Annotated in this window: 55 protein-coding genes (2 of these 55 cut by a window edge); 28 read left to right on the forward strand and 27 right to left on the reverse strand. The window is 67.1% G+C overall.

Features of this window, described 5'->3' with window-relative positions; genetic code table 11:
- Nucleotides 1–349: the beginning of an IclR family transcriptional regulator gene (locus AC1DFU_RS08575; protein WP_177219919.1), read on the reverse strand. Its footprint begins 443 nt before the window's first position; the window shows 349 of its 792 coding nt (coding positions 1–349); its start codon is at nucleotides 347–349; its stop codon lies beyond the left edge, outside the window.
- Nucleotides 350–486: 137 nt separating this feature from the next.
- Between AC1DFU_RS08575 and AC1DFU_RS08580 the strand changes: the two genes are divergently transcribed.
- From AC1DFU_RS08580 to purB, 6 genes are read left to right on the forward strand one after another with little or no spacing between them, the layout of a single operon-like run.
- Nucleotides 487–1659 (forward strand): CaiB/BaiF CoA transferase family protein, encoded by a 1173-nt coding sequence (locus tag AC1DFU_RS08580; protein WP_092294903.1) that lies wholly within the window; start codon nucleotides 487–489, stop codon nucleotides 1657–1659.
- A gap of 5 nt (nucleotides 1660–1664) precedes the next feature.
- Nucleotides 1665–2252 carry a cysteine dioxygenase family protein gene (locus tag AC1DFU_RS08585; protein ID WP_092294901.1) on the forward strand — a complete coding sequence of 196 codons (588 nt, stop codon included), beginning with the start codon at nucleotides 1665–1667 and terminating at the stop codon, nucleotides 2250–2252.
- Nucleotides 2249–2983, forward strand: coding sequence for an enoyl-CoA hydratase/isomerase family protein (locus AC1DFU_RS08590; protein WP_441592737.1), 735 nt, complete (start codon nucleotides 2249–2251; stop codon nucleotides 2981–2983). The genes AC1DFU_RS08585 and AC1DFU_RS08590 overlap by 4 nt, the downstream gene beginning before the upstream one ends.
- Nucleotides 2984–3004: 21 nt before the next feature.
- Nucleotides 3005–3994: a tripartite tricarboxylate transporter substrate binding protein gene (locus AC1DFU_RS08595; protein ID WP_477159768.1), complete on the forward strand. Its 990-nt coding sequence runs from the start codon at nucleotides 3005–3007 to the stop codon at nucleotides 3992–3994.
- 58 nt (nucleotides 3995–4052) lie between these two features.
- On the forward strand, nucleotides 4053–4400 hold the full coding sequence (locus AC1DFU_RS08600) for a carboxymuconolactone decarboxylase family protein (RefSeq protein WP_092295109.1): 348 nt from the start codon (nucleotides 4053–4055) through the stop codon (nucleotides 4398–4400).
- A 38-nt stretch (nucleotides 4401–4438) separates the two neighbouring features.
- Nucleotides 4439–5788 carry an adenylosuccinate lyase gene (purB, locus tag AC1DFU_RS08605; RefSeq protein ID WP_441592739.1) on the forward strand — a complete coding sequence of 450 codons (1350 nt, stop codon included), beginning with the start codon at nucleotides 4439–4441 and terminating at the stop codon, nucleotides 5786–5788.
- A gap of 79 nt (nucleotides 5789–5867) precedes the next feature.
- On the opposite strand, the gene AC1DFU_RS08610 is transcribed toward purB, so the two are convergent.
- The 6 genes from AC1DFU_RS08610 to AC1DFU_RS08635 all read right to left on the reverse strand — a co-directional run bounded on the left by AC1DFU_RS08610 (nucleotide 5868) and on the right by AC1DFU_RS08635 (nucleotide 12416).
- Nucleotides 5868–7238: an MmgE/PrpD family protein gene (locus tag AC1DFU_RS08610; RefSeq protein WP_441592740.1), complete on the reverse strand. Its 1371-nt coding sequence runs from the start codon at nucleotides 7236–7238 to the stop codon at nucleotides 5868–5870.
- Entirely contained in the window at nucleotides 7235–8233 is a 999-nt protein-coding gene (locus tag AC1DFU_RS08615; protein WP_441592741.1) for a Bug family tripartite tricarboxylate transporter substrate binding protein, read from the reverse strand. Before AC1DFU_RS08615 ends, AC1DFU_RS08610 begins: the two co-directional genes overlap by 4 nt.
- A gap of 249 nt (nucleotides 8234–8482) precedes the next feature.
- The gene (locus tag AC1DFU_RS08620) at nucleotides 8483–9313 is read right to left on the reverse strand and encodes a hypothetical protein (RefSeq protein WP_092294889.1); all 831 of its coding nucleotides are present in this window, start codon (nucleotides 9311–9313) and stop codon (nucleotides 8483–8485) included.
- Nucleotides 9314–9361: 48 nt separating this feature from the next.
- Nucleotides 9362–9820: a tetratricopeptide repeat protein gene (locus AC1DFU_RS08625; RefSeq protein WP_369823423.1), complete on the reverse strand. Its 459-nt coding sequence runs from the start codon at nucleotides 9818–9820 to the stop codon at nucleotides 9362–9364.
- A gap of 345 nt (nucleotides 9821–10165) precedes the next feature.
- Nucleotides 10166–11155, reverse strand: a complete 990-nt coding sequence (locus tag AC1DFU_RS08630) for a Bug family tripartite tricarboxylate transporter substrate binding protein (RefSeq protein ID WP_092294885.1) — start codon at nucleotides 11153–11155, stop codon at nucleotides 10166–10168.
- A gap of 100 nt (nucleotides 11156–11255) precedes the next feature.
- Nucleotides 11256–12416: a BamA/TamA family outer membrane protein gene (locus AC1DFU_RS08635; protein WP_441592742.1), complete on the reverse strand. Its 1161-nt coding sequence runs from the start codon at nucleotides 12414–12416 to the stop codon at nucleotides 11256–11258.
- Nucleotides 12417–12686: 270 nt separating this feature from the next.
- Between AC1DFU_RS08635 and AC1DFU_RS08640 the strand changes: the two genes are divergently transcribed.
- Nucleotides 12687–13520, forward strand: a complete 834-nt coding sequence (locus tag AC1DFU_RS08640) for a MipA/OmpV family protein (RefSeq protein WP_441592743.1) — start codon at nucleotides 12687–12689, stop codon at nucleotides 13518–13520.
- Here the strand turns inward: AC1DFU_RS08640 and AC1DFU_RS08645 are convergent.
- From AC1DFU_RS08645 to AC1DFU_RS08675, 7 genes are all read right to left on the reverse strand, one after another.
- Complete coding sequence (locus AC1DFU_RS08645) at nucleotides 13517–14083, reverse strand: hypothetical protein (protein ID WP_441592744.1); 567 nt, start codon at nucleotides 14081–14083, stop codon at nucleotides 13517–13519. The two genes, AC1DFU_RS08640 and AC1DFU_RS08645, sit on opposite strands and share 4 nt — an antisense overlap.
- 5 nt (nucleotides 14084–14088) lie before the next feature.
- Nucleotides 14089–14634: a hypothetical protein gene (locus AC1DFU_RS08650; RefSeq protein WP_441592745.1), complete on the reverse strand. Its 546-nt coding sequence runs from the start codon at nucleotides 14632–14634 to the stop codon at nucleotides 14089–14091.
- Between the two features lie 12 nt (nucleotides 14635–14646).
- Nucleotides 14647–15477 (reverse strand): DUF2092 domain-containing protein, encoded by an 831-nt coding sequence (locus tag AC1DFU_RS08655; RefSeq protein WP_441592746.1) that lies wholly within the window; start codon nucleotides 15475–15477, stop codon nucleotides 14647–14649.
- 238 nt (nucleotides 15478–15715) lie between these two features.
- A complete protein-coding gene (locus AC1DFU_RS08660; RefSeq protein ID WP_092294880.1) occupies nucleotides 15716–16096 on the reverse strand; it encodes a RidA family protein in 381 nt (126 codons plus the stop codon).
- Nucleotides 16093–16884, reverse strand: a complete 792-nt coding sequence (locus AC1DFU_RS08665; protein WP_441592747.1) for an enoyl-CoA hydratase/isomerase family protein — start codon at nucleotides 16882–16884, stop codon at nucleotides 16093–16095. The genes AC1DFU_RS08660 and AC1DFU_RS08665 overlap by 4 nt, the downstream gene beginning before the upstream one ends.
- 2 nt (nucleotides 16885–16886) lie before the next feature.
- Entirely contained in the window at nucleotides 16887–17300 is a 414-nt protein-coding gene (locus tag AC1DFU_RS08670) for an acyl-CoA thioesterase (RefSeq protein WP_211942863.1), read from the reverse strand.
- A gap of 119 nt (nucleotides 17301–17419) precedes the next feature.
- On the reverse strand, nucleotides 17420–18436 hold the full coding sequence (locus tag AC1DFU_RS08675) for a LacI family DNA-binding transcriptional regulator (protein ID WP_441592748.1): 1017 nt from the start codon (nucleotides 18434–18436) through the stop codon (nucleotides 17420–17422).
- A 178-nt stretch (nucleotides 18437–18614) separates the two neighbouring features.
- On the opposite strand from AC1DFU_RS08675, the gene AC1DFU_RS08680 reads away from it, so the two are divergent.
- The 4 genes from AC1DFU_RS08680 to AC1DFU_RS08695 are packed head-to-tail and all read left to right on the forward strand — an operon-like array spanning nucleotide 18615 to nucleotide 22492.
- Nucleotides 18615–19763, forward strand: coding sequence for an acyl-CoA dehydrogenase family protein (locus AC1DFU_RS08680; RefSeq protein ID WP_441592749.1), 1149 nt, complete (start codon nucleotides 18615–18617; stop codon nucleotides 19761–19763).
- An 11-nt stretch (nucleotides 19764–19774) separates the two neighbouring features.
- The gene (locus tag AC1DFU_RS08685) at nucleotides 19775–21325 is read left to right on the forward strand and encodes an AMP-binding protein (RefSeq protein WP_441592750.1); all 1551 of its coding nucleotides are present in this window, start codon (nucleotides 19775–19777) and stop codon (nucleotides 21323–21325) included.
- Nucleotides 21322–22116 carry a citryl-CoA lyase gene (locus tag AC1DFU_RS08690; RefSeq protein WP_441592751.1) on the forward strand — a complete coding sequence of 265 codons (795 nt, stop codon included), beginning with the start codon at nucleotides 21322–21324 and terminating at the stop codon, nucleotides 22114–22116. Before AC1DFU_RS08685 ends, AC1DFU_RS08690 begins: the two co-directional genes overlap by 4 nt.
- Before the next feature lie 16 nt (nucleotides 22117–22132).
- Nucleotides 22133–22492, forward strand: coding sequence for a hypothetical protein (locus tag AC1DFU_RS08695; RefSeq protein ID WP_092294866.1), 360 nt, complete (start codon nucleotides 22133–22135; stop codon nucleotides 22490–22492).
- Nucleotides 22493–22586: 94 nt separating this feature from the next.
- Here AC1DFU_RS08695 and AC1DFU_RS08700 read toward each other — a convergent pair whose 3' ends face one another.
- From AC1DFU_RS08700 to AC1DFU_RS08710, 3 genes are all read right to left on the reverse strand, one after another.
- The gene (locus AC1DFU_RS08700) at nucleotides 22587–23201 is read right to left on the reverse strand and encodes a flavin reductase family protein (protein ID WP_441592752.1); all 615 of its coding nucleotides are present in this window, start codon (nucleotides 23199–23201) and stop codon (nucleotides 22587–22589) included.
- A gap of 86 nt (nucleotides 23202–23287) precedes the next feature.
- Nucleotides 23288–24262 carry a Bug family tripartite tricarboxylate transporter substrate binding protein gene (locus AC1DFU_RS08705; protein ID WP_177219918.1) on the reverse strand — a complete coding sequence of 325 codons (975 nt, stop codon included), beginning with the start codon at nucleotides 24260–24262 and terminating at the stop codon, nucleotides 23288–23290.
- 202 nt (nucleotides 24263–24464) lie between these two features.
- Nucleotides 24465–24968, reverse strand: coding sequence for a MarR family winged helix-turn-helix transcriptional regulator (locus AC1DFU_RS08710; protein WP_186296776.1), 504 nt, complete (start codon nucleotides 24966–24968; stop codon nucleotides 24465–24467).
- Nucleotides 24969–25082: 114 nt separating this feature from the next.
- On the opposite strand from AC1DFU_RS08710, the gene AC1DFU_RS08715 reads away from it, so the two are divergent.
- Genes AC1DFU_RS08715 through AC1DFU_RS08735 form a run of 5 tightly spaced genes read left to right on the forward strand, consistent with a single transcriptional unit; the run spans nucleotide 25083 to nucleotide 29148 of the window.
- On the forward strand, nucleotides 25083–26024 hold the full coding sequence (locus tag AC1DFU_RS08715; protein ID WP_144196545.1) for an ABC transporter substrate-binding protein: 942 nt from the start codon (nucleotides 25083–25085) through the stop codon (nucleotides 26022–26024).
- 10 nt (nucleotides 26025–26034) lie between these two features.
- Nucleotides 26035–26808, forward strand: a complete 774-nt coding sequence (locus AC1DFU_RS08720) for an ABC transporter ATP-binding protein (protein ID WP_441592754.1) — start codon at nucleotides 26035–26037, stop codon at nucleotides 26806–26808.
- Complete coding sequence (locus AC1DFU_RS08725; RefSeq protein ID WP_092294856.1) at nucleotides 26805–27563, forward strand: ABC transporter permease; 759 nt, start codon at nucleotides 26805–26807, stop codon at nucleotides 27561–27563. The genes AC1DFU_RS08720 and AC1DFU_RS08725 overlap by 4 nt, the downstream gene beginning before the upstream one ends.
- Nucleotides 27564–27576: 13 nt before the next feature.
- Nucleotides 27577–28332: an ABC transporter permease gene (locus AC1DFU_RS08730; RefSeq protein ID WP_441592755.1), complete on the forward strand. Its 756-nt coding sequence runs from the start codon at nucleotides 27577–27579 to the stop codon at nucleotides 28330–28332.
- Between the two features lie 30 nt (nucleotides 28333–28362).
- Complete coding sequence (locus tag AC1DFU_RS08735) at nucleotides 28363–29148, forward strand: enoyl-CoA hydratase/isomerase family protein (protein ID WP_441592756.1); 786 nt, start codon at nucleotides 28363–28365, stop codon at nucleotides 29146–29148.
- 28 nt (nucleotides 29149–29176) lie between these two features.
- On the opposite strand, the gene AC1DFU_RS08740 is transcribed toward AC1DFU_RS08735, so the two are convergent.
- From AC1DFU_RS08740 to AC1DFU_RS08775, 8 genes are all read right to left on the reverse strand, one after another.
- Nucleotides 29177–30448, reverse strand: a complete 1272-nt coding sequence (locus tag AC1DFU_RS08740) for a c-type cytochrome (protein ID WP_441592757.1) — start codon at nucleotides 30446–30448, stop codon at nucleotides 29177–29179.
- Between the two features lie 11 nt (nucleotides 30449–30459).
- Nucleotides 30460–32676 carry a xanthine dehydrogenase family protein molybdopterin-binding subunit gene (locus AC1DFU_RS08745; protein ID WP_144196540.1) on the reverse strand — a complete coding sequence of 739 codons (2217 nt, stop codon included), beginning with the start codon at nucleotides 32674–32676 and terminating at the stop codon, nucleotides 30460–30462.
- 1 nt (nucleotide 32677) lies between these two features.
- Complete coding sequence (locus AC1DFU_RS08750) at nucleotides 32678–33133, reverse strand: (2Fe-2S)-binding protein (protein ID WP_092294846.1); 456 nt, start codon at nucleotides 33131–33133, stop codon at nucleotides 32678–32680.
- 36 nt (nucleotides 33134–33169) lie between these two features.
- Nucleotides 33170–33577, reverse strand: coding sequence for a GFA family protein (locus AC1DFU_RS08755; RefSeq protein ID WP_092294844.1), 408 nt, complete (start codon nucleotides 33575–33577; stop codon nucleotides 33170–33172).
- A 28-nt stretch (nucleotides 33578–33605) separates the two neighbouring features.
- Entirely contained in the window at nucleotides 33606–34631 is a 1026-nt protein-coding gene (locus AC1DFU_RS08760; protein ID WP_211942885.1) for an alcohol dehydrogenase, read from the reverse strand.
- The gene (locus AC1DFU_RS08765; protein WP_092294840.1) at nucleotides 34631–36016 is read right to left on the reverse strand and encodes an NAD-dependent succinate-semialdehyde dehydrogenase; all 1386 of its coding nucleotides are present in this window, start codon (nucleotides 36014–36016) and stop codon (nucleotides 34631–34633) included. The genes AC1DFU_RS08760 and AC1DFU_RS08765 overlap by 1 nt, the downstream gene beginning before the upstream one ends.
- Nucleotides 36017–36245: 229 nt before the next feature.
- The gene (locus AC1DFU_RS08770; RefSeq protein ID WP_441592758.1) at nucleotides 36246–37652 is read right to left on the reverse strand and encodes a dihydrolipoyl dehydrogenase; all 1407 of its coding nucleotides are present in this window, start codon (nucleotides 37650–37652) and stop codon (nucleotides 36246–36248) included.
- Between the two features lie 178 nt (nucleotides 37653–37830).
- Nucleotides 37831–38562, reverse strand: coding sequence for a glutathione peroxidase (locus AC1DFU_RS08775; RefSeq protein WP_441592759.1), 732 nt, complete (start codon nucleotides 38560–38562; stop codon nucleotides 37831–37833).
- 368 nt (nucleotides 38563–38930) lie between these two features.
- On the opposite strand from AC1DFU_RS08775, the gene AC1DFU_RS08780 reads away from it, so the two are divergent.
- Nucleotides 38931–39404 carry a hypothetical protein gene (locus AC1DFU_RS08780; RefSeq protein ID WP_441592760.1) on the forward strand — a complete coding sequence of 158 codons (474 nt, stop codon included), beginning with the start codon at nucleotides 38931–38933 and terminating at the stop codon, nucleotides 39402–39404.
- A gap of 25 nt (nucleotides 39405–39429) precedes the next feature.
- The gene (locus AC1DFU_RS08785; protein ID WP_255370820.1) at nucleotides 39430–39552 is read left to right on the forward strand and encodes a hypothetical protein; all 123 of its coding nucleotides are present in this window, start codon (nucleotides 39430–39432) and stop codon (nucleotides 39550–39552) included.
- A gap of 25 nt (nucleotides 39553–39577) precedes the next feature.
- Here AC1DFU_RS08785 and AC1DFU_RS08790 read toward each other — a convergent pair whose 3' ends face one another.
- Entirely contained in the window at nucleotides 39578–40237 is a 660-nt protein-coding gene (locus AC1DFU_RS08790; RefSeq protein WP_092294832.1) for a response regulator transcription factor, read from the reverse strand.
- A gap of 368 nt (nucleotides 40238–40605) precedes the next feature.
- Between AC1DFU_RS08790 and AC1DFU_RS08795 the strand changes: the two genes are divergently transcribed.
- From AC1DFU_RS08795 to AC1DFU_RS08840, 10 genes are all read left to right on the forward strand, one after another.
- Nucleotides 40606–41292 (forward strand): hydrolase, encoded by a 687-nt coding sequence (locus AC1DFU_RS08795; protein ID WP_092294830.1) that lies wholly within the window; start codon nucleotides 40606–40608, stop codon nucleotides 41290–41292.
- A 251-nt stretch (nucleotides 41293–41543) separates the two neighbouring features.
- The gene (locus AC1DFU_RS08800; RefSeq protein ID WP_092295101.1) at nucleotides 41544–42365 is read left to right on the forward strand and encodes an alpha/beta fold hydrolase; all 822 of its coding nucleotides are present in this window, start codon (nucleotides 41544–41546) and stop codon (nucleotides 42363–42365) included.
- 13 nt (nucleotides 42366–42378) lie between these two features.
- The gene (locus tag AC1DFU_RS08805) at nucleotides 42379–44316 is read left to right on the forward strand and encodes an amidohydrolase (protein WP_092294828.1); all 1938 of its coding nucleotides are present in this window, start codon (nucleotides 42379–42381) and stop codon (nucleotides 44314–44316) included.
- A gap of 36 nt (nucleotides 44317–44352) precedes the next feature.
- Nucleotides 44353–44778, forward strand: a complete 426-nt coding sequence (locus AC1DFU_RS08810; protein WP_092294826.1) for a DoxX family protein — start codon at nucleotides 44353–44355, stop codon at nucleotides 44776–44778.
- A gap of 4 nt (nucleotides 44779–44782) precedes the next feature.
- The gene (locus AC1DFU_RS08815) at nucleotides 44783–46414 is read left to right on the forward strand and encodes an MFS transporter (RefSeq protein ID WP_441592761.1); all 1632 of its coding nucleotides are present in this window, start codon (nucleotides 44783–44785) and stop codon (nucleotides 46412–46414) included.
- Between the two features lie 26 nt (nucleotides 46415–46440).
- Nucleotides 46441–46728 (forward strand): XapX domain-containing protein, encoded by a 288-nt coding sequence (locus AC1DFU_RS08820; protein WP_092294822.1) that lies wholly within the window; start codon nucleotides 46441–46443, stop codon nucleotides 46726–46728.
- A gap of 4 nt (nucleotides 46729–46732) precedes the next feature.
- A complete protein-coding gene (locus AC1DFU_RS08825) occupies nucleotides 46733–47851 on the forward strand; it encodes a porin (protein WP_092294820.1) in 1119 nt (372 codons plus the stop codon).
- A gap of 184 nt (nucleotides 47852–48035) precedes the next feature.
- The gene (locus tag AC1DFU_RS08830) at nucleotides 48036–48425 is read left to right on the forward strand and encodes a response regulator transcription factor (protein WP_441592763.1); all 390 of its coding nucleotides are present in this window, start codon (nucleotides 48036–48038) and stop codon (nucleotides 48423–48425) included.
- A gap of 78 nt (nucleotides 48426–48503) precedes the next feature.
- Nucleotides 48504–54071, forward strand: a complete 5568-nt coding sequence (locus AC1DFU_RS08835; RefSeq protein WP_441592764.1) for a trifunctional serine/threonine-protein kinase/ATP-binding protein/sensor histidine kinase — start codon at nucleotides 48504–48506, stop codon at nucleotides 54069–54071.
- A gap of 208 nt (nucleotides 54072–54279) precedes the next feature.
- Nucleotides 54280–55797: an MFS transporter gene (locus AC1DFU_RS08840; RefSeq protein WP_441592765.1), complete on the forward strand. Its 1518-nt coding sequence runs from the start codon at nucleotides 54280–54282 to the stop codon at nucleotides 55795–55797.
- On the opposite strand, the gene AC1DFU_RS08845 is transcribed toward AC1DFU_RS08840, so the two are convergent.
- Nucleotides 55789–55809, reverse strand: the final stretch of a protein-coding gene (locus tag AC1DFU_RS08845; RefSeq protein WP_441592766.1) for an HlyD family secretion protein. It continues 555 nt past the right edge of the window; only the last 21 of its 576 coding nucleotides appear in the window; its start codon lies beyond the right edge, outside the window; the stop codon is at nucleotides 55789–55791. The two genes, AC1DFU_RS08840 and AC1DFU_RS08845, sit on opposite strands and share 9 nt — an antisense overlap.

Below are 55809 nucleotides of genomic sequence, written 5' to 3' on the forward strand. Positions count from 1 at the left end.
TCGGACATTCCACCTTGTGCACGTAGACGACCTCGCGGCCGTCCAGCACGGACAGGTGGACCGACTCCCCGGTGGATTGCATCAGCGCTTCCATCAGCGCGTCCGCGTGACGGCGCAGGTCGAAACTCCACAGCGCCGCCGACCCCAACTCCCATAGCTTGATCGACACCGTGTAGCCCGACGGCGGCACCCGCACCACATAGTGCTCGTCCACCAGTGCCTGCAGCAGCCGATGCGCGCCGCTCTTGGGCATGCTCGCCATCTGGGCGAGCTCGCTCACGCCAATCGGCTTGCCGTGGCGCGCCATGATGTCGAGTAGGTGAAGACCCTTAATCAGCGTGTTGTTCATGGCACCGAGCATCTGACGCCCGGTGGAGCCCGGGCAACTGTTCCAAAGTGTAGAACACCCGTGCCGGAATGAGGAACGGTTCTAGACTCGGTCCTGACGTCATGCACCCCAGCCATGACGACCCACGACACCCATCCATGACCGACGTCCAAACCGAAGACCTGCCGCTGCGCGGCATCCGCGTGCTGGAGTTCTGCTCCGTGGCCGCCGGCCCATTTTGCGCCATGTTGCTGGCCGATATGGGCGCCGATGTGATCAAGATCGAGCCGCCCGGCGGCGACACGCTGCGCACCTGGCCGCCGATTAGCGCCGGCTTCAGCGAGAACTTCGCATCGCTGAACCGAAACAAGCGCTCCGTGGTCCTGGACCTCAAGCTTCCCGCCGATCTCGACGTCGCGCTCGCCCTGTGCGCCAAAGCCGACGTGATCATCGAGAACAACCGGCCGGGCGTGATGGATCGGCTCGGGCTGGGCTACGCGCGACTGAGTGCGCTGCGCCCCGAACTCGTCTACTGCTCGATCTCCGCCTTCGGCCAGTCAGGCCCGCGCGCCGCCGAGGGCGGCTTCGACCTGACGATCCAGGCGGCTGCAGGCGTGATGAGCGTCACAGGCGATTCCGATGCCCCAGTCAAATGCGGCGTGCCGGTCTCCGATTTCGCCTCGGGCCTGTACGGCGCCTTCACGATCGCCAGCGCGCTGCTCCAGGCCAGGGCGCGCGGGCGCGGCGCGCATCTGGATGTACCGATGTTCGGCTGCACGCTGGCGATTGGTGCACTGCAAACCAGCGAATACTTCGGCACGGGCCGCAGCCCCGTCAAGCTCGGCTCCGCCCATCCCCGCAATGCGCCCTACCAGGCCTTTCGCGCCGCCGATGGCTACTTCGCCATTGCCGCCGGCAACGATGGCCTGTGGCGCGATGTGCTGCGCGCGGTGCAGATGGAGCCGCTGGCGGACGACCCGCGCTTCCTGTCGCCCACGCTGCGCGCCCGCCATCAGGTGGCGCTGAAAGCGCTGCTGGAAGAGGTCTTCGTGCAGCAAGGCGTCGACCACTGGATCGATGTCTTCCGCAGCGCCGGCGTGCCGCATTCGCGCATCAACGACTATGCGCGCGCACTGGAAGACCCGCAGGTCGACCACATGCGCTGGATTCGCGATATCGAACTGCCGGGCGGCACCCAGACGCGCACGTTCTCCTCGCCGATTCGCATCGACGGCCATGCGGTGCCGGTGCGCAGCGCGCCGCCCGCGCTGGGCCAGCATTCGGAGGAAGTCCGCCGCACGATTGGCAACCCGCAAGACAAACAGGGGTAAACACCATGCAGAACACATCCACAGCAGACACCCAGCCACTGCGGCGCTTCATCGCCCGGATGGACGCCATCGTCGCGGACACCAGCCAGCCCGAGGCGGCCACGCTCGAACAAGTCGGCCAGGCGCTGGGCGACCTCGTGGCGCAGGACAACTGGCTGGACCCGCAATTCGCCGTGCCGCATCCCGAGTACTACCGCCAGTACCTGCTCCACGCTGACCCGGAGGACCGCTACAGCGTGGTGAGCTTCGTGTGGGGGCCGGGCCAGAAGACGCCGATCCACGACCACTGCACCTGGGGCGCGATCGGCATGCTGCGCGGTGCCGAAGTGGGACAGGCGTACGCGCAGGGCGCGGCCGGCATGGTCGAGACCGGCGAGGCCGAACGGCTCGATCCGGGCGACGTGGCCTTCGTCTCCCCTGCAATCGGCGACATCCACGTGGTGCGCAATGCCTATGACGACCAGGTGTCCATCAGCATCCATGTGTACGGCACCGATATCGGCAAGCAGTCCCGGCATGTGTTCGATGCGGCTACCGGCGCGATGAAGACCTTCATCTCCGGTTACGCCAACGTGGAAAAGGCGTCCGCATGAGCGAAGCGCCGCTGCTGCTCCGCTGGGACGACAACGTGTGCCGGCTGACACTGAACCGGCCGCAGCAGGGCAACGCCTTGTCCCGCGACCTGCTCGATGCACTCGATGCGGCGCTGGACGACTGCGCGGCCCGCCCGCCGGCCTGTCTTGTGATCGACGGCGCGGGACGCCATTTCTGCACCGGCTTCGATCTCTCCGGGTTGGCTGACGAAACCGGTGACAGCCTGCTGGCGCGCTTCACACGGATCGAACTGCTGCTCCAGCGCGTAGCACGTGCCCCGTATCCCACGATTGCCGTCGCCCACGGCCGCACCATGGGCGCCGGCGCCGACCTGTTTGCTGCCTGCGCGGTACGCATCGCAGTAGCGGGGGCGAGCTTCGCCTTCCCAGGCTGGCGCGGCTTCGGGCTCGTGCTTGGCAGCCGGCGGCTGGCCGCGCGCATCGGTACGGATCGCGCGCGGGACTGGATCGAGCGCGCGTGCGTCATCGCTGATACCGAGGCGCTTGCCGCCGGACTTGCCACGGCACGCGTGGAAGCGGCCCCGGCCACGTTCACGGCGCCGGTTGCAAACGCGTTAGACGGCCCGCTCGCCGGTGCCCTCGATGGCAATGCCGAACTCGACGACGCGCGCGACCTTGCCGCGCTCGTGCGTTCGGCGGCATGCGCCGGCTTGCAGCAGCGGCTGACAGCCTATGTGAACCGGCAAGCCGAGGCACGGCAGGCACGATAACAAAGACAAAGGAGACAGACGATGAACGGGAAGATCCAGCGGTTTGCAACGGCCGTGGCCGTCGCCATGGCGGGGATGGCCGCCACGGGCGCCCACGCGCAGGGCGAGGGGCCCTATCCGTCCAAGCCGATCCATCTTGTGGTGGGCTACGCCCCCGGCGGCGGCACGGACATCATGGCGCGCCTGATCGGCCAGCAGATTGGTATCGCGCTGGGGCAGCCCGTCGTTGTCGAGAACAAGCCGGGCGCGGGACAGAACATCGCGGCAAGCTATGTCGCCCGGCAACCGGCGGACGGCTACACCCTGTTCCTCAGTTCCAGCGCGCTGGCCGTCAACATCAGCCTGTACAACAAGCTCGACTATGACCCGATCAAGAGCTTCGCGCCGGTCGCGGTGTTTGGACAGAGCCCCAACCTGATGGTGGTGCCCGCATCGCTCGGGGTAAGTTCGGTCAGCGAGTTCGTGGCCTACGCCAAGAAGAAGAATGACGATGGCGTGAACTTCTCGTCGTCGGGCGCCGGCAGTTCGCAGCATCTTGGCGGCGAGCTGTTCCGGCAAGAGACCGGCATCAAGGCCAGCCACGTGCCGTACAAAGGCTCCGCGCCGTCCATCGTCGCCATCCTGAGCGGCGAGGTCCAGTACACGTTTATCAATATCCCGTCGGTCATGGCGGTGAAGTCCAATAACCGCATGCGCGTGCTGGCCATCACCAGCGCCAGCCGCTCGCCGTTGATGCCCGATGTGCCCACCATGGTCGAGGCGGGCATGCCGCATATGACCATGGCCGCGTGGTACGGGGTACTGGCCCCGGCCGGCACGCCGGCGCCGATCATCAATCGGCTCAATGCGGCCATCAACAAGGCCGTGTCCGATCCGGCGTTCCGCGAACGCATGCGGAGCGAGGGCGCGGAAACCATGATGGAGTCGCCCGACTACTTCAAGCGCTTCCTGGCCGATGACATCGCCCGCTGGCACAAGGTTGTGGAAGCCGGCAACGTGAAGGTTCAGTAGGTTCAGTAACCCCCCGATTTCCCCCCCCCGACATCATCCAAGGAGATTCCGCATGTCGATGTTCATGAACTGGCCCGATCTGCTCAACACGCTGAAGCGTTCTTACAACCGTCTCGGCAATTCCAACCCGAAGATGCTGGAAGCCTATCGGAACCTGGCAGCAGCGCAAGGATCGAACGGCGCGCTCGACGCCAAGACGCGCGAGCTGATTGCGCTGGCCGTGGCCGTGACCACGCGCTGCGACGGCTGTATCTCGTCTCACGCCGCAGCGGCGGTCAAGGCCGGTGCCACGGAGGCGGAGATCAGCGATGCCCTTGGTACCGCCATCGCCCTCAATGCCGGCGCGGCCTATGTGTATTCGCTGCGCGCGATGGAAGCCGTCAGCCAGCTCAAGGAAGCCGCCTGATCCGGCGGATCGCGCGCACCAATAAGGAGGAGACAAACATGGCCGCATACGTCATCGACAGCGCCCTGTTCCGGGACCAGTTCAGTACCGCGCAGATGCGCGAGATTTTCAGTGATGACACCACGGTGCAGCGGTGGCTCGATGTGGAAGCCGCGCTGGCCAAAGTGCAGGCGCGCCTGGGGATCATTCCCCAGCGCGCCGCCGACGAAATCTGCGCGAAGGCGCGGGTCGAGCTGATCGACCTGCCCGACCTGAAGCGCGAGATGGACCGTACCAGCCACCCGATCGTGCCGCTGCTGCGCGCCATGAAGAAGGTGTGCAGCGGCGACGCGGCCGAGTACATCCACTGGGGCGCCACCACGCAGGACATCATCGACACCGGCACCATGCTGCAGGTGCGCGATGCGCTGGAGGTCATCGGCACCCGCTACGCGGAGCTGGAGGGCCATCTGGTGAAGCTGGCGCAGACGCACCGCGACCTGACCATGGTGGCACGCAGCCATGGCCAGCAGGCGCTGCCCATCACGTTCGGCTTCAAGGCTGCCGTCTGGGTCGAGGAGATGCGCCGGAATCAGGAGCGCTTCGCGGCCATGAAGCAGCGTGTGCTGGTGGGGCAGTTCTCCGGCGCGGTCGGCACGCTGGCGGCACTGGGCGACAAGGGCATCGCGGTGCAGGAGGCGCTGTTCGAGGAGCTGGGCCTGGGCTGCCCGCGCATCCACTGGCATGTCTCGCGGGATAGCATCGCCGAGCTGGCCTGCGTGCTGGCGATCTGCACCGGCACCATCGGCAAGATCGCGCATGAGGTGTACAGCCTGCAAAAGACCGAGACGGCCGAGCTGGAAGAACCGTTCGCGATGGGCAAGGTGGGCAGCAGCACCATGCCGCACAAGCGCAATCCGCCGACCTGCGAAACCGTGGTGGCGCTGGCCCGTCTGGTGCGCAACACCGCGCCGATGGCGCTGGAGTCGATCATGGCCGAACACGAGCGCGACAAGATCGTGCTGCAGACGGAACGCGAGTTCATCTCGCGCCTGTGCTGCATGAGCGATGCGGCAGCGTTGAAGCTCGGCTACGTGTGTGCCAACCTGACTGTGCGCCCGGCCAATATGGAGAAGAACCTGTTCATCCAGCGCGGCCTGCTGATGTCCGAGGCCGTCATGATGGGGCTCAGCGACCGACTGGGGCGCCAGGAGGCACACGAGATCGTCTACGAGGTCTGCATGGACGTGTTCGAGCGCGGCGGTGACTTCCGCGAGGCGCTGCTGGCGAATCCGAAGGTGGCGGCCGGCATCAATGCGCAAACCATCGACAAGATGCTCGACCCGCACGGCTATACCGGCATGGCGGGGTTCTTTGTGGATCGGGTGGTGGGGCAGCAAGCGCGCTGACACGCGCTGCGCAAGCAAGAAGCGGGTGCCGGGATTTTTCCGGCACCCGCTTTGCATTGCGGCGGTTTGTGGATAGGGATTACTGGCGGAAGTGGATAAAGCAGTCGGCGGCGTCGGCAAGGCTCTCGCAGGACAGGACCGTGGCGATCAACGCTTCCGTGCGCTCGGCGCCCAGCCCCGGCACCAGCAGCGTGCGCGCCTTGCTGGCGATGCGCGCTTCCTGCCGGTCGAGATCGGTCTCGGGACGGCTCGCATCGCTATGGCAGGCATGCATGCGGCCGTTTTCCAGCGTCACGGTCGCCCGGGCGTTCGCGCGCGGCATCGCGGCTTCGCCATGCACACGAATGCGTTGGCGCAGCGCGGCCAGCGCAGGGTCGTCCAGCGCGGCGGTGAAGCTTTCCGCCGCAACGGTGCTGTGGCCGGCCAACGCCAGCGCGGCCATATGGGCGATGCTGAACTTGGCCTCCGATGGCGTGCTGGGATTGGCGATACAACACACATCCAGATACTGCGGCTCGATGGCGATCTCCACCGTCCCGATCTCGGCTGCTGCAGCACCGAGCTGCTGGCGCAATTGCAGGCAGGCCTCGATCGGCGCCTGCGTGCCGTAGCAGGACGCGTGGTACTTGTAGACGATGCCGTGCACGCGCGAGGTGGTGGCATCGCACCAGATTGCGTCGGCATCCCACGCGCCGGCGTACAACGCCGCGAAGCCCTGCTCGCGCTCAAGGATGTCTGGCACTGCCTGGAAGCCTCGCGCCGCCAGCCGGGCGGCGCGCAGGCCAATCGCGGCAGCCTGCCCGGCGTGCAACGGCTTGCACATTGTGCCGAACAGCGCGCGCATGCCGCCCGCCTGCGTGGCGGCGATACCCAGCGCATGCGCGGTGCGGTCGACATCGAGTCCGAGCAGTGAGGCCACAGCCACCGTGGCGCCCAGTGCGCCGAGCGTGGCGGTGTTGTGCCAGCCCAGCCGGTAGTGATCTTCGCCCATGCAAGACGCCACGCGGCTCTGCAACTCGACGCCTGTGGCAAAGGCCGCCAGCACCGCGATACCGTGATGCCGGCCCCCTTCGGCCTGCGCAAGAATCGCCGGCCACAGCGGCACCGACGGATGGACGCGAGACTGCAGGTGCGCATCGTCGAAATCGAGCACATGGGACGCCGTGCCGTTCACCAGCGCGGCCTGCACCGCGCTGGCGCGCGAGCCGTCGAGCAAGGTGGCGCATGGGTTGGCGCCCTCCTCCCGCACTTCGGCCAGCAGGATCTGGACCGGTGCCTCCCGCCACGCGGCATGCGCCACGGCGAACCAGTCGAGCAGGCTGTGACGGGCGATACGCCCCACGTCAGTCGGCAGCCCGCCCGATGCCACGGACAGGCTGTGTGCCACCAGTTCCCGCGTCAGCCCTTGCGGCAGGCCCACGGGATGCAATGGAGGATGTGGCGCGTTCATTTCACCTCCATCGTCTTCAGCAGCTTGTCGCTGATGCCGGCGCGGTAGCGGGCGATGTCATCGACAATGTACTGGCGGAACCTGCTGGTCGGCATGTCGACTTCACGGGCACCATCCTGCCGCACCACGCGTTGCAGTTCGGCATTGCGCAGCCCTTCCGACACGGCCTTGGACAGGCGCTGCACGATCGCATCCGGCGTGCCGGCGGGCGCCACCAGGCCGTACCACTGCGTCACTGTCACATCGATGCCCAGTTCGCGGAAGGTCGGCACATCGGGAAATGCCGGGGTGCGCTGCTCGCCCGTCAACGCCAGCAGCTTGAGCTTGCCGGACTTGACCTGCCCCATGATCGGCGGCGCGGTGGCGAAGAACAGGTCGGTATGCCCGCCCAGCAGGTCCGTGATGGCGGGGCCGGAGCCACGGTAGGGAATCGGCGCGATCTCGACGCCGGCCTTCGCCTTGACCATCTCCATGGTCACATAGCCCACGCTGCCGGGCCCGGACGACCCGTAGCTGATCTGCCGCACCTTGGATTCGGCGAACGCAGCGGAGGCGTTCTTGTAGCGATCCGCGGCGGCGAACAGGCCATGCGGCGCCTGGACCAGCATGCCGATGGCGACAAAGTCCTCGGGTACCTTGTAGGGCAGTTCGCTGCCCCGGATCGCCGCCGCCAGCGACATGTTGCTGCTCATGCCCATCAGCAGCGTGTAGCCGTCAGGCTTGCTGCGCGCCACCTGCTCGGCCGCCATCATGCCGCCGGCGCCACCCTTGTTCTCGACGACCACGGGCTGGCCAAGCTTGCGCGAGAGCTGATCCGCGATGAGCCGGCCGTACAGGTCGCCACCGCCGCCCGGCGGGAAGCCCACCACGAGCTTGATCGGCCGATCCGGATACTCCGCGTGCACGGCCGTGGCCGCGATGCATACCATCATGCACAGCAGCCAATGCACGCCACGCCATGCGCGTGTGGCCGCGCTTTCCCTATGCAAAGTCATCGTTGTCTCCTCCAGTCGTTATGCCGGCTGCCGCTGACGGCAAGCCTGCAACGATTCTGGACGAGCCCCTGCAAAGCGCATGGATGTTCCACGATTCGGAACGACGCGGCTTGGGGAGGTACGGTAGGGGGGATTCGTGTCGCCTTGCGCGAAGGCGACACACGCGGCAGGGGTGCGACGGGCTAGTGCCCGTCATCCCCGCCGATCAGCCACCGCGTTGCACGGCGGCCGGAGGTATTACGAAGGCGATTACGAGCCGACCTTGAGTCGGCCGCCGCGGCCCAGGCCGCCCTTCACTTCCTGCGCCTTGTAGTTGCGCAGCGAGACCACCATGTTGTTGTAGGCGTCCATGAACGCTGCAACCGTGGCCTTGCCTTCCGGCGTGCGGGAGAAACCGCCAAGCCCGCCGGCCGCGCCGCCGCCAAAGGCGCCCAGTGCGGCGCCGAAGTTGGTGGCCGTGGCGTTGCCTTCGGAGATGGAGAGCTGCACGCCCGAGCGGATGTCGAACATGGTCAGCGTCACGACCGATGCCTTGCTTTGCATCGCACCGCCAACCAGTGCGCCGGCGGCGCCGAACAGGCTGCCCACGCCGGCAGCCAACTGGCCCGTGGCGTCGTTATCGATGATGATGGCCGGCTCCATGTAGAAGTCGGCGGCCACGCGCTGGCCCTTCTGCTGCTTCGAACCGGCCCGGAACTCGCCCGAATTGCGCTGCTTGTCGGTGATCGACGACAGCTTGCTTTCGGTGCGGTTATTGCCAACGGACGTGATCACGAAGCAGTTCGACTGCTGCACGGCCAGGCGGATCAGCGGCTCGATGGTCGTGATCTTGGTGGTGGCGCCGAAGCTTGCGTACCACTCCTTGCCACGGCCATCGTCCACGGCGAGCGTGCCCAGGGGCGCGTCGCAGCGCTCCAGCGACGGATTGGCATTCACGCTGCTTGCGCCGCCCGCGGCGCCGGTGGCGGCCGTCGGTGCCGTGCCAGTGGAGATGCTACCGCCGCCGCCCGGGACGGCACAGCCAGCCAGAACCAGGGACGCGGCCAGTGCGGCCAGGCGCAAAGAAGTCTTCTTGGGCATGAAATCGCCTGTTATTGGAAGTGATGGAAAGAGGAAGGGTGGGACGGCTTAGCGCAGATGCCAGCCGGAAGGGCCCCAGACCCAGTAATACGGGTAGCCGCTGTACCACGCGTACCAAGACTTGCGATACGCCTCACGCACCTGATACAGACTCTGTTCGTCCTTCTTGGCGGCCTGGGCTTGCGGAATCAGGTCGCGGGCTTCCTTGTTGCCCTTGGAGGCAGCGCGCGTCAGCCAGGCCTCGGCTTCCGCCGGGTCCGATCCCATTTCCTCGAAGCCCATCAGATAGATTCGCCCAAGCGCGAGCTGGGCCTGCACGTGGCCGTTGTCGCCAGCCTTGCGCATCCACTCGAGGGCTTGATAGCTGTTGCGCTCGACGCCGTCGCCGCGCAGGAGGCGCAGGCCCAGGTCATAGGCCGCGTTCGGATTGCGCTCCGCCACTTCGGTCAGGGCCTGCATGCGGCGCTCGGCCTCGGCATCGACGGGCGCGTCCCGGAATGTGCTCACGCGTCGGTCTTGTTCGGTGCAGGCATTGCCGTTGCACACGCGTACCGTGGGCGAGCGCGACAACTGCCCTTCTGCCGACTGCGCGGCGCAGCCCGCCAAGCCCAAAACTGTCACGAACAACAAAGGAACTGAAAAACGCATAGCAACCCACCCCGAACATATTTATTTTTTTTGCAATACCTCGAATACTTAGCTTTGTAAGTAAACGTGTAGATTGTAACGGCATTGCATGTGGGGATTGCAACACATCGTAATGCGAATCAGTGCTTTTGTTGCGTCGCGGACACGTTCTTGTCAGGGTAAACCCGGGAAAAGGCAGGAGGCAGGGCCTCCCGCCGCCCCGGATCAGTCGATCTTCGCGCCCGATACCTTCACCGTCTGGCCCCACCGCTGTTGCTCTTTGATGATGGTCGCCGCGAACGCTTCCGGCGATTGCCACGCCGGCTCGGCGCCCTGCGCTTCCAGCTTGGCCTTGGTATCCGGGTCGGCCAGCACGGTGCGCAGCGCGCCCGACAGCTTGTCGACGATCTCCTTCGGCGTACCCGCCGGCGCCAGCACCCCATAGAAGCCCACCACCTCGAAGCCCTTCAGGCCGGACTCCTCCATCGTCGGCACATCGGGCAGCGCCGGCGAGCGCTTGCCGGACGTCACCGCCAGCGCGCGGACCTTGCCTGCCTTGATGTACTGGGTGAAGAGCGGAATCGAATCGGCCATCATCTGGGCCTGCCCGCCCATGACGTCCGTCAGCGCTGGCGCACTGCCCTTGTACGGGATGTGAACGATGAAGGTGCCCGATGCCTGCTTGAACATCTCCGGCATCAGGTGCGAGATCCCGCCGTTACCGCCCGAAGCGAAGTTGAGCTTGCCCGGGTTCGCCTTGGCATAGGCGATGAATTCCTTGAGATTCCGTGCCGGCACGTTGTTGTTGATCACCATGACCAGCGGGATCAGCGCGGTGCGCGCCACGGGCGCGAAGTCCTTCGGCATGCTGTACGGCAGCTTGGGATACAGCGAATTGTTGATCGACATCTGGCCCGTATTGGCGATCAACAGCGTATAGCCGTCCGGCGCCGCCTTGGCCACGCTGTCCGAACCGATATTGCCGGCCGCGCCGGCCTTGTAGTCCAGCACCACGGACTGGCCCAGCAAGGGCTGGAGCTTCTCCGACAGAATGCGCGCGTGCGTGTCCACCGGACCGCCAGGCGGAAATCCCACCACCATCCGGATCGGCTTCTCGGGCCAGGCGGCGTGGGCAACGCCGGCCGCGAAGGCCAGCGGGGTAAGGGCCAATACGGCCAGGGCTTGCCGGGCACGGCGGGCAGCGAACAACGTCATCGTCTTGTCTCCGGAGGCGGCCCCTCTCTACACGGCGGCGGACCGAAGCGCTATTGTGACGTTAATGTGACATTTTTGTGAAGGTCCATTTTTGTGAAGATCAGAACGCCTCATTGATCTGGAAATACACGCCTTTCGTGTTGCGCCCCACGCCGGCATCGAAGCGAACATTGACCCGCGGCTTGAACTCGAAGCGGTAGCCGATGCCGCCATTCGGCAGCCAGTGCCCCCGGAACAGCGCCCCCACATTGGGGCTGACCGCCCCGGTGCCGAGCCAGAACACCATGCCCTGCCGCCCCGCGATGTGCCAGCGGTATTCGGCCTGCACCCCCGCCATCACCTTGTCCCGGAACTGGCCCGAGAAGTAGCCGCGCATCCGCTTGTTGTTGCCGAGGGTAGCCATCATGTCCCAGGGCACGTCGCCCCAGTTCATGTTGGCGTAGGCGTCGAAGGCCAGCACATCGCGCTCGCGCATGCGGAAGTACTTGTTGAACGTGAGTTCCACGTTCTCCATATCGGTGTCGCTGCCGAGTTCGCGGCGGTAGACGGTGACGTTGGCCAGCAGCGATTCGCCCCGGTAGGGATTGGGGATGAAGTCCCGCGTGTCGTACGAGAAATGCGCGCTGACCCCGGAACTGAGCACGCGGGGGCCATGCGGGTCGGTCGCCAGCTTGCTGTCGGCGCCGCGCTCCAGCTTCACCGCATCGTCGTACTGCAAGCTCCATCCCGCCCCCAAGTAGATGTTGGGACGCACCCGCATCATGATCTTGGGCTGCAGTACCACCTCCTTGCGCGTGAAGGCTTCCTTGTTGGCGTTGTCGATGGCACTGCCGTAGCCGATGCCCCAGTAGGCGGTGGGCATGTTGATGAGATCCGCCTCGATGAGAAAGCGGTAGCTGTCGTCGGCAAAGAACGTGTTGTTCTCGATCGAGATGCCGTAGGCGCCCTTCACGGTGCCGAAGCCGCGAATCGACAGCGTGGATAGCTGCGTCTCCTCTGCGGCGTTGCCCGGCTTGTAGAGGCCGATGGCCGCCGCGCCAATGCCGAAGCCCATTTCCGGGTTGTAGAACGGCCCCGGCAGCACGCCCCAGTCGATGCCCTGGCTCACGTCCACGGCGTCCGATGCGCCGAGCTTGGTGAGGATCCGGTCGATCCAGCCCTGCTTTTCTTCCTTGCTGGCCGGCGCGCCCACCGCTTCCACCACTTCCACCGGCTCGTCCGCCCGCCCGGGCATGGCGGCGCCTGCCAGGCCAATCGACACACATATCGACACACACAAGCGGCGGAGGTAACGGACATGCATGATGGAACCCCGAGATACTGCATCTTGGTGGAGCCACCGGATGCATCCAAGTGAATCCTTTCGAAGCCGCCCTGCGTGTTTTTTTGCGATGTCCCGGGGAGGACTCGAATTCACTTAACGCGCCGCCCGAAAAGACTGAATTCCCTTGCCGGGCGGGCCGTCGCACAATCCGCGAATTGTCAGCCCCCGCGTGTGCCTGCGCGGGTTCGCCGCAAGGAGACCCCCACGATGAGCGCGCGCCGCTCCCGCCGCCGGACGCCTGCGCTGGGCCGCATCCTCGGCATGCTGCTGATGACCGGCGCCGCCACCACGGCGACGGCCTCTCCGTTCGACCTGCCGAGCACCATCCCGAACATGTTTGGGGTTGGCGTGGGCTCCACCACCGAGTACGCCGGCGGCAACGAACGCATGATCGGGGTGCTGCCGGGCCTGCGCTACACCACGGAAAGCGGCCGGCTGCTGGAATGGTATGGCCCCTACGCCCAGTTCAACTTCGGCAGCCTGACGGGCTTCCAGTACGGCCCGGCCGTCTCCCTTCGCCTGGGACGGAACGATGTGGATGACGCTGTCGTCTCCAAAATCCACGAGATCGACACCACCGGGGAAGCCGGCGGCTTCATCAGCTACGAGTACATCCATCCCGGCAGCATTCCGTACCGGCTGCGCGGGGGGATCAATGTGCTGACGAACGCGGGGATCGTGTATGGCGGGGCCCGCGTGTCGGCGACGGGCACCTTCTGGGTGCCCGTGCACACGCGGATGATGCTCGGGCTCGGTGTGGGCCTGACGTGGGTGAGCGGCAGTTTCAACCGGACCTACTTCGGCGTGACTGCGGAAGACAGCGCTGCCAGCGGCCTGCCCGTCTACACGCCCGGCGGCGGCCTGCAGCAGGGCACGGGCTGGCTCGGGGCGATCTATCGGATCGACCAGCACTGGTACGCGGGCGCGATGATCTATTACCAGCGCATCACCGGCAGCGCCGCCGACAGCCCGATCGTCACGCAGCGCGGCACGCGCAACCAGGTGACCTACGGCGCCGGCATCGCCTACGCCTGGCGCTAGGCCGCACCGCCTTTCATCACTTGGGAAACAGGAAGGTCACCACCGCGCGCCCGCCCCAGCCGTGCGGGCCGCTGACCGGCCCCTCGGCCCAGTACGTGGCGAACAAGGCGAAGCTGACCGGCCGATCCTTGAACTTGACGAGCTTGCTGATGCCCGCGTGAATCGGCACGCTCCATTGCGACTGCTTCCAGCCCTGCTGCCGTAGGCTGCCTCGGCGAAAAGAACAGGCTTTGCAGCGTATCGCCAAGGCCGGTCTGTGTGCCGGAACCGGGGGTGAGGGACGATTGGTGCGTCACGGGCAGGATGGTGCGCGAGATCACGTTCCAGTCCGCGTTGAGCGTGATCGGCACCACCGGCTGGATGTTCATCGTCAGCCGCTCGCCGTCATGCACGGGGCCGATGCCCCGGTCGTAGTTGAATTGCAGCGGCACGCTGATCAGGGCGGCCACCGGATTGCTGAGTTTCTTTGCCAGCTCCGCGGAGTCTTCGGCATGGGCAGGCAGCAGCGGGGCGATCAGGATCAGGCCGGCAGCCAGCCGGCGGTCAAAAAGGGAAATTCGCATGCCCGTCAGTAAGGTGGATTCACAACCACGTATTGCGTGCCTTGCGGCTGATACCACGTGGTGCCGCACTGCTGGTACACCATGCCGCCATAGTTGACCGGCGCGCAGCCGGGCGGCACGGTGCGAACCATGGAGCCAATCACGGCGGAGGTCACGGCCACCGTGGCGGTCACGGCGGCGGCCGTCGCCACGGGGTGGTAGTCATTGTCCCAGCCGTTGTGGCAGCACCCGCCGCCCCCTTCCACGTTCACGTTTACGTTGCGGTTCGAATTGACGTTCACGTCGCGGTTGGCATTGACGCTGTTGACACTGTTGCTGCGCACGTTGTTCGCGCGCGCATCCACGTTCTGGTTGTTGACGTGCTGCGCGCCACCGCCGCCCCGCGCCGGCGCCGCCGCGGCACGATTGCCGCCGCCCGCGTGCCCGCCTCCACCTGCGTGCCCGCCTCCACCTCCGGGACGCGCGTCCGCCAGAGGGGCCCACGCCGTGGCTGCGGCGAGGAAGATCACGGCCATCGACAGCAAGAAGCCCTTCCCAATAGCCTGATGCATGATGCAGCTCCTTTACTGAGACTTCAGCGGAACGAACTTCGCCTCGGTGGCACCCTGGGGCGGCGTGAACGCGAAGCGGGATGCATTGAAGCCCGGATTGATGCGCCACCGGATCAGCGAGACCGATTGCGGGCGTGCCTCATCGGCCCGATTGGTGATGACCAGCTTGCGCGGCAGGGGCCGCGCGCCGGTGGCGATCCAGATCTGCCAGTCGACATTGCCCTGGCGGAAGGCATAGTGGTCGCAAACCTCGCCCTCCACCACGTCCTGGCCGGCATTCATCGCCGAGGTCATGTTGTCGAGCGGCGCCTGGGGCGTGCCCCAGAGGAACAGGTCCGCCACCGGCAGCTCGATGCCGTACCGCTCCTGCAGCCGGTTCCCCAGCGCGTCCAGGTTCTCCGTGAACGGCGCCTTCGAGTAGTACTTCTGCTCGGGCAGGTAGAGCACGACCGTCTTGCCGTCGTAGATCAGGTCGCGCGCGGACCGTGCACTGCGCATCTCGGCGCGCAGCATGTTCGGGCGTTGCACGTCCACCTTGGCCGTGGCCATGTGGAGCAGCTTCTGGCCGTCCTGGAGCACCCGCTCGCCGGAGAGGTCCACCTGCGCCTCGAACGTCCGCAGCGTCTGGAGATAGGCGCCCATCTTCTGCAGCGCCTGCACCACAGCCGGGTCCACGGCATTGGCCGCTGGGGGCGCGGACGAAGACGCAGCCGGGGCCGGGGGCGGCGCCGCGTTCGATTTGGAAGCGCTGGGGGGCGCAGGAGCCGCCGGAGGCGTCGATGGCGCGTGGCTACAGCCCCAGAGCGAAACGGCAAGCAGGCTCGATACCGCAATGCGTCTCATGGCAGGCTCCCTGAAATCTGGTTTCGTGCCTGATCCTTCTCCACTTCGCGGTCTTACGGAAGTCAATTTTTCTTTCATCGAATTAACAACTATCGATAATCGGCATGAAAAGTGTTGCGCTGTGACGCATGCCGCCCACCAGCGGGAAAAATGCAAAAAAAAGCCATCCCGGAAAACAGGATGGCCAGAAAAGCTCCTAAGCGGAGCACCATTTGCTGATGGGGCGCTGCGGCGCCGTCTAGGCCACGGCTATCGCATTGACTTCCAGTTCCGCGCCATAGTGGATGGTCGGGCACGGGACCACCGTGCGCGCCGGCGCCGGGCCGTCACCGAGGATCTGGGCATAGAGTTCATTCACCCGGGGCCAGTTGGCGATATCGGCGATGAATATCTGCACGTTGACCAGGTTCTGCATCGAACTGCCCGAGGCCAGCAGGATGGCTTTCAGGTTGTCGAACACCTGCCTGACCTGGGCGTCGAGGCCGGCCGGGATTTTCAGGTCATCGCCCAACATAATCGGGAGCTGGCCCGACACGAATATCAAGCCATTCGCCTTGACCGCCTGGGAATAATGGCCGCGCGGCAACGGCGCGCTGGCATGGTTGATGTACTCGATCATGCCTGTTGCCGCCTTTGGCTGGCCTGCCAGAGGCGGTCGAAATCCGTCGCGCGTTTCTCGGTGAAGGCATCCAGCCCTTCCTGCCATTCGGCACGCGGCACGTCGGACACAGAGCGGACCACCCGGCCCCAGTCATAGCCGGCATGGGCGTGGAGGTGGCCCTTTGCCGCCGCCAGCGCGCCCGGCGGGGCGTTGGCGACGATGGATTTCGCCAGCTCGAAGGCCCGGCCCAGCGACGCGCCCTTCTCCGCCACTTCATTTACCAGCCCACGTTGCAGCGCCTCGGGCGCCGGCAATCGCTTCCCGGTGAGTACAAGTTCGAGTGCCTGCCGGGTACCGACGATGTGCTGGAGCAGCGCCAGCCCGGTATTGGGGATGACGCCCCGGGTCACCTCGGGCAGCGCGAACCACGCCCCCTCTTCCGCGATGACCAGATCGCAGGCCAGCGTCAGCTCGAAGCCGCCGCCCACGGCCGGCCCCTGCACCGCCGCCACGACGATCCGCTTCTCTTCCGCCAGCCGGCGGAACAGCAAGGCGGGGTCGGTCCGGGGGTCGGCCTGCTCCATCCAGCCATCGCGCAGGTCATCGATATTGGCGCCGGCGCAGAACGTCGGCCCATTGGCGGCAATCACCAGCGCCCGGGCGCCCTGCGCCTGGCTGGACTCGATGGCGTCGAACATGTCGCCGACCATCCGCCGGGACAGCGCATTGCGCCGCTGCACGTCATTCAGCGTGATGACGGCGATGTCATCCCGGACGTCGAGAATCAAGGTAGTGAAGGTTTTCATGGTCACGCGCAAGGTCTGAGGGTTAAGCGGTCGCGGAAGGCATCAGGGAGCGGCGTGGGCCGGGCTTGCGCGGCATCCATCAGCACGCAGATCGCCTTGGCCCGTGCGCAGAGGGTGTCGCCCATATAAAGCCCCTGCATCAGTTCGAACGAGGTATTCCGGGCCGCCACGGGCGTGGTTCTGACTTCGATTTCACCCGGGTAGAACACCTCGCTGAGGAAATCGATGGCCAGGTGCGCCACCACGACGGTCTTGCCTGCCATGCAGGGCGCCAGATCGGCCTGCTGGAAGATCGCCATCCGCGCTTCCTCGAAACAGGTGGCGATCGCCGCGTTATTGACGTGCCGGAACTGGTCCGTGTCGCCGTTGCGCAGCCTTAAACGCGTCGAAAAACTGGCGCTTTCCGCACTTTCCAACCTCGTCATCCTGTCCCTCCATACGGTTCCGGTTTGTTCGAAAACGTTTTCGTAAAAGATAGCATGCAGAGCGGCACGGCACAAGGCAAAGCTTGCGCCGGGTCGATCATCGAAGGGGATTAGCGGGGTCTGGGCGGGCCGTCAGACGAACGGAGGATCAGCTCGGGCCGCCAGACTTCCTGCAAGGTCCTGGGGTCCGCGCCGTCTAGCCGGGCGAGCAGCATTTCCACCAGGCGCTTGCCGACGCGATTGGTTTCGGCGGTGAAGGTGGTGAGGGGCGGCGTCACGAGCCGCGCCACGGGATGGTCGTCGCCGCCGATCACGCCAATGCCCTGGCCCACGACCTTGCCGGCCTCGGCAATCGCCCGCATCACGCCCACTGCCACCATGTCCTGCCCGCAGACAAAAGCCGTGGGCGGATTGGGCAGCGCCAGCAGCGCACGTGCAGCGCGCAGCCCGCCCTCCTCTGTCATGGCTTCCTCCACGCACAGTGCCGGGTCGAGCGGAATGCCGGCCGCGCGCAGCGCCTCTTCATAGCCAAGCCGCTGGCAGTAGCTGAACATCAGGTACTCGGGCGGGTGCACCAGCGCAATCCGGCGGTGACCCAACGCGATAAAGCGCCCGCAGCCATCCCGGCCCACCACGGTTGCGTCGATATCGACAAACGGAAAGTCCTGCGAGCTCTCGCTGCGGCCAAAGGCCACGAACGGGATGTCCCGTTCCAGCAGATATTCGATCCGTTCATCGTGCCGGCGCGTACGGCCGAACAGCAGCGCATCCACGCGCTGCTTCTCCACCAGCCGCTTGAAAACGTCGATTTCCGTTTCCACGGTGCGGCCGGACGCGATGATCACCTGGTAGTTGGTGCCATCCAGCGCTTCGTCGATCCCCGACAGCATGTTCAGGAAGAACGGATGCGCGAACTGCGTCTGCGGCGCCGAGATCACAAAGCCAATCGTGTCCGACGACTGGCGGCGCAGGCGCCGGCCAGCCGGGTCCGGGCTGAATCCGAGTTCCGCCGCAGCCTTCAGCACGCGTTCGCGCGTGTCACGGCTGACGTCCGCCCGGCCGTTCATCGCCTTGGAGACCGTGCTGACCGACAGCTTCAGATGAGCTGCAAATTCCTTGATGTCCACTTGGGATTCCCGAGGTGCTTTGGGCAACATTATCGCTCACCGCGCTGGGCTGCGCCTATCCGGCCCGAAACCGTTTTCCGCAGGACTTTGCCCCATCTGCTTGACTTCCCCTGGTTCAAACACTACCCTTTCGAAAACGTTTTCGATGATCCGCTAAAACCCCGGCGAGGAGCACACCATGTACGACACTTCCCAAGACACCGAGATTTCCATGATCCGCGAGACCGCCAGGCGCTTCGTCCGGCAGCGTCTGGTCCCGCTCGAACAGCAGATCGAAACCGACGACGACGTCGAACTCGACCTGCTGGCGCAACTGCGCGCCGAGGTGGCTGGGCTGGGCCTATACGGCTTCAACCTGCCCGAATCCATTGGGGGCCCCGGCCTCTCCGCCGCCGCCAAGGTCGTGGTGCTGGAGGAGCTGACCTACACGTCGGTGCCGCTGAGCGAAGTCTTTGGCCACCTGCCGCTTCAGTTGACGCAGGCCAACGCCGCGCAGCGCGCCGGTTTCCTGCCCGATGTGCTGTCCGGCAAGAAAACCATCACCTACGCACTGACCGAGCCGAACGCAGGCTCCGACCTTGGCGGCCTGAAGACCCGCGCGGTCAAGGTGCCGGGCGGCTGGACGCTCACCGGCAGCAAGCACTTCATCTCCCATGCCGAAACCGCGGACTACATCATCGTCCTGGCCGTAACCGACCCGGCCGCTTCGCTGAAGGACCGCTTCGGCACCTTTATCGTCCGGCAGGGCAACCCCGGCGTGGTCGGCATGACGCGCTACAAGAAGATGGGCTGGCGGGGCTACCACCTCAACGGCTTCACGCTCGAGGACTGCTTCGTCCCGGACGAAGACGTACTCGGCGCGCCCAACGCCGGCTTCCTCGGCATGATGCAGTCGATCAATCAGGACCGCCTGCTCTCCGCCAGCCGCTCGTTGGGCCTGGCAGCGCGGGGCCAGGCCATGGCCTGCGAGTATGCGAATGAGCGCAAGGCGTTCGGCAACGCCATCGGCCAGCATCAGGGCATCCAGTTCATGCTCGCCGACAACGACGTCGATATCGAAGCCGCACGCCTGCTGATCGGCCGGGCGGCGGAACTGATCGAAGCCGGCGACCCGGCGGCGCGCATCGCCGCCTCCCGCGCCAAGCTGTTCGCCAGCGAAATGGGCTGCCGCGTGTCTGACCGCGTGCTCCAGATCTTCGGCGGCATGGGCTATATGTGCGAGCTGCCGGTCGAGCGCTTCTACCGCGACGCGCGGGCATTCCGCATTGGCGAAGGCACCTCCGAGATGCAGCGCCTGCAGATTGCTCGCGCCGCGCTGGCGCAGTGAGGGACGGATTCATGTATCAGCAAATCCTAACCGCGCATGATCCGCACCTGCCCGCCTTCCATCAGGCAGGCAAACCCGTCACCCGGGGCGAACTCCAGCAGGCGTCCCAGCGCGCGGCCAGCTTCCTTTGGGAGCGGGGCCTGCGCCGGGGCGACACGCTCGCCGTCTGGATTCCCGATGGCGCCGTCTGGCTGCAACTGCTGTTCGGCGCGGCGCAGCTGGGCGTGTTGGTGGTGCCCGTCAGCACACGGCTGAAAACGGCCGAAGCGCTCCATGTAGTGAATACCGCACAGGCGCGGATGCTGGTGGTGCCCACCCGCTTCCTGGATTTCGACTATATCGAGGCCGCCTCGGCCATCCAGCACGCCGTCAGCGCGCTGGAGCATGTGGTGGACGTGCCGGTGAGCGGCGAGTTCATGTGGGACGCCTATCCCGTGCGCGAGGAAAGCCTCGGCGAGGGACTGGACCCGTGGTGCACGTTCAGCACCTCGGGCACCACCGGCAAACCCAAGCTGGCCGTGCACACGCAGTCCGGCATCGTCACGCACGCGCTAAACGTGGCGGCGGCCACGGACATGCGGCCCGGAGATGCCACCCTCTGCGCCCTGCCCCTCTACGGCGTGATGGGCTTCGTCCTGGCGATCTCCTCGCTGGCAGCAGGCGCGGCCTGCGTGTTCCTGCCCGTGTTCAAGGCGCAGGCCGCGGCCGAGGCCATGGAACGCCATGCAGTGACCCACTTCTACGGCTCCGACGCCATGCTCGACATGGTCCTGAGCGTGCCCGTCCACAGTTTCCGAAACTGGCGCCGGGGCGGCTTCGCCGAGTTCGCGGGGCTGGGCAGCCGCATCACCGACAAGGCCTGGGCCGACTGGCAGGTGCCGCTCACCGCCGTCTACGGGATGTCCGAATGCTTCGCGCTGGCCGCGCTGCGCGATACCAACGCGACTGGCGACGAACGCCGGCTGGCCGGAGGCCACCCGGTTGCGCCCGTGATTTCGTTTCGCATCGTCGATCCCGCGACCGGCGAAGTCGTCCCCGAAGGCGAACAGGGCGAATTGCAGCTGCGCGGCTACAACGTGACGGCCGGCTACCTCAACAACCCGACCGCCACGGCGGACGCCTTTACCGCCGATGGCTGGCTGCGCACAGGTGACCTCGCCCGGGCGCAGGGCCGCGCGTTCCAGTACCTGTCGCGCCTCAAGGACACGCTGCGCCTGCGCGGCTACCTCGTGGACCCGGCCGAGATCGAGGAATTCCTCGTCACGCATCCGGCGGTGGCGGCAGCGCAGGTGGTGGGCGTTCACCAGGAGGGCGAAGGCGATGTCGCGGTGGCCTTCATCCGCACCCGGGCAGCAGACGTGAGCGAAGCGGCGCTGCTGGAGTTCTGCAAGCGCGGCATCGCGGGGTTCAAGCTGCCCCGGCGCATCGTGGCGTTGGACAGCTTCCCGCAGGTGGACGGCCCCAATGGGGTCAAGATTCTCAAGCACGTCCTGCGCGATCTCGCGAAGGGACACCTTCAACCCGCACCGAACCCCCAAGACAACACGAGGAAGACGCCATGAAACTCAAGGAAATCAAATCTGACATCGCCTGGGCCACGCCGAAACGCGTGGTAATCCATGGCCTCGACCTGTGCGATGACATCGTCGGCAAGCTGGACTTCGGCCAGATGGCCTTCCTGCAGATCTTCGGCCGGCTGCCGGCGGACGACAACGAGTTGCGCATGTTCAACGCGATGATGGTGATCCTGGTGGAGCACGGCATCACGCCGTCCTCGCTGGCCACCCGCATGACCTACTGCGGCGCGCCCGAGGCGGTGCAGGCTGCCGTGGCCGCCGGCCTGCTGGGGCTCGGCTCGGTGTTCGTCGGCTCGCTGGACAACGCCGCGCGCCTGCTGCAGGAATCGCTCGCGGGCAGGGACGTGAGCGATGACGTCGACATGAACGCGCTGGCCACCGACATCGTGGCGGGCTATCGCAGCCGGAAGGAGATCCTCCCGGGCATCGGCCATCCCTTCCACAAGCCCATCGACCCGCGCGCCCCGGCGCTGTTCAACGTCGCCCAGGAAACCGGCTTCGATGGCCCGTACATCAAGCTGATGGTGGCGCTGGGCGAACAGGCGACGCAGCAGGCCAACCGGCCCCTCCCCGTCAACGTCACCGGCGCGATGGCCGCGGTGGCCTCGGAGATGGGCATTTCTTGGAAGATCTGCCGGGGCCTCGCCGTGGCCGCGCGCTCGGTCGGACTGGTCGGCCACATCCTCGAGGAAATGCGCCAGCCGATGGCGGAAACGCTCTACCTGCGCATCGAGCACGAAGCCAGCGCGCATCTGCGCCCCGCTGACGAAGCCTGACGACAGGGGCACACGCATGACCCGGGCCCCAGCCGTGCATGCCGGCGATTCGCTGTCCACCAGCGAATTGCTGCATCGCATCCGCGCGTGCGTGAAGGACGTCCGGCACGGCGCCCGGGGCGCGGACGACCGGGACCATGCGGTACAGCAGCGGCTGGACAGCCTGCTGCGCAATGCCATTGCCGCCCGGTCGATCTCGGAGATGGCTGTGGCGCTGGGCAGCGCAGCGGAACTGCGCATCTTTCCGGCCGAAGCCGATCTGGAGCGCTGCACCGAGGCCGTCAGAGCTTCCGGTGCGACCGTGCTGCGCGCGCTGATCTGGACCGTGCGGCACCGCCACGCCCGGCATCTCGAACAGCTCAGGCGGCGCCGCTAGCCCAGTCCGGTCAACGGTCGGAAAACATAAGCCCCCGCCACTCCAGGAGTCGCGGGGGCTTTCTTCTACCGGGGCCGGTATCGGCCCCGGTCATTCAATAAGGTCGATACAGTTCCAGCCGCTGGCCGCTGTGCATGTAGTCCGCCCGGTAGCCGGCGCGCAGCACGGGGTTAGCGAGGAAGGTGTCGAATAGGCCGTCGCGCAGATACTCGCGGCGGATATGCACGCCGGCCACCTGGCCCAGCACCAGCCAGTGGTCGGTGCCGTCGCCGTTCAGGTCCTTGATTTCGCGCACATCCAGCAGCTTGCATTCCAGTACGGCCGGAGACGCCGCCACGTGCGGCGCGCGGATGGCGCGCCCGGGCGCCGGCGCTACGCCACAGAGGCGGAATTCATCGACTTGGGGGTCCACCGGCTCGGACGTGGCGTTCATCTTCTCGGCCAGCTCCCGGCTGACGAAGTTCCACGCGAACTCACGCGTCGCCTCGATATTGCGAACGCTGTCCTTGTACCCCTCGCTGGAGAAGGCAATGATGTACGGGTCGGAACACATTGCCGTGCAGAAGCTGTATGGCGCGAGGTTGGGGGTGCCGGCGGCGGTCAGGCTCGAAATCCAGCCGATGATGCGCGGCGCGACAATCGCCTTGAATGGATCATGGGGCAGGCCGTGGCCGGCATCCGGGCGATAGAAATAGACGTCGTCTTCCATGGGGCAGTGGTGTGATTGAAGCAGAAATGCATTCGGCGGCGGCGGCCCCCTGACAGGGAGCCGCCGCCGCCGTCCTGGTGGGGGATTCAGTCCAACTGGGCGCCGGAGGCCTTGACCTTCTCCACCGCCAGCGCACGGTCCTTGACCAGCGCCTTGGCGTATTCCTGGGGCGAGTCCAGCACCGGGTCCAGCGCGTATTTCTCGAGATTGTCACTGCGGAATTGCGGGTTCATGACCACCTTCTTCACGTCAGCGTAGATCTTCTGGCGCAGCGCCTCCGGGGTGCCACCCGGGGCGAGCAGGCTGAACGGGAAGCTGGCGTCGAGCTTCGGATACCCCGCTTCAGCAAACGTCGGCACAGTTGGCAGGATCGAAGCCCGCTTGGCCCCGTTGATGCCCAGCGCCTTGACCTTGCCGCCCTGCGCGAACGGGCCGACCACTGACCCCGCGCCAATCGTCACCTGGATGGTGCCGCCCATCACGTCCTGCAGGGCCGGCGCGAGACCCTTGTACGGTACATGGACCATTTCCAGCCCGTTCTCCTTGGCGAACCACGCCAGCGCGAGGTGGGTGGTATTGCCAATGCCCGCCGAGCCGTAGCTCACCTGGCCGGGATGCGCCTTCACATAGGCCACGAAGCTGCGCAGGTCCGTCACCGGCAGCGACGGCGAGACGGCGATTGCCATATTGGCCATGGCCACCCGCGTGATCGGCGCCAGTTCCTTGATCGGGTCGTACGGAAGCTTCTTGAACACGTACAGATTCAAGGTGGCGGCGGCATCGGTGGCCAGCAGCAGGGTGTAGCCATCGCCCGGCGACTTGGCCACCGCCGCCGCGCCAATGACCTCATTGCCGCCCGGCCGGTTGTCCACCACCACCGGCTGGCCCCAAAGCGTGGCGAGCTGCGCCGAGAGTGCGCGCGCCAGATTGTCGACCGGGCCGCCTGCGGCATAAGGCACTACCAGCCTGACCGGCTTGTGCGGCCAGTCGGCCGTCTGTGCACCGGCACTGCCCGCGCAGCATACGGTCAGGATCGAAAAGAAGAGCTTCAAGCGTTTCATGGTCATCCCCAGGGTGCTGGATCGAACCCGCAAGCCTAAACATATCCCGCTAGCCCGGTCCCGCTGTTTCGAAAACGTTTTCGGTACAGTAGGCCCAGCACCCTGGGGAGTCAATATCGATCTATGCGTTATCAGGGAAAATACGGGGGAATAGAATCGATAACGTTTTCGATGTGATGTTTTCCTGCCGCACTGGCTAGCCCTAGTTGCCGGGCGCGTTGCCGGCAGGGTCTTCCAGTTGCAGCAGGATCTTGCGCAGGCTCCTGGCCACCGAAGAGCGCTCCGTAGGGGACAGGCAATCCAGCAACTGGTTGGCTTCCTTGAAATGCGCGGTGAGCACGGCGTCTGCCAGTTCCAGCCCCTGCTCGGTCAGCACCACCAGCGTGCCGCGCCGGTCGCTGGGATCGGGCTCCCGCCTCACCAGCCCGCGCTTTTCCACCCGGTCGATCCGCAGGGTCATGGCGCCGGATGACAGCAGCAGCGCCCGGGACAGCGCGCTGGGGTTCAGCGCATAGGGCGGCCCGGTGCGCCGCAGCGTGGCAATCATGTCGAACATGTCCCAGGTGATGCCGTGAGGCGCCAGCCACCGCTCGGACGCCCTCATCGCCAGATCGCGAATCCGCAGGATGCGGCCCAGCACCAGCACGTGGTCCGTGACGAGATCAGGCCGCACGCGCGCCCACTCTTCATCGAATGTGTCTATCAAATCGTGTTTATCCATATAAGAAATTGTCTCGGGCGCTTGCTATCTTTGCGTAAAGTATCTTTATACAAAGATACTAATGTTTGACTAACCCTACAAGGATACAAGGAGACTTCGATGACGACACGCTTCCGGCTGCTGGTTTTCCTGCTGACCTGGCTGGCATTCGCCCAACCGCCCACCGCGATGGCGCAAACCCCGGCCAGAACCAAGGTGCGCGTGGCGTCCGTGGTCTCGGCGGCATGGCTGCCGCTGTGGATTGCCAAGGACAAGGGCATGTTCGAGGCGCACGGGCTGGACGTGGACATCACCACCGTCCAGAACGTCTCCACCGTGGTCGGCGCGCTGGGCCGGCAGTTCGAGGTCTCCGGGTGCACGCCCATCGACATCATCAAGGCGCGGCTGCGGAAGCTCGATGTCGTGGGCATCGCGGGCAATACGCAGGAGCTGACGGCCAACCAGCAGATGCGGCTGGTGACCCGCGCCGACAGCCCGATCCGGGACCTGGCCGACCTCAAGGGGCAGGTCGTGGCCACGCCCTCGCTCAACGGGGTGATCCACATCGCCACGCTCAATGCGCTGCGGCAGCGCGGCGTGGACCCCAAGGCCGTCCGCTTCCAGGAGATGGCTTTCGCCAATATGGGCGACCAGCTGGCGGCGGGGCGCGTGGCGGCGGCGGAGATCGTCGAACCCTACGCCTCGGCGTCGATGAAGGTGGGCGTGCGTACCCTCGGCAACCCCATGCTCGGCGTGGCCGACCCGGTGATCCTGACCTGCTGGATGGCGAGCGGCCAGTGGGCCCGTGACAACCGGGGCGCCGTGGCGGCCTGGCGCGCCGCGCTCAACGACGCCATCCAGTACATCCAGAAGAACGACCAGGCGTCACGCGCGGTGCTGGCCAAGTGGACCCGCCTGCCCGATGCGGTGGCAGCCTCGGTCCATCTGCCGGCCTACACCACCCGCCTCGGCGATGCCGAGATCGACACCTGGATCCAGACCGCCGTCGCCGTCGGCGCCATCAACGAGAAAGCAAGCGCCATCGGCGCCAGCCTCAACTAGTTCACGACCTATGAACGCATCGGTATTTTGCTGTGAGCAGGCGGAAGTCAGACTGACGTCGGCAAGTGGGGAGAAGACGATTCTCCAGGGCATCGACCTGAATATCGGCCGGGGCGAGTTCCTCTGCATGGTGGGCGGCTCCGGCACGGGCAAGACCACCCTGCTGCGCGCGCTCGGCGGGTTCTGTGCGCCGACCGGCGGCGCCGTCTTCTATGAAGGTGCCGCCTTCAGCGGCCCGCCGGCGGGTGTGGTGACGGTGTTCCAGGACTATGGCAACGCGCTGCTGCCGTGGCGGACGGTGCGCGGCAACGTGGCCCTCGGCATCGAGGAACAGGTCTCCGGCGCGGCACTGGACGACCGCATCGACGCCGCGCTGGCCATGGTCGGCCTGCAGCAGGCGGCCCGGGAGTATCCCGCCAAGCTGTCCGGCGGCATGCAGCAGCGACTGCAAATCGCCCGCGCACTGGCGCTGCAGCCCAAGGTACTGCTCATGGACGAGCCATTCGGCGCGCTGGACGCCATGACCAAGGCCAAGCTCCAGGACCAGCTTCGGCACATTCAGGCCAGCACTGGCACCACCATCGTCTTCATCACGCACGATGTGGACGAGGCAGTCTATCTGGGCGACCGCGTCATCCTGCTCGCCGGCTCGCCGGGGCGGATTACCTCGGAGCTGCGTCCTGCGCTGCCCGCCACGCGCGACCAGATTTCGACCAAGGAGATGCCCGAGTACCTCCACGCGCGTCATGAGCTGCTGGAGCGCCTGCACGGAGCGGCCCGATGACGCCCCGCCTGCGGCAAACGCGCCAATGGCTGCTCCCGGCTGCCCTCCTCGTGGCCTGGCAACTCGCGGCCACGGCCCAGGAGGGGCCCAGCATCCTGCCCTCGCCCGTGGAGATCGGCCAGACCCTGCTAGAGACGCTGGTCAGTGGCCGGCTGCCGGCCGATGCGCTGCATACCTTTGCCGCGGCCATCGCCAGCTGGGTGATCTGCCTGCTGATCGGCATCCCGCTCGGCATGGCGCTCGGCAGCGCCGAGCGGCTGCGCGTCGCCCTGTCGCTCTTTATCGAGCTATTGCGGCCCCTGCCGGCCGTGGCGCTGATTCCGCTCGCCATCCTCGTGTTCGGCTTCTCCTGGCAGACCGAGATCACCGTCACGGTGTTCGCCAGCGTGTGGCCGCTGATCCTAGCCAGCCGGTCCGGCATCGAACGGATGCATCCGCGCATCCTCGAGGTGGTCAGCACGCTTCACCTGCGTCGCTGGCATGCGCTGCGCTGCGTGATCACGCCCGCTGCGTTCCGCCAGATCCTCGTGGGCGCCAAGCTCAGCTTCAGCCTATGCCTGGTGGTCAGCGTGGTCGCCGAGATGGTTGGCAACCCGGCTGGACTGGGATGGGGGCTGGTCAGCGCCCAGGAGGCCATGCGCGCCAGCGAGACATTTGCCTATCTCTTCGCCATTGGCATTCTCGGCGTCTGCGCGAACTGCGCGCTGGACTTCGCCGTCAAGCATCTGTTTCCTGGACTGGCCCAGGGCAACTGAAAGGACTGTGCTCATGAACAAGATGTCCCGTGGGCTGCTCAGCCTTGCCACGCCCATCGCCCTGCTCGGCGTCTGGGGGGCGCTGGGCGACCCTGCCTCGCCGGTGGCGCCGCCCCCGCAGACGTGGCTGACGCAGGCGGCCGTCATGCTGGCGGCGGGTGACCTGCAACTGGCGGTCCTCGCCACGCTGAAGACCGTGCTGCTCGCCACGCTGGTTGCCGGCATCGCCGGCACGGTGATGGGCGCCACGCTGGGCGCGCGCCGTGCCATCTCCGACACGGTGGCGCCCACGCTCGAATTCCTGCGCTCGATTCCGCCGCCGACCATCGTCCCCGTGGCGATGCTGCTGATCGGCGCCGGCACCGGGCTGGATATCTCGGTAGTCGCGCTAGCTACGGTCTGGCCGGTGATGCTCAATGTCCTGCAGGCAACGCGATCGATCCATCCCACACTGATCAGTACGGGCCACACGCTCAGGCTCTCGCCGTGGAGCCGGACGAGGAATATCTACGTGCCGTCCATCCTGCCCGGCGTGATAGCTGGACTGCGCGTGGCGGCGCCACTGGCGATCATCGTCGCGCTGCTGGTCGAGATGCTGGCCACCCGGCCGGGCATCGGCCGCCTGCTGCTCTCTGCCCAGCGGGACTTCGACGCCCCCGGCGTGTTTGCCCTGCTGCTGACCGTCGGCCTGATCGGCGTGGGCGTGAACGGCGCGTTTGAGTGGCTGGAGCGATCCGCCGCCAAACGCCTGCCTAACGCCATGCGCTGAGCCCTCTCTCTTATCAACGGAATTCTTGAGATGTCCATCGACTTTCAGATCATCGACCACGCCATCGCCCACATCATCATTGACCGCCCCGAGCGCCACAACGCGCTCGACGTCGAACACGACCGGGCGCTGGCCGGCGCCTGGAAGCGCTTCAACGACGACCCGCAACTCAAAGTCGCCGTCCTCTCCGCGCGGGGCGGTCGCGCCTTCTGCACGGGGGCCGATATTGGCAACTATCTCACCTATCGGCGCGAACTCGCCGAGAGCGACGCGCCCACATCCATCATCAGCTTTGCCGGCCTGACCGGCGCCGGGGACGTGGTCAAGCCGACGATTGCAGCTATCGACGGCATCTGCGTGGCCGGCGGGCTGGAGCTGGCGCTGGCCTGCGACATCCGCCTCGCCACGCCCGAATCGACTTTCGCTTTGCCGGAGGTCCGGCTGGGGATTCTTCCCGGCGGTGGTGGCACCCAGCGGCTGGCAAAGGTGGCGGGGATGGGTGTAGCCATGCGGATGATCCTGACCGGCGACACCTTCGATGCCAGCTTCGCCCTGAACCACGGGCTGGTGACCGAACTGGTGCCGAAGGCGGGACTGGAGGCAGCCGCGCTCAAGATCGCGCGCCAGATTGCCGGAAATGGTCCGCTGGCCGTCATCGCCGCGCGGCGCGCCGTGCTCGCCAGCCATGACCTCACGCTGGAGGCCGGGCTGTTCGAGGAATCGGCCTTGCAGCGGCTGCTGCTGCGCAGCCGCGACGCCCGCGAGGGCGCCACGGCATTCGTCGAGCGGCGACCGGCCGCCTATATCGGAAGCTGACGCCGGCCGGTGAAGCACCGGCGCAGGGTCACTCGCGCCGGAGCTTCTCCACGGCGTCCGGGCTGACGGCCGGGGCGCTGTTGTTCCAGCTGGCGCGGATGAAGGTCAGCACCTCGGCGACGTCGCGGTCGCTCAGGATGGCGGCGTACTTCGGCATCGGATACGGCGCCGGAATGCCGCGGATCACGAGGTCCGGCGTGCCGTGCAGCGTCACGTTGATCAGCGACGACGCATCGCGCTCCAGCACGTTCGGATTGCCAGCCAGCGGCGCGAGCAGGGGCGCAACGCCGCGCCCGTCCGCGCCGTGGCACTGCATGCAGTACGTGGCGTATAGCCGCGCGCCGGCGTTGCCAGCCGGGCGCTGCAAGGCCACCGTGGTCGTCCGGGCGTCGTACGCGTAAGGCGGAGCGCCGTTGCCACCCTGTGCCGGGAGCGACTTCAGGTAGGCGGCCATCGCCGCGAAATCGCCATCGGTCATCGCCTGCGTGCTGTTGTGGATGACCTCGGACATCGGCCCAAACGCCGTCGCGTGCCGGTTTGCCCCATCCTTCAGGAACCCCGCGATATCGGCTGCGCTCCAGCGCCCCAGCCCCACGTTGTGCTCGCCGGTCAGGTTCGAGGCGTACCAGCCATCGAGCAGCGCGCCGGCAAGGAACGCCTTGCCGCCCTCGTCCAGCGCCTTCTCCTGGAAGCCGACGCCACGCGGCGTGTGGCAGGAGCCGCAATGCCCCAGCCCCTGCACCAGATAGGCGCCGCGGTTCCACGCGGCGCCCTGGCCGGGCTTTTCCTTATAGACGGCCTTTTCGAGGAAGACGAGGTTCCAGAGCTTGAGCGGCCAGCGCATATTCATCGGCCAGCGGATGTCGGACGCCCGGTTGGCCTGCCGCACCGCCGGCACACCATGCATGAAATACGCGTAGAGCGCGGTCAGGTCGGCATCGTTGACCTTGGCGTAGGACGGATACGGCATGGCCGGATACAGGTTGTGGCCGTCCTTCGCCACGCCTTCGCGCATGGCACGGTTGAACGCCGCCTGCGTATAGCCGCCGATGCCGGTGGCCGGATCGGGCGTGATATTGGTGGTGTAGATGCGGCCCAGCGGCGTCGTCATCGGCAGCCCGCCCGCGAAGGGCTTGCCGCCCGGCGCCGAGTGGCAGGCCACGCAGTCGCCGAGCCTGGCCAGATACTCGCCGCGCGCGACCAGCGCCTGGTCCACCGCCGTGGCGGCCTGTGCGGGCGCCGCCCCGAACGCCAGCAGCGCGGTGCCGAGCAGCGCACCCGTGGATTTCAGCTTGTTCATCGTTTCTGTGCTCACGTGCGCGCCTTCAGTTGATCGCCCACCGGCAGGGTGTGCAGCCGCCGGCCCGTGGCCGCGTGGATGGCGTTGGCCAGCGCGGGCTGGAGCGCGGACGTTCCCGGCTCGCCGATGCCGCCCGGCGCCTCGCTGCTCTTGACGATATGGACGTCGATCTCCGGTGTCTCGTTGATGCGCAGCATCCGGTAGTCGTTGAAGTTGCTCTGCTCGACCCGGCCCGCCCGGATCGTGATCTGGCTGTAGAGCGCCGCCGTCAGGCCAAAGATGATGCCGCCCTGCATCTGCGCCTCGATCGTGTCCGGGTTGACCGCCATGCCGCAGTCGACCACGCAGGTGACGCGGTTCACGCGCACCTCGCCGTTCTGCACGGTCACATCGACGACCATCGCGAAAAAGCTGTCGAACGCATGCATCACGGAGACGCCGCTGCCCCGGCCATTGCCCTGGGACACGCCCGGCTTCCATCCGGAGGCCCGCACCGCCTCGTTCAGCACATACAACGCGCGCGGGGACTTGCGCAGCAGATCCCGCCGGTACGCCACCGGGTCCACCTTGGCGGCTTGCGCCAGCATGTCGATAAAGCTCTCGACCACAAAGGCGCCGCGCGTGGGCCCGACGCCGCGCCAGAAGGCCGTTGGCACGTCCCGCGGCTCCTGGCGCACGTAGTCAACCAGCTGGTTGGGCAGGTCGTAGGGCAATTCCGCCGCCACCGCCACGGCATCGGGATCGACGCCATTCGGCATCATCGCGGCCGGCGCGTAGCGGGCCATGATCGAGGAGCCGACAATGCGGTGCTGCCAGGCCAGCGGCTTGCCGCTATCGTCCAGCCCGGCGGAAATCCGGTCGTAGTAGTACGGGCGGTACATGTCGTGCTGGATGTCTTCCTCGCGCGTCCACACCACCTTCACCGGCACGCGCAGTTGCCGGGCGATCTTCACGGCCTGCGTGACCATGTCGATTTCCAGCCGCCGGCCGAAGCCGCCGCCGAGCAGGTAGTTGTGCACGGTGATCTTGCCGGGCGGCAGTCCGGTGACCCTGGCGGCCGCATCGACCACGCGCCCGGGCACCTGCGTGCCGGTCCAGACTTCGCAGCCATCCGGGCGCACATGCACGGTGCAGTTCACCGGCTCCATGGTCGCGTGCGCGAGGAACGGCTGCTGGAAGACCGCATCGATGCGCGTGCGGGCCTTGGCGAATGCCTTGTCGACATCGCCTTCCCGGCGCGCCACGGCGCCGCTGCGGCGCGAGGCCTTGACGAGGTCGGCGACGATCGTCTCCGTCGATACCTTGGCGCCCGGCCCTTCGTTCCAGCGAATCACCAGCGCCTGCAGCCCGCGCTTTGCCGCCCAGGTGTGGGCGCCGATCACGGCCACACCGTTGTCGAAGCGGACCACCTGCTGCACCCCGGGCATCTTGCGGGCGTGCGTGTCATCGACGCTGGCCAGCGTGCCGCCGAACACCGGGCACGTGGCAATCGCCGCATAGACCATGCCCGGCAGCCGCACGTCCAGGCCGAACATGGCGGTGCCGTCGACCTTCTCCGGGGAGTCGAGCCGCTTCACCCGCGTGCCGATCAGCCGGAAATCCTTCGGCGCCTTGAGCCGGACGTCCTGCGGCGGCGGCAGCTTCGCCGCGTCGTCTACCAGCTCGCCATAGCCGATGCTGCGGCGGCTGGGCGGATGCGTTACCCGGCCCGCCTGCGCGATACAGGTCGATGGATCGACCTTCCAGCGCCGCGCGGCAGCCGTGACGAGTAGCGTCCGCGCGCTGGCGCCGGCCTTGCGCATCGGCTCCCACGCGTAGCGGATCGAGGTCGAGGCGCCGGTCAGTTGCTCGCCCAGCAGCGGGTCGTTGAACAGCTTGCCATCGGGCGGCGCATGGACGAGCGTGATGCGCTCCAGCGGCACTTCCAGCTCCTCCGCCAACAGCATGGGAATCGACGTATAGACGCCCTGCCCCATCTCCACCTTCGGCATGATCAGCGTGACCTGCCCGCTGCGCGCGATCTGGATGAACGCGTTGGGCGCGAACACGCCCGGCTGCGGCGTCTCCACGCCATCCCCGCCGATGACCGACCGGCGCCCTTCGCCCTGGCTGCGCGCCGGCACGCTGAAGCCGAACAGCAGGCCACCGCCGCCGGCAGCGCCGACCATCGCGGCGAACTTGAGGAAGCCTCGGCGCGAGACGTCCGTCTCCTGTGCATCGCCATGCATGTCAGGCTTCCTTCGCGGCCTGCCTGACGGCGGCGCGGATGCGGTTGTACGTGCCGCAGCGGCAGATATTGCCTGCCATCGCGGCATCGATATCGGCGTCGCTCGGCTTCGGATTGCTGGCGATCAGCGCCGCCGCCGACATCACCTGGCCCGACTGGCAGTAGCCGCACTGCACGACATCGAGCGCGCGCCACGCGGCCTGCACGCGCTGGCCGGCCGGCGTCGCGCTAACGCCCTCGATCGTGGTGATCTTGCGCTCGCCAACGGCCGAGACCGGCATCACGCAGGCCCGCACCGCCACGCCATCGAGGTGGACGGTGCACGCGCCGCACTGGGCGATGCCGCAGCCGAACTTGGTGCCCGTCAGGCCGACGAGGTCACGAATCGCCCACAGCAGGGGCATGTCGGGCGGCGCATCGATCGTGTGCTGCCGGCCGTTGATATCCAGTCTTACCATGTGTGCCGCTCCGGTTTAGGGGGGATGCGCCAGCGCTCAGGGGCTGAGCGCGAAGCGCTGCGTGCCGTCCACCGGCGCGAGCCAGTACGGCGCGCGATCGGTATAGATCTCAAGGCCGGGCGGCTGGATGCCGGCCAGGCTGTCCAGCGTGCCTGCCTTCACCAGCACCACGCCGGGCATCGTCGACACCCGGGTGAGGATGGGCGACCCGCAACTACCGCAGAAATGGCGATACGAGGGATGCCCGCTGTCGCCCCGGTCCTCGAACACCCTGGTCTCGCCGTGCTGCGTGAAGTTGGCCTCCTTCACGAAGAGGTTGAACGAGAACAGGCTGGCGCTCTGTTTCTGGCAGTGCCGGCAATGGCAGATGGCCGCCGTCTCCGGCTCGCCCTTCATCACGTAACGCACGGCTCCGCACAGGCAGCCGCCTTGTCTTTCCTTCATGATTGGGATTCCCTGTTGATAGGTTGGATCAGTGTGACGGGTCTGGCGTCAGCACGATCTTGAAGCGGGCCTTCCCGCTCTTCATGCGTTCGTAGGCTTCCGCCGCGCGGGACAGCGGGTACTGCTCGATCATCGGCCGCACGCCGGACAGCGCGCTGAAGGCCAGCGTCTCCTGCGATTGCGCGGCCGTGCCCGATGGCCAGCCTTCCACGGCATTGCGGCGCATGATGAACTGCGTGGCCGAGACGGCGATGGGCTCCTCGGTCCAGCCGAGCATGACCATCCTGCCGTTCATGCCCAGCCCGCCGAGCGCGCCGCTCATCGCCTTGCCGCTGTTCGCGGTCGCCAGGATCACGCGCGCGCCACCGAGCGCCTGCAGCGCTTCGGCAACATCCTGCGTGGCGGCGTCGATGTAGTGATGCGCGCCGAGGTCGCACACCAGCGTCGCCTTGTCCTGCCCCAGCGCGATGGCTACGGTGACGAAGCCCATCTGCCGCGCGAACTGCACGCCGATATGGCCGAGGCCGCCCACGCCCAGGATGGCCACCACGTCCCCGGCGCGCGCACCGCTGTGGCGCAGCGCGTTGAAGGTAGTCAGGCCCGCGCAGAGCAGCGGCGCGGCATCGACGTCCGCAAGCGCGTCCGGCATGCGGGCGAGCGCCTCCTGCGGCGCCACCATGTACTCCGCATATCCACCGTCGTAGCTGATGCCAGGCACGCGCAGGTTGTCACAGCGCACGAAGTCGCCATGCCGGCAGTTGTCACAGTGCCCGCAGTGGCCACCGTGCCAGCCCACGCCCACCCGCTGCCCGGGCTGCCAGCCTTGCACGCCAGCGCCGATCTCGTCGATCACGCCCGCAATCTCATGGCCCGGCACACGCGGATACTGGATCCCCGGCCACGAGCCATCCAGCGTATGCGAGTCGCTGTGACAGATGCCACAGGCCTGCACCTTGATCCGCACATGCCCCGCGGGCGGCTCCGGGATCTCGCGATCCACCAGCTCCAGCGGGCCGCCTGCCTGCGCCACCTGCACCGCGCGCATGGTTCGCATCATTGGCTCCCGGCGGCGTCGGCGATGCGGATCAGCTTGCGGTTGAGGAACTCGCCAATGCCCTGTTCGGACAGTTCACGGCCAAAGCCCGAGTTCTTGACGCCACCGAACGGCAGGCCCGGGGAGTCGACGAAGCACGAGTTGATGTAGACCATGCCCGACTCGATGCGGGACGCCACCTGCTTCGCATGCTCGATATCGGCGTCGAAGACAAAGGCGCCCAGGCCGTACTTGGAGTCGTTGGCCAGGGCGATAGCCGCTTCCTCGCTATCCACCACATAGAAGGACAGCACGGGGCCGAAGGCTTCCTGTTGATACAGCGGATTGTCTTCGGCGATGTCAGTGATGATGGTCGGCTCGAGGTAGAAGCCGGGGCGGTCCACCCGCTTGCCACCGTAGACGATCGTCGCGCCGGCAGCCTTGGCGTCCTCGATCTGCTTGAGCAGCCCTTCCAGCGCGCGTTCGCTGACGAGGGGGCCGAGCAACGTGGTCTCGTCCGTGGGGTCGCCCACCTTGATGGCGGCAAACCGCTCCTTCAGCGCCGCCAGCATCTGGGCGCCCCGAGTCTTGCCCACCACGATCACGCGCTTGATATTGACGCAGCCCTGCCCCGAGTTGAACGTGCGGCCCATCACGCACTGTTCCACCGCGTGATCGAGCGGCGCGCCCTCCAGGATCAGCGCCGGATCGCTGCCGCCCAGCTCCAGGATCACCTTCTTGAGATTGCGTCCGGCCCGCTCGCCCACGGACGTGCCCGCCCGCTCGCTGCCGGTAAGCGCCACGCCGCGCACGCGGAAATCGTCGATCAGGCTGGCGATCTGGTCGATGCTGCAAAACAGGTTCGTGTACACGCCCTCCGGCGCGCCGGCTTCCTCGAACAGCCGCGCGAAGGCGAGCGCGCACTGCGGCACGTTCTCGGCATGCTTCATCAACACCACGTTGCCGGCGATCAATTGCGGCGCGGCCACGCGCACCAGCTGGTAGTAAGGGAAATTCCAGGGCTCAATCGCCAGGATCACGCCGATGGGCTCGGCCACCACCGTGGCGCCGGGCTCGCCGGGCAATGCCTGCGCCGCGAGCAGCCGTTCGCCATGCTCGGCGTAGTAATCCAGGATGTCCGCGACAAGATCGATCTCCATATAGCCAAAGCGGACCACTTTGCCCATTTCCAGGGTCGGATACTTCGCGTATTCATCGCGCTTCTCGCGCAGGATCTGGGCCGCCCGGCCCACGATGCGGGCCCGCTCGGCCACGGAACGGAACTTCCAGTCCTCGCGATAGCGCTTTTCCGCGGTGTCCAGCGCCGCGAAGACTTGCGCATCGGTTTGCAGCGGAAATTCCTTCACGAATTCGCCCGTGGCCGGATTGACTGTACGAAAGCTCATGGTCTGACTCCTGTTGAGAGTTTCGAAAATGAATCGAAAACGATTTCGATAAAAATAGTACCACAGCCGATAAATTTCAACCTGCTGCCACATTGTCTGATGGACAACGTCCCGAAAACGGTTTCACACCCTGCCCAGGACCCAATTCCGGAACGAAAAAAGGGCCGACAGCGTCACCGCTGCCGGCCCTCCCAACCAGACCCTGGTCAGTCCTGCTGCTACTTATTCATCACTTTTTTGTCGCATCTGCCAGCTTGGCTTCCGCGTCGCGCAGCGCGGTGCGCAGGCCCTCTTCCACCACAGGGTGGTAGAACGGCATGGCCAGCATCTGGGCGATGGTCAGGCCCTGCTGGCAGGACCACGCCAACAGGTGGGCGATGTTCTCGGCACGCGGGCCCATCCACTCAGCACCAAGGAAGCGGCCCGTGGCGATGTCCGCATAGACGTGCATCAGGCCCTTGTTCTTCAGCATCACGCGGCTGCGACCCTGATCCTCGAAGCTGACCTCGCCGGTGACGAAGCTGCCCGGCTCCAGGCTGGCGAAAGTGTTGCCGACGATGGCCAGTTGCGGATCGGAGAACACCACGGCCAGCATGGCGCGGCGGGCCAGCGGGCGCACGTCGGGCCAGCGCGCGGCGTTGTCGCCGGCGACCTTGCCTTCGTCGGCGGCCTCGTGCAACAGCGGCAGCACGTTGTTGGCGTCGCCGGCAATAAACACCGGCGCGGTACCGCACTGGAGCGTAAGCGGGTCGAAGACCGGCACGCCGCGCGCATCGAGCGCCAGCCCGGCATTCTCTATCGCCAGGTTGTCGACGTTGGGGCGGCGGCCCGTGGCTGCCAGCACGTAGGCAAAGCGCTCGGTCACGGGCTGGCCATCGGCATCCTCGAACGTGATCACCGCTTCGTCGCCCTCGCGGCGCATATCGGTCACGCGGGCGTCCGGCTGCAGCGAGAATTCCTGGTTGAACGCCTGCGCGGCATAGGCGCGGATCGCCGGATCGGTGAACGGGCCGACTGAGCCGCCAACGCCAAACACGCGCACCCGCACACCCAGACGGGACAGCGCCTGACCCAGTTCGAGCCCGATCACGCCGGGGCCGAACACCGCCACGCTGGCGGGCAGGTCGTCCCAGGCGAACACATCGTCATTGATGATCAGCCGGTCGCCAAACACCTGGAACGACGGCGGCACGGCCGGACGCGAACCCGTGGCAATCACCACGCGGCTGGCGCGCACCGTGGTGTGGTCGTCGATCTCCAGCACCGTGTTGTCGATGAAGCGTGCGTGGCCGATCAGGCGGTCCGCCGCCGGAATGTTCTCGGTCCCGCGCACCACAAAGCCAACGAAGCGGTCACGTTCGCTACGGACGCGGGCCATGACCTCGCGGCCATCGACGCGCACCGAGCCATCCACATGCACGCCGAATGCGCTGGTGTGGCGCGCCTCGTGGGCGGCCTCGGCGGCGGCGATCAGCAGTTTCGACGGCATGCATCCCACGCGGGCACAGGTGGTGCCGTAGGCGCCGCCTTCGATGATCACGGCGCGTTTGCCAGCCGCGATGGCGGCCCGGTAGGCCGCGAGGCCAGCGGTGCCTGCGCCAATCACGGCTACGTCGGTCTGGATGGTCGTCTTCATGATGCGATTCCTGGTAATGAGCGGTTTGCTGCTTTTTTTCTCAATCAGCGGACGGCATGACACCGGCGCCAGGCTGGGCGCCCGATGTCATCGGATCCGACGACTGTCGTGCTTCGGGAAATGTCCCCCTGGACACCGGCGGGAAACCGGGCCAGGGGAGGACGCGGGAGGGATGCGCTTAGCGCGACAGGTACTGCTCGAGCGCTTCAGCGCCGCCGATCAGATTGCCGTTGATGAACACCTGCGGGGCCGTCATGCTGCCGGACACTGCGCCCAGCACCTTGCCACGCACCTTGTTTTCCAGCGGCACGTCGATGTACTCGAAACCGTTGTCCGACAGCAGCTGCTTGGCCTTGGCACAGAACGAGCAGCCGACCTTCGAGAACACCACGACCTGGTCCGGGCCCTTCGCGTTCGGGGCGATGTGGTTCAGCATCGTGTCGGCGTCCGAGACCTTGAACGGGTCGCCCGGCTCTTCCGGCTCGATGAACATCTTGGTCACGACGCCGTCCTTGACCAGCATCGAATAGCGCCAGCTGCGCTTGCCAAAGCCCAGGTCGGCCTTGTCCACCAGCATGCCCATGCCGTCGGTGAACTCACCGTTGCCGTCGGGGATCATGGTGATGTTCTGCGACTCCTGGTCCTTGGACCACTCGTTCATCACGAAGGTATCGTTGACGGACACGCACAGGATGTCGTCCACGCCATGCTTGGCGAACACCGACGCCAGTTCGTTGTAGCGCGGCAGGTGGGTCGACGAGCAGGTCGGCGTGAAGGCGCCGGGCAGCGAGAAGACCACGACGGTCTTGCCGTCGAACAGTTCGGCCGTGGTCACGTTCTTCCATTCATTGTTCTCACGTACACGGAAGGTGACTTGGGGAACGCGTTGGCCTTCGCGGGATTGCAGCATTGGTAAGACTCCTCTGGGTTGGATTGGCGCCACGTGTCGTAGCGATGGGATGGATTCTGACGATCGCCATGTGATTTGTACAATTCATCGTTCCTACCTCGACGATTGATACAATCTATTATCAATCGGCGTTTTCCGATTGCTTTTCTCTATCGCACGGAATTTCCAAGGCTGCCCGGTTGACGTGAAATGTTGTAAAGAAGCGGGCCGCCGGGCTGCACGGCAGTTAGCATCCGGGCTTGTAAAGGCGGGTATGCCGCTTTTTGTGATGCATTTTTTGTTGCCCGATGTACGACTTCATTTGCCCCGCACTGGTTACACGCGTATTTCCCACGCTACCGCCGCAAGGCGGACGCGGCGACATTCACGTGACGGAAACGATGCGCGTGGATGATGGCCTGGAGGTCGTCGGCATCGGCTTCGCCGACTTGCGCTATGTGATGTTCTTTGCCGATGTCCCCGAGGACTTGGCGGATGAGCCGGCAGGCCAGGCGGCCCGCTTCGTCACGGTGGTGCGCGTGGAGGCCGACCACGGCACGATGTTCCTGCCGGACTTCTGGCGCCTGCCCTGCCCGCACATGGTCTGGCAGTTCTCGGAGGCCCTGCTGCAGGCGATGCGCCACCATGTGGACGCCCACCCGTCGGTGCAGCAGTACGTCTGCGTGTCGCAGACCCGAAAGATGGATTTTTTGTGCGAACGCGTGATCCGGCAATTCACGCGCACGCCAGGCAGCGCGCAATTCCGCTGCGTGACGCGGCCGGACGCTGACAGGACAATCAGCAGCACAATCGGGAAGGAAGGACGCTATGGCTTTGCACGTCACGAATCATGTTCGGCCTGAGGCGCTCGCGCAGCAGAAACGCCTGATGTCCGGCATCCTGGCCCGGGTGGCCCAGGCCACGGCGGCGCCCACGTTCGCGCTGTCGCCGCGCCCGCTGTTCCAAGCGACCTTGCGCCTGCCGCCGCCCGCCACGCAAGGGCCGGGCTAGCCGCGTCCCCTTCCGAGAATATCTTTCAGAGGCGCTGCTTGCAGATGCCGAGCTGCTGCGCCATCAGGACGAGATCGGCGAACGTACGCGCACGCATCTTGCGCATGGCCTGCCCGCGATGAATCTTGACCGTGACCTCGCTGATACCGATCTGGCTCGCGATCTGCTTGTTGAGCAGGCCGGACACGGCCAGCGTCATGACCTCGGTCTCGCGCGGCGTCAGCGCCTCGTAGCTGGCGCGCAGCGTCGCCGCCTGCCGCAGTTCCAGGCGGCGTGCACGATCCTTGTCGAGCGCGGCAGACACGGCGTCGAGCAAATCCTGGTCGCGAATCGGCTTGGCCATGAAGTCCTCGGCGCCAGCCTTCATCGCCGCCACGGTCATCGCAATGTCGCCGTAGCCGGTCATGAAGATGATGGGGATGTTGACGCCCATCTGGGCCAGCCGGGTCTGGAGGTCGAGCCCGCTCGGCCCGCGCAGCCGCACATCGAGCACGAGGCAGCACGGCACGTCGGGAATGGTGAACTCGAGCAGTTCGGCGGCCGAGGCGAACAGCGCCACCTCCATGCCCACCGAGCGGAACAGGTTGCCCAGGCCCGCGCGCAGCATCGCGTCGTCGTCGACAACCAGCACCAGCGCATTGTCGCGCGTGCTGTCGTCAGCGGGCTCCAGGCTATTCGATGTCACGTTTTCTCTCCCTGTCCGCGGGGGTGGTCCCGGGTATCTGCTGCGAATTATATCGAGGACAGCGAGATGCCCCGCCGGCCACCACGGACGCAGCGCCCCGCATTTCAACATAGTCAGCGCGGACATGCCATTCATACCATCGGGTTAGTTGGCCAAACGCGGCGCAGGCGCCACCATGTCATCCGCAAACACGACTGGCCGCGCGTGGCGGGTTTCCTGCCGCCCGGTGTCGACCGCCGCTTAGCCGATCGCACGAGAAACTAATACGATCGAACAGTAGCTGTCAGCGGGACAGGCGCTTAGTCTTCCGCCGGGCTGTTACCACCAGCATGCCCCAATCCCTTGCCAATGTTTCCTGGAGCAATACCATGTCCAATCCGAAGCTCGAAGTCCTGACCCCGCAAAACAGCCAGCTCATCATCATCGACCACCAGCCGCAGATGGCCTTCGGCGTCCAGTCGATGGACCGCCAGGCGCTGAAGAACAACGTCGTGGGTCTGGCCAAGGCGGCCAAGATCTTCAACGTGCCGACCACCATCACGACGGTGGAAAGCGAGTCGTTCTCGGGCTTCACGTACCCGGAGATCCTGGACGTGTTCCCGAACCAGAAGACGCTCGAGCGCACCTCGATGAACTCGTGGGACGACCAGAAGGTGCGTGACGCCCTGGCCGCCAACGGCCGCAAGAAGGTGGTCGTGGCCGGTCTCTGGACCGAAGTCTGCAACACCACCTTCGCGCTGTGCGCGATGCTGGAAGGCGACTACGAGATCTACATGGTCGCCGATGCCTCGGGCGGCACCTCGAAGGAAGCCCACGACTACGCCATGCAGCGCATGGTGCAGGCCGGCGTGGTGCCGGTGACCTGGCAGCAGGTGCTGCTGGAGTGGCAGCGCGACTGGGCCCACCGCGACTCCTATGACGCCGTGATGAAGCTCGTCAAGGAGCACTCGGGCGCCTACGGCATGGGCGTGGACTACGCCTACACGATGGTCCACAAGGCCGCCCAGCGCACCGCCACGCCGCACGAGTCCGTGGCGCCGGTCGCCGCACGCTGATGTCCGCCGCCCCGCTGCCGCCTGCGGGAGCGGAGCGCTCCTCCGTCGCATCCTTCACATTCCTCGCCAGAACCGTCATGCAACCCCAAGAACAAATCGAAGCGCTCAATCCCTCGCGTCGCAAGCTGCTGGTCTCGGGCGCCGGCACCGTCGGCGTGGCCGCCGTCGCCGCGCTGTCCGCCACCACCCAGGCCAATGCAGCCGGCAAGCCGCAGGCTGGCGCCACCCATCACACTGCAGGAGGCAACACCATGAGCACCATCACCACCAAGGACGGCACGCAGATCTTCTACAAGGACTGGGGCTCGGGTCGCCCGGTCGTGTTCTCGCACGGCTGGCCGCTCAACGCGGACGCCTGGGACGCGCAGATGCTGTTCCTGGTGCAGAAGGGCTTCCGCGTGATCGCTCATGACCGTCGCGGCCATGGCCGCTCGGGCCAGCCGTCGCAGGGCAACAACATGGACACCTACGCCGATGATCTCGCCGCGCTGCTCGACGCGCTCGACATCAAGGGCGCCACGCTGGTCGGCCACTCCACTGGTGGCGGCGAAGTCACGCACTACATCGGCCGCCACGGCACCAAGCGCGTCGCCAAGGCCGTGCTGATCGGCGCCGTGCCGCCTATCATGGTCAAGACCGCCAACAACCCCAACGGCCTGCCGATGGACGTGTTCGATGGCATCCGCAAGGGCGTGACGGATAACCGCTCGCAGTTCTACAAGGACCTGGCCGTGCCGTTCTTCGGCTTCAACCGTCCGGGCGCCAAGGTCTCGCAAGGCACCATCGACGCCTTCTGGGCGCAGGGCATGGCCGGCGGCATCCTGGGCCAGTACGCGTGCATCAAGGAATTCTCGGAGGTGGACTACACCAACGACCTGAAGAAGATCGACGTGCCGACGCTGGTCATGCACGGCGACGACGACCAGATCGTGCCGATCGACAACGCCGGCAAGCTGTCCGCCAAGATCGTGAAGAACGCCACACTGAAGGTCTACCCCGGCGCGCCGCACGGCATGTGCGTGACCCACGCCGACCAGATCAACGCCGACCTGCTCGCCTTCCTCAACACCTGATCCCAGCCGCACCATGTCAGTTACCCGCCGGCATTTCATTGCCTCGGCTGCCGCACTCGGTGCGGCGGCTTCTTCGGAGCTCTTCGCCATGACATCCGCCACGCCAGACCTCATCCTTGTCAACGGCAAGTTCGCCACGCTCGACCGCGCCAACCCCCAGGCCGATGCCGTCGCCATCCAGAATGGCCGCTTCGTCGGCGTGGGCACGCGCCAGGACATCATGAAACTGGCCGGCACGCAGACGAAGATCGTCGACCTGAACGGCCGGCGGGCCATTCCCGGGCTGATCGACAGCCACATGCACATCATCCGGGGTGGCCTGAACTACAACATGGAACTGCGCTGGGACGGCGTGCGCTCGCTGGCAGACGCCATGCGCATGCTCAAGGACCAGGTCGCCCGTACCCCGGCTCCGCAATGGGTGCGCGTGGTGGGGGGCTTCACCGAGCACCAGTTCGCCGAGAAACGCCTGCCCACCATCGAGGAACTGAACGCCGCCGCGCCGGACACCCCGGTCTTCATCCTCCACCTGTACGACCGCGCCATCCTCAACGGCGCCGCGCTGCGTGCGGTGGGCTACAACAAAGACACCCCGAATCCCCCGGGCGGCGAGATCGTGCACGACAAGGCTGGCAACCCCACGGGCCTGCTGCTGGCCAAGCCCAACGCTACCATCCTGTACGCCACGCTGGCCAAGGGCCCGAAGCTGCCGCCGGAGTACCAGAAGAACTCCACGCGCCACTTCATGCGCGAAGTGAACCGGCTCGGCGTGACCGGCGTGATCGACGCCGGCGGCGGCTACCAGAACTATCCCGATGACTACAACATCATCGAGGAACTGCATAAGGAAGGCCAGCTCACGGTGCGGCTGGCCTATAACCTGTTCACGCAGAAGCCCAAGGAAGAACTGAGCGACTTCAAGACCTGGACCTCGACCGTCAAGCCGGGCCAGGGCGATGATCTCTACCGCCACAATGGCGCCGGCGAGATGCTGGTCTACACCGCGGCCGACTTCGAGGACTTCCGCGTCGAGCGGCCCGACATGCCCCCGTCGATGGAAGGCGACCTCGAGCCCGTGATCCGCCTGCTGGCCGAGAAGCGCTGGCCGTGGCGCCTGCACGCCACCTACAACGAGACCATCACGCGCGCGCTGGATGTCTACGAGAAAGTGGCCAAGGACATCCCGTTCGACGGCCTGAACTGGTTCTTCGACCACGCCGAGACCATCACCGATCGCAATATCGACCGCATCGCGGCATTGGGCGGCGGCATCGCCGTGCAGCACCGCATGGCCTACCAGGGCGAGTACTTCGTCGAACGCTACGGTGCCAAGGCCGCCGAGGCCACGCCGCCGATCAAGCGGATGCTGGAGAAAGGCGTCAAGGTGGGCGCCGGCACCGATGCCACGCGCGTGGCGTCCTACAACCCGTGGGTCTCGCTGTACTGGCTGACCACGGGCAAGACCGTGGGCGGCATGGCGATGTACCCGCAGGCCAACCTGCTCGACCGCGAAACCGCGCTGCGCCTCTGGACCGAGGCCAACACGTGGTTCTCGTCGGAAGTCGGCAAGAAGGGCCAGATCAAGGTGGGCCAGCTGGCCGACGTGGCCGTGCTGTCGCAGGACTACTTCAGCGTGCCGGGCGACGACATCCAGGACATCACCTCGGTGATGACGATCCTGGGCGGCAAGGTGGTCTACGGCGACAGCGAGTTCAACAAGCTCTCGCCCGAGATTCCGCCAGCCATGCCGGACTGGTCGCCGGCCCGCCACGGCAGCCAGTACCAGCCGCGCCCGCAAGCGAAGGCTCTCGCGCTGGCCACCGCCTGCGGCTGCGCCAGTTCCTGCGGCGTGCACGGCCACGCGCACGCCAAGGCGTGGACGTCGAGCGTGCCGACGGCTGACGAAAGCTCGTTCTGGGGCGCGCTGGGCTGCTCGTGCTGGGCGTTCTGATGCCCCTGTTCCTTGATTGCTGACCGGAGACCGGCCATGGCTGATACCACTTCCTCGATGAGATCGGCCACGGCCGGCTCGGGCATCCTGCCGCGCTGGGTGCGCTGGGTCGCCCTACTGCTGCTCTGCGGCGCCTATATCCAGGGCGGCCTCGTCAAGCTGTTCGACTTCCCCGGCGCGGTGGCCGAGATGGAGCACTTCGGCCTCACGCCGGCCGTGCCCATGGCCGTCGCCACGATCGTGCTGGAGCTGGGCGCCGCCGCGCTGATTCTGCTCGGCCGCTGGCGCTGGCTGGGCGCGCTGGCGCTGGCCGTGTTCACGGTCGCCGCCACGTTCATGGCCAACCGCTTCTGGAGCGCGCCGCCCGAAGCCCGCTTCATGCTCGCCAACGCCTTCTTCGAGCATCTGGGCCTGGCCGGGGCCTTCGTGCTCGTGGCGTGGGAAGACCTCCGCAGACACTGATTCCATGGCCGATTCCCGCTCCTCCTCCACCACTGCCGCCAGCCCTGCCGGCGGCACCTTCGCACCGCTCGCCCAGAGCACGTTCGCCGTGCTCTGGGCCGCCACCATTCTCGGCAACATCGGCAGCTTTATGCGCGACGTGGCCAGCGCATGGCTGGCCACGGACCTGTCTTCCTCCCCCGCCGCCGTGGCCACGATCCAGGCCGCCGCCACGCTGCCCGTGTTCCTGCTGGCCATTCCGGCCGGCGTGCTGTCGGACATCCTCGACCGGCGCCGCTTCCTGATCGTCATCCAGTTCGGCATGGCGGCGGTCAGCGGCACGCTGATGCTGCTCGCCTGGAATCAGGCGCTGACCATCGAGATCCTGATCGCGATGGCCTTCGCCGGCGGCATCGGCGCGGCCATGATGGGGCCCACGTGGCAGTCGATCGTGCCGGAACTGGTGCCGATGCAGGAGCTGAAGCGCGCCGTGGCGCTCAACGCGCTGGGCGTGAACATCGCGCGCGCCATCGGGCCTGCTGCCGGCGGCCTGCTGCTGGCCGCGTTCGGCGCGGCCACCACCTACGGGCTGGACCTGCTCAGCTATATCTTCGTGATTGCCGCGCTGCTCTGGTGGAAGCGCCCCGAGCGCGCCACCGACCCGCTGCGCGAGCATTTCTTCGGCGCCTTCCGCGCCGGCCTGCGCTTCACGCGCGCCCACAGCCAACTCCACGTAGTACTGGCGCGCGCCGCCGTCCATTTCGCGTTCGGCAGCAGCATCTGGGCGCTGCTGCCGCTGGTCGCCAAGCAGTTGCTGCACGGGGGCGCCAGCCTCTACGGCGTGCTGCTGGGCGGCGTGGGCGCCGGCGCCATCCTCGGCGCGCTGATCATGCCCAAGCTGCAACGCCGGCTCGATGCCGATGGCATGGTGCTGCTCTCCGCCCTCGTCACGGCGGGCGTCATGGCGGTGCTGTCCGTGGCGCCGCCGGTCTGGATCGCCCTGCCGCTGCTGTTGCTGCTCGGTGCGGCATGGATTTCCGCGCTGACCACGCTCGGCGGCGTGGCGCAGGCGATTCTGCCGAACTGGGTGCGCGGCCGTGCGCTGGCGGTCTACCAGATGGTGTTCAACGGGGCGATGGCCGGCGGCAGCCTGCTGTGGGGCTTCGTGGCACAAGAGACCGGCACGCCGAACGCGCTGCTGATCGCGGCGGCGGGGCTGGTCGTGGCCGCGCTGCTCCTGCACCGCCTGCGCCTGCCGCAGGGCGAGGAAGACCTTGTCCCGGCACGGCACTGGCCTCAGCCGGAGATGGCGGGTGAGATCGCCCAGGACCGTGGCCCGGTCATGATCCTGATCGAGTACTGCGTCACCGCCGCGGATCGCGACGCCTTCCTGCGCGCCGTGCACAAGCTGTCCGACGAGCGCCTGCGCGACGGCGCGTTCAACTGGGGCGTGATGGAGGACCCGGCCGACCCCGAACTGCTGACCGAGTGGTTCCTGGTCGAATCCTGGGCCGAACACATGCGCCAGCACGAGCGCGTGCACCACGCCGACGCCGACCTCCAGCGCGATGTCACGCGCTACCACACCGGCGCCACGCCGCCCCGCGTGCGCCACCTGCTGGGCGTTGGCCTGCCCCCGGGCAAGCCGGCTGTCTGACCCCTCCCATTTATATCGAGACCATCATGAAGCTCTATCTCGTCTCCCTGGGCGCCGGCATTCTCGTCGGCATCATCTACGCGCTGATGCAGGTGCGCTCCCCGGCGCCGCCCGTGGTGGCACTGATCGGCCTGCTGGGCATGCTGATCGGCGAGCAGGTCGTGCCGCCGATCAAGCGCATGCTGGCCGGCGAGCCGGTCACCGCCGCGTGGTTCCACAGCGAATGCGTGCCGAAGATCACCGGCGCGCCGCCCAGCACGCTGACCGCAGCCAACAAGGCCGAGGCCGCCAACCCCAACGAGAGCCAGCGCTGACCCCATGCCGTACCGACGTCTTGTATCGCCGCGCGTCGCCGCGCTGGGGTTGGGGTTGGGACTGTGCGTGGCCGGCGGGCCTGCCGCAGCGCAGAGTTCCGTGACCATCTACGGCCGCCTCAACACGGCCATCGAATATAGCCGCGCCAGCACGGCCACCGACGGCACCGCGCTGGGCAGCGTGGTGCGGCAGACCAACTACCGCTCCGTGTTCGGCCTGCGCGGCGAGGAAGGTCTCGGCGGCAGCCTGAAGGCGCTGTGGCAGATCGAGAGCAACCTGTCGCTCGATACCGGCCAGGGCCAGATCGCCAGCCGCAACTCGCGCGTCGGCCTCCAGGGCGACTACGGCCTGCTGTTCATGGGGCACTGGCAGACGCCCTATACCGAGTCGACGGCGGCCTACGACCCGTACTACCCGACCACCGCCGGCTACATGGCGCTGATCGGCAACGGCTCCACGTCCTCGTCGGACAACGTGCAGGACACCAGTTCGTTCGATCGCCGCCAGAAGAACATCGTGCAATATCGCTCGCCGCAGTTCGGTGGCGTAAGCGTCTGGCTGGGCTGGGGGCTGCCGGAGGAGAAGACCACCGTGGCGCGCAATCCGGCGCTGTACTCGGCGGCGGCGGTCTACGAGCGCGGCCCGCTGAACGCAACCCTGGCCTACGAGGTGCACCAGCACTACCAGGCCGCCGGCCGCAACGACGACGCCATCAAGGTCGGCGTGGCCTACCAGCTGTTCGCCGGCACGCGCGTCTCCGCCATCTACGAGCACCTGCACTACCGCACCGACACCGGCGACCTCCAGCGCAACGGCTACTATGCCTCGCTGGTGCAGCAGCTCGGCCCCGGCAGCGTGCGGATCGGCTTCGCCTATGCCGCCAATGGCACGGGCTCGTCCACGGACACCGTCGGCTTTTTCCGGAGCGGCTCCGGCACGGGCGCCACGCAGGTGACGGTTGGCTACGACTACCCGCTCTCCAAGCGCACGGCCCTGTTCGCCTGGTATAGCCGGATCAACAACCGCCCGAACGCGGTCTACGACTTCGCCATCAACGAGCTTGGCGTCAGCGCGGGGGCCGATCCGCAGACCTTTGCCCTGGGCATGCGCCACTATTTCTGAAGCGCTGCAAGACATACCTAGGTATGAGTCCGCCGGCGAGGTCCGGCGCGGCTGCCGTGTGGGACGGGCGCCGACAATACCACCGTATGATATGGGCCGCGCCCGCCTGGCAGTATGCTGTGAGCAAGCGATGGGGGCCCCGAATCGGCCCCGTCATCGCTCCGGACTACTCAAGGAATCCCGTGTGACTGCCACCCCGGTGATCGCCATCGTCGACGACGACGCGTCGGTCCGACACGCCCTGGGACGGCTCGTGCGCTCGTTCGACCTCGCCGTCGCGCTGTACGGCAGCGGCGAGGAACTGCTGCAATCGGCCGCCCTCGATACGGTTTCCTGCCTGATAACCGACGTACAGATGCCCGAGATGAACGGGTTCGAGCTGTGCGAGGCCCTGCGGGCGCGCGACCTGCACATGCCCGTGATCTTCATGACCGCGTTCGCACAGGCGGGCTACGAAGCCCGCGCCGTGGCCGCCAGCGCGGCATGCTTCCTGCACAAGCCTTTCCTCGACACGGCTATCATTGCGTGCATCGAGCGCGCGCTGGCGCCCGCCCCGGAAGATCCCGGCGCCTAGCGCGGCGCAACGCCCCACCCCCGCCCCGTTGTCCGCACCAGCCCCACCGGTGCGGCGGCCAGCAATAGACGCCTCACGATGACGCCGTACGACACAAGCCAGGCCGCCGCAGTATCGCTGGACGAGTACGCCCTCACGCCGCTCTGCCACAACGGCATCGTCGCGCTCTCGCGCGGCTTCCACGTCGAGGATGGCAGCACCCTGCTGGTGGCGCACGCGGCGTCGGTACTCACCGAGGGCGAGGCCGTGCGCCGGTTCCACAATGAATTCGGTCTCGTCGCCCTGCTGCAACCGGCCTGGGCGATGGTGCCGCGCGCCTGCGTGCAGTACCAGGGCGGCGTGGCACTGGTGTACGAGGACACCGGCGCGGTGCCGCTGGCGAACTTGCCGCCCGCGCCGCTGCCGGTGACACGGCTGCTGTCCGTTGCCGAGAGTGCCAGCCAGGCCCTGCGTGCCGCGCACGAGGCGGGGCTGATCCACAAGGCGATCATGCCGTCGGCCCTGCTCGTCGACGCGCACGGCCGGTGCCGGCTCACGCGCTTCGGGCTGGCCGCCGCGCAGCAGTGTGACATCGCCGACGCGCTGGCGCCCCACACGCTGGCCGGGAGCGAGGGGCTGGCCTATATGTCGCCCGAGCACACCGGCCGCACCCGCAACGGGCTGGACGCGCGCAGCGACCTCTATTCGCTCGGCGTGGTGCTCTACCGCCTGGCCACGGGCCAGCTACCGTTCGCCGCGCGCGATCCGGCCGACGCCAACGAGTGGATCCACGCCCACGTGGCCAGCGAACCGCTGCCGCCCCATCGGCTGGCGGCCGGCGTGCCGGAAGCGCTGTCGCTGCTGATCATGAAGCTGCTCGACAAGCGCCCGAGCCGGCGCTACCAGTCCGCGGCGGGGCTGGAAGCGGATATCCGGCGTTGCCGGGCCGCGTGGAGCACGCTCGGCCGCATCGACGTCTTCGAACTGGGCCGCCGCGACCAGCCCGCCGAACTCGAACTGCCGGACCGGCTCCACGCCCGCGACGCCGAGCTGCGCGAACTCGCCGAAGCCTACGCGCACGTCGCCCTCACGGGCCAGCATGCGCTGGTGACGGTAAGCGGGCCGTCCGGCATCGGCAAGTCCGCCCTGATGCGGGCGTTTGTCGATGGCCTGCGCCAGCAGCAGGTCTGCTGCGCGGTGGGCAAGGCCGACCAGTTCCGGCACGAGACCCCCTACGCGGCTATCGCGGAAGCCTTCCACGGGCTGGTCATCGACATCCTCGGCCAGCCCGAGGAGCGCGTGCGCCACTGGCAGGCGCGCGTCAGCCACAGCCTGGGCCCGTATGCGCGCACCGCCGTGGGCATCGCGCCCGCGCTCGCGGCGCTGACCGGCCCGCTGCCCGCCCCGCCGAGGGGGAGCGGCGCCGATACGGCCGTGCATTTCGATCTGGCGATGCGCAACCTCGTCGGCACGTTCGGGCTGCCGGAGCGTCCGCTGGTGCTGGTGATCGAGGATTTCCAGTGGCTCGACCCATCTTCCCGGCAGCTACTGGCGCGCCTGCTGGACTGCGCCACGCCGCTGCCGCTGCTGCTCGTGGGCAGCACGCGAGCGGCGGGCGATGCGCTGGGTCAATCAGACGGTCGATCGGTAGATCCCCCACAAGATCGCCCGCAGGACCACCATCTCGCGCTGCAACCACTCGACGTGGAGGCTGTCGGCACGCTGCTGGCCGAAACGCTGCGCGCCCGCCGCCGCGACCTCCAGCCGCTGGCGGGGCTGGTCCACGCCAAGACCTTCGGCAACCCGTTCTTCGTCGGCCAGTTCATCAAGACCATGGTCGATGACCGGCTCGTCACCTACTCGCCCGACGAGGGCAGCTGGCAGTACGACTTCCAGCGCATTGCGCAGCACGCCTACACCGACAACGTCGCCGACATGGTGCTCCAGCGCCTGGAGCGGCTGCCGCCGCGCACGCGCCAACTGCTCGGCGGCATGGCGTGCCTGGGCCGGCAGTCGGACGTGGCGCTGGTCTGCGCCGCGTTCGAGGTGGAGGAAGGGGCGCTGCACGCCCTGCTGGCCCCGGCGCGCGCCGCCGACGCCATCGGCCTGCAGGAGCCCCACTACGTGTTCTCGCACGACCGCGTGCAGGAGGCCGCCCACGCGCTGCTGACGCCCGAGGAGCGCGACCGCGTGCACCTGCGCGTAGGCCGGCTGCTGCGCGATGCCTCCGATACGGCCGAAGGCACCCTGCGCGACGACACCCTGTTCCGCGCCACCGAGATGCTGGCGCAGGTGGTAGAGCTGATCACCGATGCCGACGAGGCCATCCAGTCCGCGCGGCTGAGCCTGGCCGCCGCCACGCGCGCACGCCGCGCCATCGCCTATCCGGCCGCGCTGGACGCCGTCACCGCCGGCCTCGCCTTCGTGCGCACCGCGCGTGTGCAAGGCCATGCCGGTGCCGGCGAGGTGGAATTCGCGCTGCTGCGCGAGCGCTGCGCGTGCCTGCTCCAGCAAGGCCGGCTGCCGGAGGCGCTGACGCTGGCCGAAACGCTGCTCGATGCGGACGCGCCCGCCCGCCAGCTTGCCGAGGTCTACCGGCTCAAGACCGAACTGCATACCCGGCGCTCGGAGAACGCGCTGGCGGTGGAAACGGCCATCCGGGGGCTGCGGATGTTCGGCATTTCGCTGTCCGCGCATCCATCGGCAGCGGACGCCGACGCCGCCTACCGGGCCATCGCGGCGCGGCTGGATCGCCCTGGACTCAAGGCGCTGGCGCACCTTCCGCAGATGTCGGAGCCCGATGTGAAGGCGGCCATGGCGCTGCTGGCCGCGCTCTCCGTGCCCGCCAGTTTCGTCGACGAGCACCTGGTGTTCCTGGAGCTGTGCGAGATGATGTGGCTGACGCTCGCGCACGGCATCAGCGGCCCGTCCACCGCTGCGCTGGGCTGGCTCGGCGTGCTGGTCTGCCACCGCTTCGCGGCCTACGAGGACGGCTTCCGCTACGGCGAGATGGCGCGGGAACTGGTCACGCGGCATGGCTACGTCGCGTATGAAGCCCGCACGCTGCTGCCGCTCGACCAGCTCAGCGTGTGGACGCAGCCGCTGGGCTACTCGACCGACTGCGCCCGGGCGGGCTTCGCGGCCGGCGTCGCCAACGGCGACGTGACCACGGCGTGTTTCCTCTGCTGCCATCTGGTGAGCAACCGGCTAGCACGCGGCGACACGCTCGACGAGGTTTCCGCCGAAATCACCAGCGGACTCAACTTCGTGCGGGAGACCGGCTTCCACGACGTGGAAGCCATCCTGCTGCTGCAACAGCGCTTTGTCGACGGGCTGCGCGAAGCGGAATTCCCGCTCGGCGCCGACGCGCCCACCGCGCTCGACGGCCACGACCTCGCCCGCACGCCGGCGCGGGAGCGCATGTCCACGCTGGAGTTCTGGTACTGGCTCTATCGCGCCACGCTGCAATACCTGGCTGGCAGGCACGCCGAAGCCGCCGCGAGCCTGGAGACGGCCGGGACGCTCGCGTGGTCCGCGCCGGCCCATATCCATCAGGTCGATTTCCATCTCTATCGCGCGCTGACGCTGGCCGCCAGCACGCCCGACGCGGCGGCGCGCGCCACGCTTACCGAGGACGCCAGCAAGCTGCGCCGCTGGGCCGACGCCAATCCGATCACCTTCACCGACAAGGCGCTGCTCGTGGAAGGGGAGCTGGCGCGGCTCGATGGCGACGGACTGGGAGCGATGACGCGCTACGAGCAGGCCATCGCCCATGCCACGGCGCACGGCTTCGTGCACACGGCCGCGCTGGCGCACGAACGCGCCGGCCACTATTGCATGGCGGCCGGCCTGACCACCGCCGCACGCGGCCACCTGCGCGCGGCGCATGACCGCTATCGGCAATGGGGCGCGACGGGCAAGGCTCGCCACATGGCCGCCACCTACCCGCAATTGTTCGATGCGGCGCGTGGCCCGGCCTATGTGCTCGCCAACGGCAAGCGCATCCGCGACGTGGAAAGCGTGATCCGCGCCTCGCGCGCGCTGACCGACGAGATCCGGCTCGACAAGCTGGTGGACACGCTGATGACCATCACGCTCGAATACGCCGCCGCGCAGCGTGGGCTGCTGATCCGCCTCCAGGGCAAGGCGCCGATCATCGAGGCGCGCGCCCACACCTCGCCCGCCGGTATCCGCGTGCAGCTGGCGCAGGGCGCCCCCGCCGCCGATGACCTGCCGATGTCGATGTTCCACACCGTCATCCGCACCGGCCGACCGGTGATGGTGGGCCACGCGACCGGCACCAACCCGTTCGGGCTCGACCCCTACTTCGCGGCCCACACGCAGTGCGCGGCCATCTGCATCCCGATGTCGCGGCACAACACGCTGATTGGCGCGCTGTACCTCGAAAATCGCCTGCTCGGCGACGGCTTCACGCCCGAGCAGACCGAGGTGCTCGAACTGATCGCCTCGCAGGCCGCTATTTCGCTGCGCACGGCACGGCTCTACGAAGACCTGCTGGCCGAGAACGACCGCCGGCAGCAGGTGGAACGCGCGCTGCGTGCGAGCCAGGCCTCGCTGAGCATGGGCGAGAGCGTCAGCCACACCGGTAGCTGGCGCTGGGACCTGCGGCTGCAAGCGATCTCTTGCTCCGATGAGATGCGCCGCATCTTCGAACTCGACACGGCGCGCGCCCACTTCGCGCTGGAGGATTTCGGCGCCCGGATGCATCCCGACGACCGCGCCGCCGCGCTGCACACCATCATCCAGTGCGTGTCCGACAAGGTGCCCATCCACCTGGAGTACCGCATCGTGCGCGGCGACGGCGCGGTCCGCCATGTGGAAGGCATTGGCAAGCCGCTGGTGACGGACGGCGAGATACTCGAGTACGTCGGCACGGTCACGGACGTGACCACGCGCCGCCATGCCGACGACGCGCTGCGCAACGCGCAGGCCGACCTCGCGCGGGTGGCGCGTGCCACCACGGTGGGCCAGCTCACGGCCTCCATCGCTCACGAGATCAACCAGCCGCTGATGTCCATCGTCTCGAATGCCGGCGCAAGCCTGCGCTGGCTGGCGCGCAGCAAGCCCGAGATCGAGTACGCGCGCGAGGGCCTCCAGGCCATCGCCAGCGAGGGGCAGCGCGCCGGCGACATGATCCGCAGCCTGCAGGGGCTTACGCGCAACGCCGCGCCCGTGCTGGCCGAGGTGGACATGCACGAGTCCATCCGCCATATCCTCGCCATCTCGCGCAGCGAGATCGAACGCCGGCAGGTGTCCGTGCAACTGGCGCTGCATGCCGACGCCTTCTGCGTGTTCGGTGACGGCGTGCAGCTCCAGCAGGTGCTGCTGAACCTCGTGGTCAATGCCGTGGAGGCGATGGGCGACATCACCAACCGCGCCCGCCTGCTGACGATGGGCACGCGCGTCACCGGCGACAACATGCTGGAAGTCAGCGTTTCGGACACCGGGGCGGGGCTCGACGAGGGCGCCATCGACCAGGTGTTCGAACCGTTCTACACGACCAAGGAGAACGGCATGGGCATGGGGCTGGCCATCTGCCGCTCCATCGTCGAAGCCCACAAGGGCCGGCTCCGCGCCACGGCGCGCACGCCGCACGGCACCGAGTTCTCGTTCACGCTGCCGCTGTGTTGGCCGCTGGGCGGGTGAGGGACCGGAGCGCCAGCCGCCGCACATTCCAGACATTCCATACCCGGGGATAGTCGTCACAAACCGATGCACAGGCGCCCCCATGCGCGGGGACGAGTGTGCTGGCGGCGGGACACGCCTAAGCTGGAGACCTGCCGGATGCCGGCCTGATCCCCGGAGAGATGCATGTCCCGAATCGCCTTCCCCTTCACGCTTCCTCTTGCGCAGCATGCCGGCTGACGCGGTACCGCTGGAGGCGCTCCCCGAGCTGTCCCGGGCGCGCGTGCAGTGGCTGGGCCTCGCGCTGGGCTGCGCAACGGGCGTGGACTTCGTCGCCACGTCGATGCTCGCCACCGGGACGCTCCACATCCGCGCCGGCATCTACGCCACGCCCGACGACTTCCTGTGGTGCCTGACCGCGTATGCCGGTGCGGCCATCGTCGCCAACCTGCTGACGCGGCGCCTCGCCGACGATCTCAGCTACCGCGGCTTCACGCTGCTCGGCCTCGTCATCGCCTTCGTCGGCTGCCTGCTGTGCGCCGCGTCGTCCAACGTCGTGGAGCTGTCCGCGGCACTGGCGGTGCAGGGGCTGGGCGCCGGCGGGCTGTTCTCGGCGTCGCGCGTGTTGATCCAGCTGATTGCCACGCCGGCGGAGCGCCCACGGCTGCTGACGGGCTTCGTGATTGGCACGATTGGCCTGCCGGCGATTGCGCCCTGGCTGACCGCCACGCTGATGCTCGACACCGGCTGGCGCATGATCTTCCTCGTGCAGGCGCTGCTGGCCGCGCTGACGGCCCTGTTCGTGTTCTGCGTCTACCCGCACCGCGCCCGCCCGCCACGCACGCCGGACCTCGACGACGTGGCCGGCATGGACTGGCTCACCGTGCTGCTGGTCGGCGCCGGCGCGCTGGTGCTGGTGCATGGCCTGGCCTCGCTGCGGCTCTATGCCACCGGCGACTCCCTGCGCGTGGCCGCCGCGCCGCTGGCCGGTCTGGTCGTCGTCGTGCTCGCCTTCATCCGGCTGCACCGCGCGCCGAACGCCTGGCTCAGCCCGCGCCGCCTGAACGGCCGCCGCTACTTCACGGGGCTGGCCTATTACTCGATCTTTGCCTGCCTGAGTGGACTCTGGACCTTTACGGTCTCCAACGTGATGCAGCTCGGCCTCGGTTTCACGTTCGAGACCACCGGCATGGTGCTGACCCTGTCGGCGCTCGGCGGGCTGGTGGCCGGCGTCGCCTTCATGCTGATGGGATCGCGCCTGCCCGGCGCGCGGCGCTACCTGGCGCTCGGCTACGGCATGACGGCGGCGGCGGCGTGGCTGTTCGCCACGCGCCTGTCGGACGGGCTGCCCGTCTCCGCCGTCCTGCCAGCGCTGCTGCTGCAAAGCGTGGCGCTGCCGTTCACGCTGATCCTCGTCGCCAAACTCACCTTCATGGAGACCTCGCTCGAGGACTTCCCCCACGCCTACCAGTTCAAGAACATCCTCCGGCAGGTGGCGTTGATGGGCGGCACCGGACTGGCCGGGCAGTGGCTGCAGGCCGGGGAAGCCGTGGCGCGCACGCACCTCATTGGCCGTGTCACGCCCTACGGGCTGCCCGCCCCGCTCGACGCCACCGCGCTGGCCACGCTGTCGCAGTTAATCGACCAGCAGGCCGTGCTGGTGGCGTCGGCGAACATGCTGGCGGTGGTCGCCGTCATCTGCCTGGGCATCGCTGCCGTCGCCATCTGGCAGCGCGCGCTACGCTAGCGGCCTCTGGTT

The sequence above is a fragment of the Cupriavidus sp. 10L45 genome, from assembly GCF_056395225.1.

What these genes read in the sequence shown, in the direction of transcription:
- AC1DFU_RS08580 (WP_092294903.1), top strand. Translation starts at nt 487, where the DNA reads ATGACCGACGTCCAAACCGAAGACCTGCCGCTGCGCGGCATCCGCGTG.
- AC1DFU_RS08585 (WP_092294901.1), top strand. Translation starts at nt 1,665, where the DNA reads ATGCAGAACACATCCACAGCAGACACCCAGCCACTGCGGCGCTTCATC.
- AC1DFU_RS08590 (WP_441592737.1), top strand. Translation starts at nt 2,249, where the DNA reads ATGAGCGAAGCGCCGCTGCTGCTCCGCTGGGACGACAACGTGTGCCGG.
- AC1DFU_RS08595 (WP_477159768.1), top strand. Translation starts at nt 3,005, where the DNA reads ATGAACGGGAAGATCCAGCGGTTTGCAACGGCCGTGGCCGTCGCCATG.
- AC1DFU_RS08600 (WP_092295109.1), top strand. Translation starts at nt 4,053, where the DNA reads ATGTTCATGAACTGGCCCGATCTGCTCAACACGCTGAAGCGTTCTTAC.
- purB (WP_441592739.1), top strand. Translation starts at nt 4,439, where the DNA reads ATGGCCGCATACGTCATCGACAGCGCCCTGTTCCGGGACCAGTTCAGT.
- AC1DFU_RS08610 (WP_441592740.1), bottom strand. Translation starts at nt 7,238, where the DNA reads ATGAACGCGCCACATCCTCCATTGCATCCCGTGGGCCTGCCGCAAGGG.
- AC1DFU_RS08615 (WP_441592741.1), bottom strand. Translation starts at nt 8,233, where the DNA reads ATGACTTTGCATAGGGAAAGCGCGGCCACACGCGCATGGCGTGGCGTG.
- AC1DFU_RS08620 (WP_092294889.1), bottom strand. Translation starts at nt 9,313, where the DNA reads ATGCCCAAGAAGACTTCTTTGCGCCTGGCCGCACTGGCCGCGTCCCTG.
- AC1DFU_RS08630 (WP_092294885.1), bottom strand. Translation starts at nt 11,155, where the DNA reads ATGACGTTGTTCGCTGCCCGCCGTGCCCGGCAAGCCCTGGCCGTATTG.
- AC1DFU_RS08640 (WP_441592743.1), top strand. Translation starts at nt 12,687, where the DNA reads ATGAGCGCGCGCCGCTCCCGCCGCCGGACGCCTGCGCTGGGCCGCATC.
- AC1DFU_RS08645 (WP_441592744.1), bottom strand. Translation starts at nt 14,083, where the DNA reads ATGCGAATTTCCCTTTTTGACCGCCGGCTGGCTGCCGGCCTGATCCTG.
- AC1DFU_RS08650 (WP_441592745.1), bottom strand. Translation starts at nt 14,634, where the DNA reads ATGCATCAGGCTATTGGGAAGGGCTTCTTGCTGTCGATGGCCGTGATC.
- AC1DFU_RS08655 (WP_441592746.1), bottom strand. Translation starts at nt 15,477, where the DNA reads ATGAGACGCATTGCGGTATCGAGCCTGCTTGCCGTTTCGCTCTGGGGC.
- AC1DFU_RS08660 (WP_092294880.1), bottom strand. Translation starts at nt 16,096, where the DNA reads ATGATCGAGTACATCAACCATGCCAGCGCGCCGTTGCCGCGCGGCCAT.
- AC1DFU_RS08665 (WP_441592747.1), bottom strand. Translation starts at nt 16,884, where the DNA reads ATGAAAACCTTCACTACCTTGATTCTCGACGTCCGGGATGACATCGCC.
- AC1DFU_RS08680 (WP_441592749.1), top strand. Translation starts at nt 18,615, where the DNA reads ATGTACGACACTTCCCAAGACACCGAGATTTCCATGATCCGCGAGACC.
- AC1DFU_RS08685 (WP_441592750.1), top strand. Translation starts at nt 19,775, where the DNA reads ATGTATCAGCAAATCCTAACCGCGCATGATCCGCACCTGCCCGCCTTC.
- AC1DFU_RS08690 (WP_441592751.1), top strand. Translation starts at nt 21,322, where the DNA reads ATGAAACTCAAGGAAATCAAATCTGACATCGCCTGGGCCACGCCGAAA.
- AC1DFU_RS08695 (WP_092294866.1), top strand. Translation starts at nt 22,133, where the DNA reads ATGACCCGGGCCCCAGCCGTGCATGCCGGCGATTCGCTGTCCACCAGC.
- AC1DFU_RS08700 (WP_441592752.1), bottom strand. Translation starts at nt 23,201, where the DNA reads ATGGAAGACGACGTCTATTTCTATCGCCCGGATGCCGGCCACGGCCTG.
- AC1DFU_RS08705 (WP_177219918.1), bottom strand. Translation starts at nt 24,262, where the DNA reads ATGAAACGCTTGAAGCTCTTCTTTTCGATCCTGACCGTATGCTGCGCG.
- AC1DFU_RS08715 (WP_144196545.1), top strand. Translation starts at nt 25,083, where the DNA reads ATGACGACACGCTTCCGGCTGCTGGTTTTCCTGCTGACCTGGCTGGCA.
- AC1DFU_RS08720 (WP_441592754.1), top strand. Translation starts at nt 26,035, where the DNA reads ATGAACGCATCGGTATTTTGCTGTGAGCAGGCGGAAGTCAGACTGACG.
- AC1DFU_RS08725 (WP_092294856.1), top strand. Translation starts at nt 26,805, where the DNA reads ATGACGCCCCGCCTGCGGCAAACGCGCCAATGGCTGCTCCCGGCTGCC.
- AC1DFU_RS08730 (WP_441592755.1), top strand. Translation starts at nt 27,577, where the DNA reads ATGAACAAGATGTCCCGTGGGCTGCTCAGCCTTGCCACGCCCATCGCC.
- AC1DFU_RS08735 (WP_441592756.1), top strand. Translation starts at nt 28,363, where the DNA reads ATGTCCATCGACTTTCAGATCATCGACCACGCCATCGCCCACATCATC.
- AC1DFU_RS08740 (WP_441592757.1), bottom strand. Translation starts at nt 30,448, where the DNA reads ATGAACAAGCTGAAATCCACGGGTGCGCTGCTCGGCACCGCGCTGCTG.
- AC1DFU_RS08745 (WP_144196540.1), bottom strand. Translation starts at nt 32,676, where the DNA reads ATGCATGGCGATGCACAGGAGACGGACGTCTCGCGCCGAGGCTTCCTC.
- AC1DFU_RS08750 (WP_092294846.1), bottom strand. Translation starts at nt 33,133, where the DNA reads ATGGTAAGACTGGATATCAACGGCCGGCAGCACACGATCGATGCGCCG.
- AC1DFU_RS08755 (WP_092294844.1), bottom strand. Translation starts at nt 33,577, where the DNA reads ATGAAGGAAAGACAAGGCGGCTGCCTGTGCGGAGCCGTGCGTTACGTG.
- AC1DFU_RS08760 (WP_211942885.1), bottom strand. Translation starts at nt 34,631, where the DNA reads ATGCGAACCATGCGCGCGGTGCAGGTGGCGCAGGCAGGCGGCCCGCTG.
- AC1DFU_RS08765 (WP_092294840.1), bottom strand. Translation starts at nt 36,016, where the DNA reads ATGAGCTTTCGTACAGTCAATCCGGCCACGGGCGAATTCGTGAAGGAA.
- AC1DFU_RS08770 (WP_441592758.1), bottom strand. Translation starts at nt 37,652, where the DNA reads ATGAAGACGACCATCCAGACCGACGTAGCCGTGATTGGCGCAGGCACC.
- AC1DFU_RS08775 (WP_441592759.1), bottom strand. Translation starts at nt 38,562, where the DNA reads ATGCTGCAATCCCGCGAAGGCCAACGCGTTCCCCAAGTCACCTTCCGT.
- AC1DFU_RS08785 (WP_255370820.1), top strand. Translation starts at nt 39,430, where the DNA reads ATGTCCGGCATCCTGGCCCGGGTGGCCCAGGCCACGGCGGCGCCCACG.
- AC1DFU_RS08795 (WP_092294830.1), top strand. Translation starts at nt 40,606, where the DNA reads ATGTCCAATCCGAAGCTCGAAGTCCTGACCCCGCAAAACAGCCAGCTC.
- AC1DFU_RS08800 (WP_092295101.1), top strand. Translation starts at nt 41,544, where the DNA reads ATGAGCACCATCACCACCAAGGACGGCACGCAGATCTTCTACAAGGAC.
- AC1DFU_RS08805 (WP_092294828.1), top strand. Translation starts at nt 42,379, where the DNA reads ATGTCAGTTACCCGCCGGCATTTCATTGCCTCGGCTGCCGCACTCGGT.
- AC1DFU_RS08810 (WP_092294826.1), top strand. Translation starts at nt 44,353, where the DNA reads ATGGCTGATACCACTTCCTCGATGAGATCGGCCACGGCCGGCTCGGGC.
- AC1DFU_RS08815 (WP_441592761.1), top strand. Translation starts at nt 44,783, where the DNA reads ATGGCCGATTCCCGCTCCTCCTCCACCACTGCCGCCAGCCCTGCCGGC.
- AC1DFU_RS08820 (WP_092294822.1), top strand. Translation starts at nt 46,441, where the DNA reads ATGAAGCTCTATCTCGTCTCCCTGGGCGCCGGCATTCTCGTCGGCATC.
- AC1DFU_RS08825 (WP_092294820.1), top strand. Translation starts at nt 46,733, where the DNA reads ATGCCGTACCGACGTCTTGTATCGCCGCGCGTCGCCGCGCTGGGGTTG.
- AC1DFU_RS08835 (WP_441592764.1), top strand. Translation starts at nt 48,504, where the DNA reads ATGACGCCGTACGACACAAGCCAGGCCGCCGCAGTATCGCTGGACGAG.
- AC1DFU_RS08840 (WP_441592765.1), top strand. Translation starts at nt 54,280, where the DNA reads ATGCCGGCTGACGCGGTACCGCTGGAGGCGCTCCCCGAGCTGTCCCGG.